Annotated in this window: 42 protein-coding genes and 2 pseudogenes (1 of these 44 running past the window's edge); 23 read left to right on the plus strand and 21 right to left on the minus strand. The window is 63.3% G+C overall.

The window, feature by feature from the left end:
* From OXR00_RS12500 to OXR00_RS12525, 6 genes are all read right to left on the minus strand, one after another.
* On the minus strand, nucleotides 1–2,493 hold the 5' portion of the coding sequence (locus tag OXR00_RS12500; RefSeq protein WP_267388525.1) for an efflux RND transporter permease subunit. 537 nt of this gene lie to the left of the window's left edge; 2,493 of the gene's 3,030 nt are visible here — the first part of the coding sequence; its start codon is at nucleotides 2,491–2,493; the stop codon falls past the left edge of the window.
* The gene (locus OXR00_RS12505) at nucleotides 2,490–3,512 is read right to left on the minus strand and encodes an efflux RND transporter periplasmic adaptor subunit (protein WP_267388526.1); all 1,023 of its coding nucleotides are present in this window, start codon (nucleotides 3,510–3,512) and stop codon (nucleotides 2,490–2,492) included. The genes OXR00_RS12500 and OXR00_RS12505 overlap by 4 nt, the downstream gene beginning before the upstream one ends.
* Complete coding sequence (locus OXR00_RS12510; protein WP_267388527.1) at nucleotides 3,509–4,849, minus strand: TolC family protein; 1,341 nt, start codon at nucleotides 4,847–4,849, stop codon at nucleotides 3,509–3,511. The genes OXR00_RS12505 and OXR00_RS12510 overlap by 4 nt, the downstream gene beginning before the upstream one ends.
* On the minus strand, nucleotides 4,846–6,174 hold the full coding sequence (locus OXR00_RS12515; protein ID WP_267388528.1) for a HAMP domain-containing sensor histidine kinase: 1,329 nt from the start codon (nucleotides 6,172–6,174) through the stop codon (nucleotides 4,846–4,848). The genes OXR00_RS12510 and OXR00_RS12515 overlap by 4 nt, the downstream gene beginning before the upstream one ends.
* Nucleotides 6,167–6,844: a response regulator transcription factor gene (locus OXR00_RS12520; protein WP_267388529.1), complete on the minus strand. Its 678-nt coding sequence runs from the start codon at nucleotides 6,842–6,844 to the stop codon at nucleotides 6,167–6,169. Before OXR00_RS12520 ends, OXR00_RS12515 begins: the two co-directional genes overlap by 8 nt.
* Nucleotides 6,845–7,071: 227 nt before the next feature.
* Nucleotides 7,072–8,091 (minus strand): YncE family protein, encoded by a 1,020-nt coding sequence (locus OXR00_RS12525; protein ID WP_267388530.1) that lies wholly within the window; start codon nucleotides 8,089–8,091, stop codon nucleotides 7,072–7,074.
* A gap of 291 nt (nucleotides 8,092–8,382) precedes the next feature.
* Between OXR00_RS12525 and OXR00_RS12530 the strand changes: the two genes are divergently transcribed.
* Complete coding sequence (locus OXR00_RS12530; RefSeq protein WP_267388531.1) at nucleotides 8,383–10,671, plus strand: TonB-dependent receptor; 2,289 nt, start codon at nucleotides 8,383–8,385, stop codon at nucleotides 10,669–10,671.
* 388 nt (nucleotides 10,672–11,059) lie between these two features.
* On the opposite strand, the gene OXR00_RS12535 is transcribed toward OXR00_RS12530, so the two are convergent.
* Nucleotides 11,060–11,305 carry a hypothetical protein gene (locus OXR00_RS12535; RefSeq protein WP_267388532.1) on the minus strand — a complete coding sequence of 82 codons (246 nt, stop codon included), beginning with the start codon at nucleotides 11,303–11,305 and terminating at the stop codon, nucleotides 11,060–11,062.
* Nucleotides 11,306–11,651: 346 nt separating this feature from the next.
* Between OXR00_RS12535 and OXR00_RS12540 the strand changes: the two genes are divergently transcribed.
* The 10 genes from OXR00_RS12540 to OXR00_RS12585 all read left to right on the plus strand — a co-directional run bounded on the left by OXR00_RS12540 (nucleotide 11,652) and on the right by OXR00_RS12585 (nucleotide 21,842).
* Entirely contained in the window at nucleotides 11,652–12,434 is a 783-nt protein-coding gene (locus OXR00_RS12540) for a Crp/Fnr family transcriptional regulator (protein ID WP_267388533.1), read from the plus strand.
* 105 nt (nucleotides 12,435–12,539) lie between these two features.
* Nucleotides 12,540–13,721, plus strand: a complete 1,182-nt coding sequence (locus tag OXR00_RS12545) for an inositol-3-phosphate synthase (RefSeq protein ID WP_267388534.1) — start codon at nucleotides 12,540–12,542, stop codon at nucleotides 13,719–13,721.
* A 5-nt stretch (nucleotides 13,722–13,726) separates the two neighbouring features.
* On the plus strand, nucleotides 13,727–14,665 hold the full coding sequence (locus OXR00_RS12550) for a hypothetical protein (RefSeq protein ID WP_267388578.1): 939 nt from the start codon (nucleotides 13,727–13,729) through the stop codon (nucleotides 14,663–14,665).
* The gene (locus OXR00_RS12555; protein ID WP_267388535.1) at nucleotides 14,665–15,801 is read left to right on the plus strand and encodes a class I SAM-dependent methyltransferase; all 1,137 of its coding nucleotides are present in this window, start codon (nucleotides 14,665–14,667) and stop codon (nucleotides 15,799–15,801) included. The genes OXR00_RS12550 and OXR00_RS12555 overlap by 1 nt, the downstream gene beginning before the upstream one ends.
* Nucleotides 15,801–16,796 (plus strand): Gfo/Idh/MocA family oxidoreductase, encoded by a 996-nt coding sequence (locus tag OXR00_RS12560; RefSeq protein WP_242152260.1) that lies wholly within the window; start codon nucleotides 15,801–15,803, stop codon nucleotides 16,794–16,796. Before OXR00_RS12555 ends, OXR00_RS12560 begins: the two co-directional genes overlap by 1 nt.
* Entirely contained in the window at nucleotides 16,787–17,602 is an 816-nt protein-coding gene (locus OXR00_RS12565) for a hypothetical protein (protein WP_267388536.1), read from the plus strand. Before OXR00_RS12560 ends, OXR00_RS12565 begins: the two co-directional genes overlap by 10 nt.
* On the plus strand, nucleotides 17,599–19,098 hold the full coding sequence (locus OXR00_RS12570) for a YcaO-like family protein (protein ID WP_267388537.1): 1,500 nt from the start codon (nucleotides 17,599–17,601) through the stop codon (nucleotides 19,096–19,098). The genes OXR00_RS12565 and OXR00_RS12570 overlap by 4 nt, the downstream gene beginning before the upstream one ends.
* The gene (locus tag OXR00_RS12575) at nucleotides 19,095–19,925 is read left to right on the plus strand and encodes a sugar phosphate isomerase/epimerase family protein (RefSeq protein ID WP_267388538.1); all 831 of its coding nucleotides are present in this window, start codon (nucleotides 19,095–19,097) and stop codon (nucleotides 19,923–19,925) included. Before OXR00_RS12570 ends, OXR00_RS12575 begins: the two co-directional genes overlap by 4 nt.
* A complete protein-coding gene (locus tag OXR00_RS12580) occupies nucleotides 19,922–21,130 on the plus strand; it encodes a glycosyltransferase family 4 protein (protein WP_267388539.1) in 1,209 nt (402 codons plus the stop codon). Before OXR00_RS12575 ends, OXR00_RS12580 begins: the two co-directional genes overlap by 4 nt.
* 7 nt (nucleotides 21,131–21,137) lie before the next feature.
* Nucleotides 21,138–21,842, plus strand: coding sequence for a PIG-L family deacetylase (locus OXR00_RS12585; protein ID WP_267388540.1), 705 nt, complete (start codon nucleotides 21,138–21,140; stop codon nucleotides 21,840–21,842).
* A gap of 313 nt (nucleotides 21,843–22,155) precedes the next feature.
* Here OXR00_RS12585 and OXR00_RS12590 read toward each other — a convergent pair whose 3' ends face one another.
* The 6 genes from OXR00_RS12590 to OXR00_RS12615 are packed head-to-tail and all read right to left on the minus strand — an operon-like array spanning nucleotide 22,156 to nucleotide 29,212.
* Entirely contained in the window at nucleotides 22,156–23,160 is a 1,005-nt protein-coding gene (locus tag OXR00_RS12590) for a glycosyltransferase family 2 protein (RefSeq protein ID WP_267388541.1), read from the minus strand.
* The gene (locus tag OXR00_RS12595) at nucleotides 23,157–24,101 is read right to left on the minus strand and encodes a polysaccharide pyruvyl transferase family protein (protein ID WP_267388542.1); all 945 of its coding nucleotides are present in this window, start codon (nucleotides 24,099–24,101) and stop codon (nucleotides 23,157–23,159) included. The genes OXR00_RS12590 and OXR00_RS12595 overlap by 4 nt, the downstream gene beginning before the upstream one ends.
* A complete protein-coding gene (locus OXR00_RS12600; RefSeq protein WP_267388543.1) occupies nucleotides 24,098–25,159 on the minus strand; it encodes a glycosyltransferase in 1,062 nt (353 codons plus the stop codon). The genes OXR00_RS12595 and OXR00_RS12600 overlap by 4 nt, the downstream gene beginning before the upstream one ends.
* Nucleotides 25,156–26,061 (minus strand): galactosyltransferase-related protein, encoded by a 906-nt coding sequence (locus OXR00_RS12605; protein ID WP_267388544.1) that lies wholly within the window; start codon nucleotides 26,059–26,061, stop codon nucleotides 25,156–25,158. Before OXR00_RS12605 ends, OXR00_RS12600 begins: the two co-directional genes overlap by 4 nt.
* Before the next feature lie 5 nt (nucleotides 26,062–26,066).
* Nucleotides 26,067–27,206, minus strand: a complete 1,140-nt coding sequence (locus OXR00_RS12610; protein WP_267388545.1) for a glycosyltransferase — start codon at nucleotides 27,204–27,206, stop codon at nucleotides 26,067–26,069.
* A complete protein-coding gene (locus OXR00_RS12615) occupies nucleotides 27,203–29,212 on the minus strand; it encodes an HAD family hydrolase (RefSeq protein WP_267388546.1) in 2,010 nt (669 codons plus the stop codon). The genes OXR00_RS12610 and OXR00_RS12615 overlap by 4 nt, the downstream gene beginning before the upstream one ends.
* 909 nt (nucleotides 29,213–30,121) lie before the next feature.
* On the opposite strand from OXR00_RS12615, the pseudogene OXR00_RS12620 reads away from it, so the two are divergent.
* Nucleotides 30,122–30,383: pseudogene (locus OXR00_RS12620) on the plus strand (transposase); the annotation flags it as partial.
* 128 nt (nucleotides 30,384–30,511) lie between these two features.
* On the opposite strand, the gene OXR00_RS12625 reads toward OXR00_RS12620, so the two are convergent.
* Nucleotides 30,512–33,805: a PAS domain S-box protein gene (locus OXR00_RS12625; protein WP_267388547.1), complete on the minus strand. Its 3,294-nt coding sequence runs from the start codon at nucleotides 33,803–33,805 to the stop codon at nucleotides 30,512–30,514.
* Nucleotides 33,806–34,293: 488 nt separating this feature from the next.
* On the opposite strand from OXR00_RS12625, the gene OXR00_RS12630 reads away from it, so the two are divergent.
* The 3 genes from OXR00_RS12630 to OXR00_RS12640 are packed head-to-tail and all read left to right on the plus strand — an operon-like array spanning nucleotide 34,294 to nucleotide 36,352.
* Entirely contained in the window at nucleotides 34,294–34,626 is a 333-nt protein-coding gene (locus tag OXR00_RS12630) for a metalloregulator ArsR/SmtB family transcription factor (RefSeq protein WP_267388579.1), read from the plus strand.
* Nucleotides 34,627–34,637: 11 nt separating this feature from the next.
* Nucleotides 34,638–35,066, plus strand: a complete 429-nt coding sequence (gene arsC / locus OXR00_RS12635) for an arsenate reductase (glutaredoxin) (protein WP_267388548.1) — start codon at nucleotides 34,638–34,640, stop codon at nucleotides 35,064–35,066.
* Nucleotides 35,066–36,352, plus strand: coding sequence for an arsenic transporter (locus OXR00_RS12640; protein ID WP_267388549.1), 1,287 nt, complete (start codon nucleotides 35,066–35,068; stop codon nucleotides 36,350–36,352). Before arsC ends, OXR00_RS12640 begins: the two co-directional genes overlap by 1 nt.
* 153 nt (nucleotides 36,353–36,505) lie before the next feature.
* Here OXR00_RS12640 and OXR00_RS12645 read toward each other — a convergent pair whose 3' ends face one another.
* The gene (locus OXR00_RS12645; RefSeq protein WP_267388550.1) at nucleotides 36,506–36,838 is read right to left on the minus strand and encodes a carboxymuconolactone decarboxylase family protein; all 333 of its coding nucleotides are present in this window, start codon (nucleotides 36,836–36,838) and stop codon (nucleotides 36,506–36,508) included.
* A 90-nt stretch (nucleotides 36,839–36,928) separates the two neighbouring features.
* Between OXR00_RS12645 and OXR00_RS12650 the strand changes: the two are divergent.
* Nucleotides 36,929–37,859: pseudogene (locus OXR00_RS12650) on the plus strand (LysR family transcriptional regulator).
* A 54-nt stretch (nucleotides 37,860–37,913) separates the two neighbouring features.
* Here OXR00_RS12650 and OXR00_RS12655 read toward each other — a convergent pair.
* The gene (locus OXR00_RS12655; protein ID WP_267388551.1) at nucleotides 37,914–40,169 is read right to left on the minus strand and encodes an EAL domain-containing protein; all 2,256 of its coding nucleotides are present in this window, start codon (nucleotides 40,167–40,169) and stop codon (nucleotides 37,914–37,916) included.
* Between the two features lie 488 nt (nucleotides 40,170–40,657).
* Between OXR00_RS12655 and OXR00_RS12660 the strand changes: the two genes are divergently transcribed.
* The 4 genes from OXR00_RS12660 (at nucleotide 40,658) to OXR00_RS12675 (ending at nucleotide 43,993) form a co-directional block, all read left to right on the plus strand.
* On the plus strand, nucleotides 40,658–41,050 hold the full coding sequence (locus OXR00_RS12660) for a transposase (protein ID WP_242152312.1): 393 nt from the start codon (nucleotides 40,658–40,660) through the stop codon (nucleotides 41,048–41,050).
* 433 nt (nucleotides 41,051–41,483) lie between these two features.
* Complete coding sequence (locus tag OXR00_RS12665) at nucleotides 41,484–41,948, plus strand: hypothetical protein (RefSeq protein WP_267388554.1); 465 nt, start codon at nucleotides 41,484–41,486, stop codon at nucleotides 41,946–41,948.
* Nucleotides 41,949–42,422: 474 nt separating this feature from the next.
* On the plus strand, nucleotides 42,423–43,310 hold the full coding sequence (locus OXR00_RS12670; RefSeq protein ID WP_267388556.1) for a hypothetical protein: 888 nt from the start codon (nucleotides 42,423–42,425) through the stop codon (nucleotides 43,308–43,310).
* A gap of 314 nt (nucleotides 43,311–43,624) precedes the next feature.
* A complete protein-coding gene (locus tag OXR00_RS12675) occupies nucleotides 43,625–43,993 on the plus strand; it encodes a hypothetical protein (protein ID WP_242154784.1) in 369 nt (122 codons plus the stop codon).
* A gap of 615 nt (nucleotides 43,994–44,608) precedes the next feature.
* Here the strand turns inward: OXR00_RS12675 and OXR00_RS12680 are convergent.
* The 3 genes from OXR00_RS12680 to OXR00_RS12690 form a co-directional block, all read right to left on the minus strand.
* A complete protein-coding gene (locus OXR00_RS12680) occupies nucleotides 44,609–46,066 on the minus strand; it encodes a Hint domain-containing protein (protein ID WP_267388558.1) in 1,458 nt (485 codons plus the stop codon).
* Between the two features lie 718 nt (nucleotides 46,067–46,784).
* Nucleotides 46,785–47,291, minus strand: a complete 507-nt coding sequence (locus tag OXR00_RS12685; RefSeq protein WP_267388559.1) for a hypothetical protein — start codon at nucleotides 47,289–47,291, stop codon at nucleotides 46,785–46,787.
* Nucleotides 47,292–47,612: 321 nt separating this feature from the next.
* A complete protein-coding gene (locus tag OXR00_RS12690) occupies nucleotides 47,613–48,350 on the minus strand; it encodes a LysR family transcriptional regulator (RefSeq protein ID WP_346732003.1) in 738 nt (245 codons plus the stop codon).
* A gap of 104 nt (nucleotides 48,351–48,454) precedes the next feature.
* Between OXR00_RS12690 and OXR00_RS12695 the strand changes: the two genes are divergently transcribed.
* The 3 genes from OXR00_RS12695 to OXR00_RS12705 all read left to right on the plus strand — a co-directional run bounded on the left by OXR00_RS12695 (nucleotide 48,455) and on the right by OXR00_RS12705 (nucleotide 51,361).
* A complete protein-coding gene (locus tag OXR00_RS12695) occupies nucleotides 48,455–49,153 on the plus strand; it encodes a pirin family protein (RefSeq protein WP_267388560.1) in 699 nt (232 codons plus the stop codon).
* A gap of 48 nt (nucleotides 49,154–49,201) precedes the next feature.
* Nucleotides 49,202–50,029, plus strand: coding sequence for an alpha/beta hydrolase (locus OXR00_RS12700; RefSeq protein WP_267388561.1), 828 nt, complete (start codon nucleotides 49,202–49,204; stop codon nucleotides 50,027–50,029).
* A gap of 564 nt (nucleotides 50,030–50,593) precedes the next feature.
* A complete protein-coding gene (locus OXR00_RS12705) occupies nucleotides 50,594–51,361 on the plus strand; it encodes a ThuA domain-containing protein (protein ID WP_267388562.1) in 768 nt (255 codons plus the stop codon).
* 118 nt (nucleotides 51,362–51,479) lie between these two features.
* On the opposite strand, the gene OXR00_RS12710 is transcribed toward OXR00_RS12705, so the two are convergent.
* Both OXR00_RS12710 and OXR00_RS12715 read right to left on the minus strand, forming a co-directional pair.
* A complete protein-coding gene (locus OXR00_RS12710) occupies nucleotides 51,480–52,373 on the minus strand; it encodes a glucokinase (RefSeq protein ID WP_346732005.1) in 894 nt (297 codons plus the stop codon).
* A 310-nt stretch (nucleotides 52,374–52,683) separates the two neighbouring features.
* Complete coding sequence (locus OXR00_RS12715) at nucleotides 52,684–53,079, minus strand: DUF4174 domain-containing protein (protein WP_267388563.1); 396 nt, start codon at nucleotides 53,077–53,079, stop codon at nucleotides 52,684–52,686.
* Between the last annotated feature and the right edge of the window lie 379 nt (nucleotides 53,080–53,458).

Below are 53,458 nucleotides of genomic sequence, written 5' to 3' on the forward strand. Positions count from 1 at the left end.
CACTGACGTCGGCAGGTGCAACTGCGTAACGGCAGCGCGGATGTCCTTCATGCCCGACCCGAGATCGCGGCCCTCCAGCCGTGCGGTGACCGCGACGAAAGGCGCAAGATCCTCGCGGGTAATCTGCGTCTGGCCGGCGGCGACGTCGACACGCGCGATCTGGCCGAGCCTGACGAGATGCCCGTCCGGCGCCGTAAGCGGCAATTGGGCGAGCAGATCGGCGCGCGATCGAAGCGCTGCTGCGGCCCGGACGCGCGCGGTGACGAGCTGCTCGCCGATGCGCAACTGCGTTGATGGCGTGCCTGCGACCAGCGCCTCGACCTGCGTTGCCACCGCATCGGGATCCAGCCCCTGCTGCAGTGCCGCCGCCGCATCGACCTTGATAGCGAGCGCGTCGCCGGCCACCCGCAGGCCGTCCACCACCTCGACGATGCCGGCGATTCTCCCGATGGTGGTGCCGACGCGCCTCGCCGACGCGGACAGCAGCTTGGGATCGTCGCCGAATAGCTTGACCTCGATCGGCTGGGGCACCGCGGTCAGATCGCCGATCAGATCTTCCATCAGCTGCGCGGTTTCGATTTCGAGGCCGGGCACCTTGGCGCCGACCCGGTTGCGGATGTCGGCCATCACCTCTTCGATCGGGCGGCGCGATCCGCCCTTCAGCCGGATGAACAGATCGCCCTCGTCGGCTTCGGTCAGGCCACCGCCAAGCTGCGCGCCGGTCCGCCGCGAGTAGCTTGCTACCTCCGGCGTCGCGGTGATGATCTGCTCGACCTGGCGCAGTAGCCGGTCGGTGTCGCCGAGTGCGGCGCCGGCCTGCGCCTTGTAGTCGAGGATGAAGCCGCCCTCGTCCATCGCCGGCATGAAGCCCGACGGCACCTGCGTCCACGCCGCATAGCCGAGCACCGCCAACACGATACCTACCACCCCGACGAACAGGCCCGGTCGCGCCAGTGCTCGCCGCGCGGCGCCGTCGTTCCACCGCGCAAGCCGCGCCTGAAAGGCGCCGGCACGCTCCGCTGCCGCGACGTCCCGCGGCCGCACCCAGCGTTCGGCGAGCAACGGCAGCACGCACCGCGCGAACAGCAGCGAGAGGCCGAGCGCCGCCACCATCGTGAGTGCCAGCGCCTTGAAGAACCCGCCGGTCACGCCGCTGACAAAGGCGAGGGGGGTGAACACCACGATCGTCGCCGCGGTCGATCCGATCAGCGGATGCGACATCTCCGCCGCCGCGCGACCGACCGACGTGCCGCCTTCCTGCAAACGGCGCATGATGTGTTCGAGCATCACCACCGCATCGTCGACGACAAGACCGACCGCTGCCGCCATGCCGCCCAGCGTCATCATGTTGAAGCTCATGCCGAGCGCACCGAGGATCAGGCACGTGGCGGCAAGCACGGCCGGCAGCATCAGCCCGGTGATGACCATCAGCCGTACCGATCGCAGGAACGCGAACAGCACCAGCCCCGCCAGCACCGACCCGATCAGGATCGCATCGCGTACCGCATTCGCCGCGCCGGTCACCAGCTCGGACTGATCGTAGAACGGCGTGACCTTCACGCTTGGTGGCAGACCGAGTTGCGCCAGCCGCGCGTCGACATCGGCGACGATCCGCACCGTGTCGCCGGTCAGCGACTGCCGGACATTGACCAGCACCGCATCGTGACCGCCCGATGAGACCTTGGTAAAGGCGGGTTCGATGGCGGGGTGGATCGTGGCGATCTGGCCGAGCGTGACCACACCCGCGCCGCTGCCGCTTGCCGCCTTGACTGGCGTCGCGGCGAGATCGGCGATCGTCGCGATCCGCCGCTCGCTCAGCACCAGATACAGCCGGTGACGATCCTCCAGTCTGCCGACGCCGCGTACCGCATTGGCCTTGCCGATCGTCGTCGCGATTGCATCGAGGGAGAGGCCGAGCGCCTGCGCCCGCGCCGGGTCGACATCGACCGCAATCTCGCGCGGAGCGCCGCCCAGGATATCGATACCGGCGACGCCCGGCACTGCGGTCAACGCCGGCCGGATGGCCAGTTCGGCGATCTGGCGCAGCGCATTCTGGTCGAGGCTGTCCGACGTCAGCGCGATGCCGAGGACAGGGAAGATCGTCGGATCGGAACGGCGCACATCGAAACGCGTGCCAGCAGGGAGATCGGGCAGGACGGTGGCGAGCGCGTTCTGCGTCGCCAGCGTCGCCGTCACCATGTCCTGACTCCACGGGAAGTCCATCGCGACCTCCGCCGAACCGCGGCTCGTGGTCGAACGTACGCGGCTGACCCCCGGCACCGCGCGCAAGGCGATCTCGATCGGGCGGGTGATCTCCGCCGTCATCGCGCCAGCGTCACGATCGCCGGCGTCGATCGCGACGACGACGCGGGGAAAGTCGATATGCGGAAACAGGCTAACCGGCATCCGCGTCGCCGCGAACAGCCCGCCCGCGACGAGCAGGAACGCGGCGAGCCACAGCGCCTGCGCTTGGCGGTGCAAGACGTCCTTCACCGCGTTCGGACCTTCATGCCGTCCTCGACCGCGGTGCCGCCTGCGGTGACGACCCGCTCACCGGCGCGCATGCCCTTGGTAATCGCAACGCGTGCGCCGCTCGATGCTGCGGTTTCCACATCGCGGCGATGCGCGACGCCGCCTGCGACGACGAAGACATAGGGTTGGCCGCCATCGTCGAGCAACGCGGCATATGGGATAGTCAGTGCGTCGCCGGCACCCGCGACAGCCACCGTCGCGCTCAGCGTCTCGCCGATGCGCAGGCCACTGGCGGCGGGCACGCGCGCGTAGACGGAGGCAAGCCGGGTCTGTGGATTGACATTGGCGTCGACCGTGTCGACCGCAGCGGCGATCGGCGCGTGCGAGCCTGTGCCAGCGATGCGGATCGTCATGCCGGGGTGGACAGCCTGCGCACTATCCGGATCGATGCCGAACCTTACCCGCAGGGCGCCGGCGCGTACCATGCTCGCCACCGCCGCGCCGGCCTGCAACTGATCGCCGACCGTAGCCGCGACGGTATCGACCGTCCCGGCCGCCGGCGCGCGCAGCACAAATCCGGCGGTGCGGCTGGCGAAGCTGTTGCGCAGCGCATCGGCGGCGGCGGCGGCCGCGCGGGTGGTCTCGACGTCGGCGTCGCTCATCAGCCCGTCGCCGCGCATGCGGGTCGCGCGGGCGAACGCCTTGTCGGCGGCGGCGGCATCGCTTGCGGCCTTGGCGGCATCGGCGCGGCCCTGCGCCGATGCTTGCAGCCGGGCGATGACCTGTCCCTGGCGTACCGTCGTACCGGTCGCCACGCGGATTTCGGCGACGGTCGCCTCGGCCGGCGCGACCAGCGACATCCGCCCCTCCGGCCCGGGTTCGACCGCCCCGTACAGTGTCATGTCCTCACGCGCGGCACCCTGTGTCGCCGGCGCGAGCGTTACCAGCGCGACCGGCGTGACGGCGGCGGTATCGGTCTCGTCGCTGGCCGAGCACGCGGCGAGCAACGCCAGCGGCGCGGCGATCCAGAATCTCGTCATCGCGTCCACGCCTCCCGCAGCGTTCCGGTAAGAAGTTCGAGCGCGATGTCCTGCTCGGCGATCGCCTGGTTTGCCTGGACAAGCTGGCTACGCTTGTCGCGCCATGCTTGCCCGGCGGCATCGGCAGTGGATTGCGCCAGATCGCCGCGTGCCGCAGCCGCCGCGCTGCTCGTTGCGTAACGCTCGACGTTCGGCAGGTCCCGCAGGATCGCTTCGCGCTGCGCTCGCGCGATGCCGAGCCCGCTGACGGCGGCGGCGATCTCGGCGCGCGTCTGGAACAACCGCGCCGCATATTCGGTGCGAAGCTGCTCGCGGGTCGCCCGCTCGACGGCGATGCCGCCCCGGTTGCGGTTCCACAGCGGCATGGTGAAATCGACGGTCGGACCGACGATCATGTTGCCGGACGTATCGCGGTTTGCCGTCAGCGTAAGCGCCAGCGTCGGAAACTGATCGAGAATAGCCTTGCGATAGGCTGCTTCCTGAGAGGCATAGCCTGCACGTAACGCGCGCAGATCGGTGCGATTTGCCTGCGCAACCTCGAAGAGCGCCGCAGCCGTCGGAGGTGGCGCATCTTCTGCGGCCGGCGCGAGGCGCAGTTCCGTGGCCGGCGGCAGGCCGAGTAAGCGGGTCAGTTCGAACCTCGCCGTGTTGAGGTCACCAGCCGCAATTTGCAGCTTACTCTCCGCATCGGTCGCGGCGAGCCTTGCGGTCTGCACCGCGTCGCCCGCGATGTCGCCGCGCCCGGCGGCGCGCAGGTTGCGATCCAGCAGCGAGCGCGCACTTTCGCGGCTCGCCTGCGCGAGCGCGAGCGTCTGCGTGAGTGCGACAATCCGCACCGCCTGTAGCCGTGCCGAACCCGCCGCCTGCCATTCGCTCCAGGCGAGATCGAGGCGCACCTGATCGGCCGCCGCGTGCGCCTGCGCGACCCGCACGCCGCGTGTCCTGAGCGCATTCAGATCGAGCGCGAGCGCGCCGACCAGATCGGCAAGCGGGTCGGGTCCGCTCAGCACCTTGCTCGCCCCGATGTTCAGTGTCGGGTCGGGAAGGAGCCGCGCGGCGAAGATCTGCGCCTCGGCAACGCCCGCCTTGGCCCGCGCCGCCTTGAGATCCGGGCTGTTGAGCACCACCAGCGTCGCTACCGCATTGCCGTCGAGCGGCTTGGCAAGGTCGATCGCGACGGGTTTGAGGTATGGCCTCTCGATTCTCCCCGCCGCGATCGAGAGCGCCGCCATATCGACGGGCGCGAGCGTGGAGGGGGCGGAAGCGAGCGGCGCGGGCGTATAGCTCTGGCACCCGGCGATGAGCAGGCACAAAACCGGCGTTGCGCGGCGGATCATGCCATCCTCGGGAGCGTGAGCACCACGACGAGGCCGGGCAGCGCGTCTTCGATGGAGACCGTTCCGCCATGCGCGGCGGCGACCGCTTCGACCAGGCTCAGGCCGAGGCCGTTGCCCGGCGTGGTGCGGCTCGCCTCGCCGCGATAGAAGCGCCGCAGGATCGCGGCTCGCTCGTCCGGGGGCACGCCGGGGCCGTCGTCCGCTACGGTGATGCGCGCCCCGACGGTGGTTGCGCTGAGGTCGAGCCGCACCCCGGTTTCGGGCGGGGTATGCGCGCGCACGTTATCGAGCAGATTGGCGATCGCCTGCGCGAGCAACTCGCGGTTACCGCGCGCCTGCAGGTCGGGCACAATGCTCATGGCAAGATCATGCCCGCTATCGCTCAAGGCAGGCTGAAAGCTCTCGCCGACGTCCAGCACAAGCGCTGACAGGTCCAGCAGCGTAAAACCCTGTTCAAGCCCGCCGCCCTCGACCTCGGCTATTCGCAGGATTGCGCTGAACAACTGGAGCAGCGCTTCTCCCTGCTCGATCGCGCGTTCGGCGGCACCCTCGACCCGGCCGACGTCCTCCAGTCGTGCACGCAGCCGCAGCAGCGGTGTACGCAGGTCGTGCGCCACATCGCTAGAAACCTGGCGGAGATTTTCCATCAGCCCCGCGATCCGGTCTAGCATCGCGTTGAGTGCGAGAGCTACGGCGTCAAATTCATCCCCGGCGGCGCTGACCGGCATGCGCTGCGTGAGGTCGCCGGCGACGACCGCATCGGCGGTGCGGCTGATCCCGCCGAGCCGGTGGCGCAGATACCGGCCGAGCAGCAAAGCGCCCGCCATTCCAACCACCAGTACGCCCGCGAACGCCGCACCGAACAGCGACAGGATCGTCGCGTCGATGGTTTCGATCGAAGCGGAGTCCAGCGCGACCGCCAGGCGGTTGTCACCGGGAAGGTCGGTCGCCTTGACCCGCACCGTGCTTCCCCGTTCCGCAACCCCCGTCGTCGCGATGGTTGCGAAGCCGAGCTCAGGATAGGGGATCGGCACCGCGCCGGCGATACGGCGCCCGGAGCGGTCGAACAGCGCATAGCCGAAGCTTTCCGGCAGATGCCCGTGCCACCGTTCGCGTTCGGCGATTTCGGTCATCAGGCCGGGCGTGCCCCCCGGCTCCTGCGTGAGGTCACGCAATTCCGCAGCGACATGGTCGTCGCGCTGACCTCGGAATTCGGCGTCGGCGGCAAAATACACAGCCGTTCCCAGCAACAGGATGGCAGTGGCGAAGGCGGCGGCATAGACCAATGCGATCCGGTATGCGGCACTTTTGCAGGTTTTAGCCATCGCTGCGCATTCGGTAGCCTGCGCCGCGCACGGTCTCGATTAGGTCGTCAGCAAACCCCTCGCGCACTTTGGCGCGCAGGCGACTGAGGTGGCTTTCGACGATATTGGTCTGTGGATCGAAGTGGAAACCCCACACTTCCTCAAGGAACATCGTGCGTGTCACGATGCGGCCGGCATTGCGCATCAACACTTCAAGAAGCGCGAATTCACGGGGTTGCAGATGCACCGGTCGGCCCGCGCGAACGACATCCCGGCGCAGCTTGTCGAGCGTGATATCGCCCACCTCCAGCCGGGTCACCGCAGTACTAAGCGGAGCGCGTCGCACCAGCGCGTTCAAGCGCGCGACCAGTTCGGCCATCGCGAACGGCTTGACGAGATAGTCGTCGGCGCCGGCATTCAGCCCGTCGACACGGTCGGCGACGCCGCCTTTCGCGGTCAGCACCAGTACGGGCGTGGCAACCTCGCGCTCGCGAAGCCGGCGCAAGACCTCCAACCCCTCCATCTGCGGCAACATGCGATCGAGAATGATCGCGTCGAAGCCCGGTGTCGCGCCGGTATGAAGTGCGTCCGCGCCGTTGGTAACCTGCACCAAGGCATGACCGAGATCACCAAGCCCACGCTCGATGAAGTCGACAATTTCCGCATCATCTTCCGCAAGGAGGATACGCATGATCTCAGCGGCCCGGCCGCGGGGCTGAGACTGGCGAAGGCTTACGCATATTCATCATCGGCTCCGGCGGATCTTACGCAGCAATAGGGTGACCTGCGAACGGGGGGCACATCATTTGTCCCAATGTTCGTTAACATTGGCACGCGGGCGCAGCGGCGGCGATACCCCTGCCGCGCGTGTCCCTAGCAGATGGTCGCTCGTAGTCGGTGGCCAAGCGATGCTTGCCGTTATGCGGCGTGCGGCCTGACCACGATGATGTGGAACGACCCTGGCAACGGCACGCCGCGCTTCTGTGATCCGACTGGAGCGGCAAGTCGCGCCGTAGGCAGGTAGAGCGTGCCGTCGCGCGGATCGACCGCGCCGGTGCGGGCGCCGGGCTCGGTGGGAATGTTTGCCACCACCGCCGGGCCGCCGTTGGCATCTAGCGCGATCTCGGTCAGCACGCCGCTCTGCCCGCAGGGTACGAAGGCGAGGCGGCGCGCGGCGTCGAGGATCGCGGCGTCCGCCCCCAATCCGATATCGAGCAACTTGACGAGCTTGTGCTTGCCGGCGTCGACCACCGCCGCCTTGCCGTTGGCGCAGGCACTGATGAGCAGATCGGTCGTGGCATCATAGGCCAATCCGCTCGGCTCGGTGCAGCCCGGCAGTGCGATCGGCACGCCTGCGGTCGCTGTGGCGAGGTTCGCCGTCTCGATCTCGCTGGCGTCCTCGTTATTGACGTAGAGCGTGCCGTCCTTGCCAAGCTGCGCGAATTCCAGACCGGGCTTAAGCGCGATGGTGCCGACGACCCTCGCCGCAGCCACATCGATCAGCGATACCGTGCCGTCCTTGGCGTTGATCACGACGGCGCGGTGCGTAGCGGCATCGTACAAGGCTGCATCGGGGTCTTTGCCGACGGCGATCTTCGCCTTTTCCACGCCGGTTGCCGGATCAATCAGCCGGACGCTGTCGTCGCGCCCGCTCGTGACTAGCAACAGGTGCTGGTCCGGGATCGGCACAACCGCGTGACTCTTGGCGGTCGATCCGACCGATCGCACCCGAGCCGTCGCGAGGTCTGCAATGGTCACGCTGTCGGCACGCGCGACATAGACCTGGCGTGTCACGGGATCGACGCTCGTGTAGTCCCAGCCGCCATCCGGCCCGGCGATCGTACCTGCGACGGCATAGCTTGGCGTCGGCCGAGCGTCGGCAAGGGTGGGGAAGAGCAGCATCGCGATGCCGAAACCCAAAAAGTGTGAGGTGCGCATCTATCGATCCCATGCTGTACGGTCGACAATAGTCTGCGCGGTGAATATTGCAGTTTCGAGCGTTTCACCGTGTCGCCGCGCGACATTGGGATCATATAACCTGCCGCCGCTTCGGTACGCGTGCTTCGCGATTATGTTTTCCCAATCTTCCAACGGTCACATTCGCGCAATTGAAGTGTCACGCAACACCCATAGCCCCGCCGCATAGAGGCGACGGGGACCGTTACAGTTATGAAAACGATGACGACGGCGCACGCGCGCCGGCTGGGTGCGAGTGCATTCGCTATCCTCATGGCAACCACGGCTAGCGCAGCTTTCGCAGACCCGGCGCCGGCAGGGGCGGCACCGGCGGACATCGCCAAGATCGATCAGACCGGTATCGCCGAGGGTTCGGACATCGTCGTCACCGCGACTCGTGCGAACGAGATCGCGCCCGTCACCGCCTCGCTCCAGACCACGCAGCCCCAGTCGATCATCTCGCGCTCGTTCATCGAGGATTCGCTGCCCGCAACCTCCGATTTCAACCAGATCGCGCTCATCAGCCCGAGCGTGTCGGGCTATGGCAACGCCAACGGCAATGGCCTGTCGGAATCGAAGGCGCAGATCCGCGGCTTTCAGGATGGCGAATATAACATCACCTATGACGGCGTGCCGTTCGGCGACACCAACGATCCCACGCACCATTCCAACACGTTCTTCCCGTCGAACACGATCGAGACGCTGATCGTCGATCGCGGCCCCGGCAATGCCAGCCAGCTCGGCCAGGCGACCTTCGGCGGCAACATGAACCTGTTCAGCCGCGCCACCCGCGACGACGCCAGCATCGAGGCGAAGGGCAGCTACGGCAGCTACAACACCTATCTGCTGCGCGGCGTCGCGCAGAGCGGCGCGATCGACAAGCTCGGCGGCACCGAGATCGTGCTGAGCGGGCAGCATATCAGATCGGACGGCCTGCGCAGCTATAGCCCGTTCACCTCGAACAACGTGTTCGGCAAGATCGCGATTCCGGTCGGCCCGGATGCGAAGCTGACCATCCTCGGCACCTATAACGAGAACGACTTCAACCAGCCTGACAAGGACGGCGTCACGCTCGGCCAGAAGGCGCTGTACGGTCGCTATTTCAGCCTCGACAACGATCCCAACACGCAAAACTATTACAAGTACAACCACACCCACAAGACGACCGATTTCGAGATCGTCAAATTCGAGGCGAACATCGCGCCCAACTCGACCTTCGAGAACCGCGCATACACCTACAGTTACGATAACGAGACGCTGAGCGGCAACGACGTCACGATCTTCGGCACCGCGTCAACCACGACCTCGACCGCTGCCGATATCGCCGCGGCGGTGACGAAGGCGAACGTCGTCACGTTGACGCAGGGCGGCAAGACCAGCTTCGGCGTGCCCGGCTACACCAAGACCAACCGCTACCGCGTCTATGGCGACATCGCCAAGACGCGGATCGACTTCGGCTTCGGCGCGATCACCACCGGCGCGTGGATCGAATGGTCGGACACCTACCGCCAGCAGCGCGACGTCAACCTGCTGACCGGCGCGCCCAACTTCGCGGAGAAGGCGCTGACCGCGGCACAGCTTTCCGCCGCACCCGCCGGCACGGTGCAGCCGCCCGCCAACGTCAAGTTCGATCAGAATTCGCACACCAACCACACCGAGGAGTTCGTCGAACTCGAACTGCGCCCGCTGCCGGGGCTGAAGATCACGCCGGGCTTCAAGCATGTCGATTTCAACCGCAAGGCCGATGCGCTCTATAACCAGACGACACGCTTCGCGCAGCGCACCAGCGATACCTACAGCGCCAACCTGCCGTTCGCGACCGTGAACTATGCGGTGACGGATTCGCTCGCCGCCTATTTCCAATATGCACGCGGCTTCCTCGCGCCGGCGCTGAGCGCGCTGTACGTCGCCAATCCCGGCTTCTCGACCATCGCGCCGGAACGCTCGACCAACTATCAGGGCGGCGTCGTCTATCATGGCGGCAATCTTTCGGTCGATGCCGACGTCTACAAGATCGATTTCAGCGACAAGTTCGCCTCGTTCGTCTCGCCCGATCCGACCGTTGGCACGATCTTCATCAATCAGGGCGCGGTGCAGTATAAGGGCGTGGAGGGGCAGATAACCTACGCCCTGCCGCGCGGCTTCGCGGTGTTCGCCAACGGTTCGCGCAACTACGCCAAGACTGACAATCCCGGCGCAATGAAGCTCCAAGTCGCCAACGCGCCCGAATTCACGGCGGCGGGCGGCGTCCTCTACAAGCAGGGACCGATCCGCTTCTCGCTGATTGACAAATATATCGGCCGCCAGTGGTTCACCGATCCGACCGCCGTCACCAACGCGGTGACGCTTGCGACGTACAATTCGTATCGCAGCAAGGGGTATAACTCCGCGATCCTATCGGTACGCTACGACCTCGGCCCGGTGCGTGTCGGCTTCGAGGTCAACAACCTATTCGACGACAAATCGGTCACCAACATCAGCACCGGTAAAAGCGCGCCGTACGATCAGTACATATTCAATACCGGACGGGCCTACACCGGCGACATCACCGTCACCTTCTGATCCTGACAGCGGGGTTCTCGGCACCGCAACCCACCGCCGCACGTCGCGCTATTCTAGCCGCGACGTTGCCGACCATCCGGCCTTGGGGTCTTCGCGCCCGCGCGGTGATGTCGCTGGCCTTAATCGAACCTGCGCTGAAAGCGAATTGGAGCAAACTCGAGCCGTTCAGAAGGCTGCGTGCTGCGAGATGGCATCAGGCGGAGACGATTCGAACATGAATAACCGGCATTGGGCGATTAGCGACCGCCCGCTTTTCTCATCGGAAGCAGACGGTCGGCTTTCGAATCGCAGGGCGCGCGCGCCCTGCGCCAGCCCTGGCTGAATGTCCTGGTCTGGTGAATTCCAGATGGGCGGCTTTAGGGCGCAAGCGGTCGAAAGTTGCCCCTGTCTATATGAGGGCGCGCCCTGACAATCGCTCGTGAGGATTGGGCGCTTCTTGCGTTCGTCCGCGCGCTGCTTCGATCAGAGGCTGCGCAGCCCGAGCGTAGGCAGCAAAGCTGACCGGCGTAGCGCCCACGCCATCACGCATCAGGTAGACCGCCTTGTCATCGGCGTTCAGGATGATGTCCACATCATGCGCAAACACAACGCGCTGCTCAAATGCCAAGCGTTGCAGAGTGATCGTCTCCGGCATTGGATGTACAGCGCCGCCAAGCCGCCCTTGGCGCGGTAAGACTGTCCCAGTATGCTGACCCTGACAGCTCATAGGGTATTACGTCACCAATCGGCTGCGGCTTGCTGCGAGGGAACCGCTCAACGTGCCCTTATCTCGCTGATATCGCCGAAAGCCAAGCGCGTTGGCTGAATATCATGATCTTCTACGCGAGCAGACCATGAGGCCTGACGCGCCCGATCGGGTTCAAACCCGGCCCGGTGTGGCGCGTCGCGAGCAGGTTGGCCAGAGCATCGCCAGTTGAACCTTTCGTCAAACACAAATGCACGATACGGACAATGCTTACCAAGCCGCAAGAAACCAATCTATGCTTGAAAGCCCTCTCGAAACGCGCCTCTCGCGCCATCTAGCGCTTACCTTTTCGGAACGTGACGCATTGCGCTCGCTTGAACGCCGCCAACGCACCTTCCGGTCTGGGGACGTTGTCGTTCACGAAGGTGAGAGCTGTGACAGCCTCTATATCGTGGCAAGCGGCTGGTTGCATGGTTCGGTAAAGCTCAAGAATGGCGGTCGGCAGATCCTGCGCTTCTATTTCGTCGGCGACATCACCGCGACCTTCTCAATCGCGTGGGGATATAGCGCCGCAACGCTGCGAGCGGTGAGCGAAACGACACTATTCGAGATGCCCAAGGCGGCGTTTGGGCGGCTATTCCGCGATCATCCGCGGCTGGGGGCATTGCTGTTCGCAGTGGCGGCGTCGGAACAGGTTGCAATGGCAGACCGGCTGACATCGGTCGGGCGCACCGATGGATTTACGCGCATAGCCACGCTACTCCTCGACATCCGCTCGCGTTTGCGCGTGGTCGATGGTCATGCGGGATCGACGTTCGAGCTCCCATTGACCCAGCAGGATCTCGGCGACGCGGTCGGGCTAACCAAGACGCATGTCAGCCGCTCGCTCAAGGCTCTCGAGGAAACCGGTCTGGTCGAACGCAATGCGCGCATAATCCGTATCAATGATGTCGACCAACTCGCCACGCTGGTCGATTTTCACGATCGCCATGGCGAAGTCGCGACCGACTGGTTGCCCCCGGTTGGCGCGCGTGGTGACATGGATCACCCCGAAATGCGCGTGCGGGGACATATGTAACTGCCGAGGAACTTTTTCGCGCTGCGCGCCCGATTCTGAGAAGTCCATCGCTGCCAACTGGTTAACGATCCCTTGGCCCATGGCGGGCCGAAGTAGGGATCAGACATGGCAGAACGGCTTGGCGTGGCGATTGTAGGTGTAGGTGGCGCCGTCGCTACCACCGCTATCGCGGGTATCGAAATGATTAAGGCAGGGTCGAACAGCCTCAACGGGCTTCCTCTCGCCGATCGCGATGTGGCCGGCATGATCGCATACCGTGATCTGGAATTTGGCGGATGGGATCTGACTGAGGATTCACTCGGCGCGTGCGCAATGCGGCACGGCGTGATCGGCGACAGGGAACTTGCCGACGGTGCCGCCGCGCTTAACACCATGCGCCCGTGGAAGGCGGTGGGCAGTACTGCATACTGCGCCAATATCGATGGCAGCAACAAGCTCGAGAGCGGCCACCGCGCTGCCATCCAGCAGATTCAGACCGACTTGCGTCAATTCTGCGCCGAGAAACGACTCGACCGTGTCGTCGTCATCAACCTCGCGTCAACCGAGCGTGTCCCGCATGCCGATGATGCCGCGCTGCAATCACGCGAAGCGTTCGAGCGCGGGCTGGACGAGGATGACGCCGCGATCAGTCCGGCAATGCTCTACGCCTATGCCGCGATTGACGCGGGCACGCCCTACGCTAACTTCACCCCGTCGGTCGCCGCCGACATCGCGCCGCTCGCCGAGTTCGCAGCGGAGCGCAACGTCCCCGTCGCTGGCAAGGATGGCAAGACCGGGCAGACATTCATGAAGACGGTGATTGCGCCTGCGCTGCGCGACCGTGCGCTCCACGTCGATGGTTGGTTCTCGACCAATATCCTGGGCAATTCGGACGGTCTCGCGCTCGACGATCCCAAGTCGCTTGCATCGAAGCTCGGCACCAAGGGTAGCGTACTCAACGACATCCTCGGCTATCCGGTCGAGGATCACATCATCATGATCCATTATTATCGACCGCGCGGCGATGACAAGGAAGCGTGGGACAACATCGATCTGACCGGCTTCATGGGCCAGAAAATGCAACTCAAGCTCAACTTCCTGTGCAAGGACTCGATCCTCGCAGCTCCGCTTGCGATCGAGATTGCGCGGTGTCTCGATCTTGCGCAGCAGCGCGGCGAAGGCGGCGTGCAGGATCAAATGGGGTTGTTTTTCAAGCTTCCGCAGACGAGCAGCGGGCGCAAGCCGGTCCATGCGGTCCCCGAGCAGCAGGCGATTTTAGATCACTGGCTCGACGGCAAGACCGCGTGAACCAAATGCCCCTGTCTGGCGCGGCGGAGGGTCTAGTACCCTCCGCCGAATTGACGCCCGCCGCGCTGCCGTTCCTGCGCGAGCTAGGCGATCTTAAGCGGGTCTTCTCCGCGCAGGCGCCTGGGTCGATCGCGGAACGTTTGTTCGCCCTTGGCTGGGCGGCGCTGGTGCGCGGCGACGCTCCTGCGGCGGTGATGGAACAGGTGACCGGTGCCGCGCTGGTATCGGCGCGGCTAGGGGATCTCGACCTTGCGACACTGAACACGCTCGGGCTCGGCGACGATGCGGTGACGGTGCTCGAACGCGCATTTGACGAAGTTACCCACGACCTTAATCCCGCGCTGGCGCAGCGGCTGCGTGCCGCGCTTGCGCGGGGACGCCCCGTGCCGGGTCCGGTGCCAAGTTTCGTTGGCAAGCTCGCGCATCAGCCCCGCGCGGGTGTTACCTGCCCCGGGCATCCCCGCATCCTGTTGCAGCCCGCGGAAAATCACGCCGAGCATTGCCTGATGGTCGCGGTGTATGGCGTGCTTGCCAGTCCGTGGCACGGCGCGGACCCGGTCTCAGTGTTTCTTGCGGGCATGGCGCACCATTTCCACAATGCCGACATGCCCGACAGCGGCTATTCGGGCGAGATACTGCTCGGCGACCGCCTCGACACCGCGATTGCGACCGCGCGGCAGGCATGTCTTGATGAACTCGCTGCAACCGCGCCTGACCTCGCACTGGTGATAACGGCGGCGCTCGCGCCAATTGGTGGCGACGTCACGCCAGAAGCGCGCGCGTTCCACGTCGCCGACGTGCTCGACCGCGTGCTCGAGATCGAGCAGCATCTTCGCGCGGCAGGGCTGACGATGCAGGTCGTGCTTCACGATTACGGGCTGGTCCATGATGGCCCGGTAAAAACTTTCCACGACCGCATCCTTGCCGACGCCGGGCTCGCCTAATGCCCGCATTGGCGTTTACCGAGATGCCGCTGGTGTCCCCTGTCACGGGGCAAACGCTTGCCTATGACACGCTGCATTCGCTCGCCGCGCCGGGGGAGCGCTGGCCGGTGGTGGATGGCATCCCCTATCTACGCGTCGATAGCGAAGGGCTTGCCGCAGTCGCACTCGACCATCTCGACGCGGGCTGCCCCGACGATGCGCTGATTGCGCTTCTAACAGATCAGGATGCGTGGTGGACCGGACCCGCGACCAACTTGACCGAACTTACGCGGCTTGTCCGCGAACGCGAAACGCTATCGCTGCGCGAGGCGATGGCGTTGCTGCGGCTGGGCCCGGTCGCGGATTATTTCGCTTATCGCTGGAGCGATCCGACCTATCTCGCGGGGCTGGCGCTGCTCGAGATGCATGCGACGCCTACCGGAGTCGCGTTCGAGCTGGCGTGCGGAATTGGCCATTATCTCCGCGAGCTCACGCGGCGCGGCATCGAATGCCTCGGCGCGGATGTGGTGTTCGCCAAATGCTGGCTTGCAAAAAACTGGGTCGCCCCCGGTGCGCACTACGTCGTTTTCGATGCCGCCGCGCAATGGCCAGTTGTGCACATGCGGTTCGGTCTCGTGATGTGTCACGACGCCTTCTATTTCCTCCCCGATCAGACGGAGGTGGCCGCCCGGTTGCGCAATGCCCTCACTGAAGGGGGAACGCTCGCAATAAGTCATCTGCACAATTCGGAGCACGCCGGAGGCGCAATGGGGCCGGCATTGTCCGCTTCAGGTTGGGCTGCGCTTTTCCCTGACGCACAGGTCTATGACGAACGGGCGTTGCTTGTTGCGTTGCTCGGGGGCACGGTTGCCGCCCCGAGTGGCTGGACACCGGAACCCTCTGTTGAAGCGTGGTCGCTGGTCGAAGGAGCGGGACCGCCGCGTCCGATTGCACGGGGGTTAGCCATACCGCCTGCCGGAGCCGTGCTGCGGCGCAATCCGCTGCTTGGCAACGATGGATCGGTTCGCTGGCCGTCAAGGCGGTATCAGGACGAATACGCTGCGGGCTGCTTCTGGGCAGGTCCTGCCGGCGCCTCGCCGTTCAACGCGGATGACGTCCGCCTGCGGCGCCTTGTCGATTTGCCGGAGCGATGGTGATGCGGTGGGGAATCGTAGGCTTTGGCTGGGTAGCACGCGATTACATGGTCCCCGGAATTGTCGCGGCGGGCGGGGCAGTGACGGCGGTAGCCGATCCTTCCCCGGAAGCGCGCGCGCGGGCGAAACGAATTGGGATCGTCGCTTTCGAGACAACTGAAGCGATGCTTACGTCGGGTTTGTGCGACCTCGTTTATATCGCGACGCCCAACGATGCGCATCTCGCCCCCGTCCGCGCTTGCGCGGCGGCGGGGATCCCAATGCTGTGTGAGAAACCGCTCGCCGCCTCGCTCAAGCAGGGCGAGGCGATGGCAGCTGCGGTTAAAGACGGCCCGCTCTACGGCACCGCGTTCGACCAGCGGCATCACCCCGCACATCGCCGGATCGCGGAAGCCGTCGCGAACGATGCGATCGGTCGCCCCGTTGCGATCCGTATCCTATACGCTTGTTGGGTCGATCCCGACTGGACTCCCGATGGCGGCGCGCACGACAACTGGCGCGCCGATCCGGTCCGCGCGGGCGGTGGTGCGGTGATCGATCTTGCGCTGCACGGGCTCGACCTCGCCGAGTGTCTGCTGGGTGAACCACTGATCGACCTGTCGATTGCATTGCAAAGCCGAATTCATGCCTACGCGGTCGACGACGGTGGGATGCTCTCTGCCCGCTCGGCGTCGGGCGCGCTGTTCCAAAGCCATGTCGCCTATAACTGCGCGGAGAACCTACCGCGCCGTAGGCTCGAGGTCCTTGGCGAGCGCGGGTTGCTTATCGCTACCAACACCATGGGTCAGACCGCGGGCGGCACTCTGGTGCAGCAATGCGGCAGCACCGGCGCGCAGACGTCGCTCACCTTTGACACTGCGACCTCGCCCTTCGCTGCGCAGGCTGCTGCGTTCATGGCGGCGGCATGTGGCGAACCGCATGATTTTTCGATGCCCCGCGATCTGGCGCTGATGCGCTTGTTCGACCGGGCCTATCAGAAAGCACGATCATGCCTTTAAGCTGGTTCGCCTGCGCCAACTGCGGGTTCTGGCAGCGTCATTTTGCGCCGCCTGATTGCCCCGTCTGCACCGATGTCCGCAACGATCTGCCCGAGGATGGCTGGTGCTTCCTCCCCGAAGCCGACGTCGCCGCAACGCATGACGGGTCCGCGCGCGAGGTCGCACCTGGCCTGTGGGCGTTCACCACCAGTCCCACGCTCGGGCTCGGCGGGACCGGCTGGCTGATTGTGCGCGACGGCGGCAACATCGCGTTCGAGGCGGCGCCCTATTACTCGGTCGCGATGCTAGCGCAGATCGAGGCGCTCGGCGGTATTGCGTTCCTCGCGGCGAGCCATGCGCATGGATACGGCGCGCTGTTCCAGCTCCAGTACCTGTTCGACCCCGAGGTGGTCGCGATTCAGCGCGACGACCTCCAGCTGACCAAGGCGTTCCGAGTCACCATGCCATACGACGACACACTAGAACTCGCGCCAGGGTACACGCTCTATCATGTCGGCGGGCATTACGAGGGGCAGGCTGCGCTTCATGATGCACCGGGACGCCGCCTGTTCTGCGGCGACATGTTCAAGATCGACCAGGATCCCGCCGGTCGGTCACTCGCAATTTCGAGCCACAAAGCGTTTCATAAGGATATTCCGCTGACTCACGCTGAACTCCGCCGCTACCGTGAAGCCATCGCCCCGCTCGATTTCGACGCGGTGCTGACCCCGTTCGAATATGCCCCCGAAGTCGATCGCGCGGTTACGCTTGCCGCGCTCGACGATGGACTCGCGCGTGCGCCGGGCGTGCAGAGGCTTGCGCTGTGAGGATCGGGCTCTCCGCCGATCTCGGCCCTGCCGCGCGCGCCTATCTCGATGCGTTTCCCAAAGGCGATGTCGTCGCCTTCCCAATCCATCCGCTCGACCGGCTCGGCCTTCCCGTCTGGGTCGTCGCGCTGTTCCCGGAGGATCCCGCGCTTGGCGGGATCATGCCCTATGGCGTCGGTTATGGCGCGACCGACGAAGCTGCAGTGCTCGGCGGGCTTGGCGAGATCGCCGAGATGGTGTGGCCGACGCTGACGCTCGGCGCGCGCGGCAAGACGCGCGGGAGCTATGCCGATCTGGTCCGCAGCCTCGGCGCACACGCGGTCGCCGATCCGCTGACGCTGTGCCTGCCTGCGGGGTCACCAGTCGATCATAAAACGGTGCTCGAATGGGTTGAGGCCAGACGCTGGGCGGATGGCTCCAGCGTGCTGGTCCCAATTGACCTCGCGGCCTATTCGTCAAAGGAGCTGACCCCCGGTTACCAGCCGTTCACAACGATCATCTCGAACGGGATGGGCGCCGGTCCCGATCTCGACTGGGCAATCGGGCACGGGCTGTGCGAGATTCTCCAGCGCGACGGCAACGGCCTGTTGTTTCGCGCGCTCGACCGTGGGGTAATGCTCGATCTCGACACCAGCCTTGCGCCTTCGACCACCGCGATTCTCGAGCGGTTCGAGGCGGCGGGGATCCGCGCGATGCCCAAGTTCGCGACCGATCAGTTTGGAATGCCAAACCTTTACTGCGTCGGAATTGATGAACACACGCCCCCCGCCGCGCCGATCATGGTGACCGCTTGCGGAGAAGCGTGTCACTCCGACCGCACCGCCGCTCTCGACAAGTGCCTGACTGAATTTGCCGCAAGCCGTGCGCGCAAGGCTTTCGCGCATGGCCCAGCCGATCTCGTCGCACAGGTCGCACCTGCTGATTATGTCGCGCGGTTCATGGCGCAAGCCGGGGGTGCCGCAAGATCAAGTGACAGCCGCGCGTTCGATGCGATGCGCGACTGGACTGGGCGGGACGCCGCGACCTTGCGGGGGTGGCTTGCCGAATCGGTTCTGTCCGAACGCGGATCGCATAGCTTCGACGCATTGCCGACGCTGCCCACACCCGACGGCCATGCGCGCGCCGCCGCGGCGCGTGCGGCGGTCGAGGCGGCGGGGTTCGACGTGCTCTATGTCGACATGTCGCCCGCCGACCTCGCGATCTCGGTGGTCAAGGTCATCGTCCCCGGCATGGAGGTCGAAACGATGAGCTATTACCGGATCGGCGCGCGCAACACTGAAAAGCTGCTTGCGCTCGACTCGCCGCTGATCAAGTTCGGCGTAAACGAAAGCCAGACGCTGCGCCGAGTCCGGCTGACCCCAGCGGATGCGGAGCGCCTGGGCAACCCGCTGTTCGACACCGCCGTCGCCGACGCGCTCGTCGGCCCACTGTACCCACTCTACCGCGAGCCCGAGGCGCATCACGTTGCCTTCGCTGACGAACGGAGGCGCGCATGAGCCTGCGCTACGCTTACAACACCAATGGTGCGGCAAACCATCGGCTCGACGATGCACTCCGGCTGATCGCGGACTCGGGCTATGCCGGCGTCGCGCTAACGCTCGATCATCATCACCTCGATCCATTCGCGTCCCGCTGGGAGCAGGAAGCCGACCGTGTCGCCGCGCTACTCGACACGCTGTCGCTCGGCAGCGTGATAGAGACCGGCGCGCGCTTTCTGCTCGATCCGCACAAGAAGCACGAGCCGACGCTGATTACCCCCGATGCGGACGGTCGCGCCCGACGCGTAACGTTCCTGTGCCGCGCGCTCGACGTGGCGGCGCGGCTCGGGAGCGAGACGGTGTCGTTCTGGGCGGGAGTGCCGTTGGCCGGTGTCGATCCCGCCGAGGCGCGATCATGGCTCGACGCCGGACTAGAACAAGTGCTCGATCATGCCGAGCGGGTCGGCGTCGACGCGAGCTTTGAACCCGAGCCGGGAATGCTCATCGAAACGGTCGGCGATTACGACACACTTGTCGCACGGCACCCGCGGCTTCGGCTCGCGCTCGATACCGGTCATTGTCTCGTCACTCAGGATATCGAACCCGCCGACGCGGTCCGCGACTATGCCACGCGGATCGGCACCGTGGCGGTGGAGGATATGCGTCGTGGCGACCACACGCATCTCCCTTTCGGTGAAGGTGACATGGACATGCCCGCGGTGCTCACCGCGCTCAAGGCGATCAACTTCACCCGACTGGTTTGCGTCGAACTTGGGCGGGAAAGCCCGCGCGCACATGCCGCCATTCCGGAATCGATCGCCTATCTGCGGAGCATTGAGGCATGAGGATTTGCTTCGTCTCCCGCCGGTTCTTCCCGGCAATTTCAGGCATGTCGATCTATGCGATCAACCTGCTACGCCAACTCGTCGCTGGCGGCCACGATGTCACGATGATCAGCCAATATTATGGTGATCCCGCACGTGCATCCGTCTACGGCGGTGGCCCGCCGCCCGCGGTACCGGGTGTGCGCGTCCTCGGCCTTGAAGCGGTGGGCGAGCAGGCAAACGGTGATTTCGAACGTGATATAGACGGAATGATTGACGCGATCGTGTGTGAGCACGCGCGTGCCCCGTTCGACGTCCTACACGCTCAATACGGCTATCCAACCGGCTGGGCGACCATGATCGCGGCCCGTCGCCTTGGTTTGCCCTGCGTCGTATCAATTCAGGGCGGTGACGGTCACTGGGTCGGCTCGTGCTGCGAGACGCACCGGCTCGCGATGGTACGCGTGCTTGATCATGCGGGAGCGTTGCTGATTGGCGGCGACAGCTTCGCGGGCGAAGTCCACGAACGCCTCGGTACCGCGCTCGACCGGTTTACAATCGTTCCGGGTGCAGTCGACACCTCCCATTTCACGCCAGCACTCAAGAACGAAACCGAAGGTCCGGTTCGCTTGCTGTATCATGGCCGGGTCGACCGCCGCAAAGGCGTGCTGGACTTTTTGCAGGCATTACCGGACGTACATGGCAACTGGCGTGCAACCATCTCTGGCATTGGCCCTGACGTCGAACGCGCGAAGGTGCTTGCCACCGAACTTGGGCTTGCTGATCTCGTGATGTTCAGCGGGTATGCGGAATATGACGCGGTCCCCGAACTGTACCGAGCGCACGACGTCTTCGTGTCGCCGACTTATGCCGAAGGGTTCTCGAACACGATTCTTGAGGCGATGGCGTGCGGTCTTGCGGTCGTCTCGTGCCATGCCGTGGGCGTGGTCGACTGCGTCCGCGATGACGAGAATGGGATGTTGACCGATCCCGGCGATGTGCCTGCGCTGGCGGCCTCGCTGACCAGCGTCATTATCGACGCGGACCGGCGCGCGCGCTTGGCGAGGGCTGCACTAGCCGAATGCCGCCGGGTGTATAGCTGGGAAGCCGTCGGGCGGCAGATCAGCGGAATCTACCACAGCCTGCGTGACCGCCCGCAAAGCGCGTTCGACACAACGTTGCCGGTCACTCCCTGCCGCTTTCGCAGCGAGCCACATCTGCTGTGACCGACTGATGAAGCTACTCGCAATATCACCTCATCTGGACGATGCCGCCTTTTCGGCCGGAGGGCTGCTTGCGTCCCGCGTCGACCAGGGCTGGTCCGTCACGATAGTGACCTGCTTCACCGGCAACGTCGGGCACCCGACCGGTTTCGCGCTCGCCTGTCAACTCGACAAGGGGTTGGGCATCGATGTCGACTATATGGCGCTGCGCCGCGCAGAAGACCAGATGGCGTGCGAAGCGCTTGGCGCACGTGCAATCCATTTACCGTTCCTGGAAGCGCCGCACCGTGGTTACACCTCTGCAAAGATGTTGTTTGCCGAACGACTGCCCAATGACCGGATCGTCGATGATGTCGCGGCGGCCTTGGCCGGGCTCCTCGCAACGGAACGGCCGGCTCTCGTACTCGGGCCTTTGTGCCTCGGCAATCATGTCGACCACCACATCGTTCTGGACGCGATACGGCGTTCGTGTGCCGCTGATAGTGTATTGCTGTGGGAGGATTGGCCTTACGCAGACCGCGAAGAGCGCGTTGCCGCCAAGCCTGCGGTGATAGAACACCTGACGCATAAAACGCGCGCTCGGCGTATCGCCGCCTGCACTGCGTACAGCTCGCAACTTGGCTTCCAGTTCGGCGGTGTCGAGGCGATGACCCGCCGGACCGAACGGATCGCAGAAGAACGCTTTTACCCACTTGATCCACTTGACGTGGTCTGATCGGCAACACGCGTTTTATTCCGGCAAAGCTGTAACTATGATCGCAGCTTCTGTCATAACCATTGGGAAGGGCTACCATCCTACTGTCGCCGACATGCTTTCATGACGGTTCGGTGCCAGTGCTCCGGTCGTCTCCGCACAAGATAGGGCGGTCGCACCGGGCAGTTCATGCGTCTGGTTTCGCTCGGCCGCGATCACCGCGCCGTCGAGCACGATGACGCAATCAAGCGGCGAGGCGGAGGGGTCCGAGCCTTTCTAGCGGACGACTTCAATGGCCATGCGCAGCCACCGTTCGTTTTCGCAGCGCTCATTGTCATTCTCTTGATCGGTGCAACAACGCATCAGTCCGGGTCCCGCCGCAGCGCCATGAAGCGGTTCCGGGCAAGTTGCGGCACCGCGACGGGTCCAATCCCGCATTGATCCCGCCAAGGCGGCGCGCCGCTGCAACATAGGCAAGGAACCCCATGATCTTATGACGCAGGCTGAACAGATAGAAGCGGCGGATGCCCGCGCACGGCGTCACCGGTGCGGTGAAATCCTTCATCACATCGCGCAGGTCTTTCACGATGAAGCCGCGGATGCGCGGGCTGTGGCGAAGGTGTTTGGCGTAGAGTGCGCCGTCCCCGAAGGCGTAGCCGGCGAGCAGTTTGACGGCATCGCCCGGGTCGCGCCGGCCGTGATGATGGTCGACCGTGAAATGCGGCTCGTACCGGACCGGAATGTTCTGGCGCTGCGCACGGAACAGGAAGTCGGTATCCTCGGCCGAGACGAAGCGCGCGCCCGCCCCGAAGCGCTCGTCGAACGCGCCGATCCGCGCGATCGCGTCCGCCGTCATGGCGAGGTTCGCGCCCATCACGAACCCGCCGGGAAACTGGTCGGCAGCGGCGATCATCGGGTGATCCTCGAGCTTCACCGTCACCGCGATATCGCGCGGATCGCCGAGCAGGATGCGGCCGCCGATAATGGTCGGTCCGGTCACGTCGGCGAAACACGCGGCTAGCGCGCCGAAATAGTCGGTGTGGAGCACGCAATCGTCGTCGGTCATTGCGACGATGCGGCCCATTGTCCGGGCGAGACCGGTGTTGCGCGCGCGGGCGAGGCCGGGGCGCGGCTCGGCGAGCAGATGGACCGGGAACGGCCGATCCTTACGCCACGTCGCCAGCCGGTCGGCGGCGTCGTCGGTCGAGCCGTTGTCAACAATCACTACCTCGATCGTCAGATGCGGCGCGGCGCGGATCGCGCGGTCGATCGAGGCGAGCGTCGCCGCTAGACTGCCGGCACGATCGCGGGTGCACAGCAACAGGCTGATATCGGTCATGCGGCCACGCCGAGCGACGCGACCGCCGCTTCAATCGAGGGTGCGGCCCGCACGCCGTCGATACCTTCCGTCCAGCAGCGGATATAGGCGGAGATCTTGCCGTAATCATTGTCGAGCGCGACATGCGGGATGCCGAGCAGCGTCGCGAGGATGTGCGCGTGCAGCCGATCGGTCAGGATGCTGCGTCCGCGCGACAACAGCCGCAGGCCGCGTTCGACCCGCGCTTCCGCGACATGATCATACGCCTGCGCCTTGGTGGTGCCGGCGGGATCGGGCAGCGCGTCGTCGTCGAGCCAGTCGAGCCTCACCGCACCCGGCACCCGCGACAAGGCCGAACGATCTTCCGCGCGACGCTCGTCATCGGTGCGCATCAGCATCAGCAGGTCGCAATCGGCGGCAACGCGGGCGGCTTGCGGGCCGAGCGCGAAGGCGGAATCCGGCGCAAGATCGGTCGCGCAGGCCAGATGCCGTGCGGCGAAGTCGAGGCTCGCACGATCGCGCACGTACAGGTGGAAGTCGGGATGATCGGCGACGATCGCGCTGAACGGTGCGATCCGGGCGGGATCGCGGAAGTGGATCGACTGGGGCAGTTGCACGACCGACCGGTTTCGGATGTCACGCAGGATGGTCTCGCGGAACGTCTGATGATGCAGCCAGATATCGCCGAGATTGCCGCCGCCATGCAGGAAGAGGACGCCGTCTGGACAAGCGCGCCGGAACGCCGCCGCGTCGAAATCATCCCATGTTGCGACATAATCGGGCGATCGCCCGGTGATCGCGCGCAGCATCCGCGTCTCGCCCAACCAGATCGCACTGTCGCCGACATTGGCGTGATCGGGAAAATCGACCAGCGCATAGGCCTGCCCCGGCTCGACATGGCGGCGATACAGTATGTCCAGCAACGCGTGTTGGGCCGCAATGCCCTCGGCCATGCTGGTCATGCGGGGACTGGCTGGACCTGATGGTACAGCGCCTCGCACGCGTCGAGCCAGCGGTCGCGTGTGAACAGGCGATCGACGCGATCGCGCGGCACGTGGGGCGGGATTGCCATCGCCGCGCCGATCGCCTCGGCCAGCGCCGCGCCATCGTTGGCGGGGGCGAAGCGGCCGGCCTCGCCGATCACCTCGCGCGCGGCGCCCATGTCGAGCGCGGCGACCGGCAGGCCGCACGCCATCGCCTCGATCGCGACGAGGCCGAACGGCTCGTCCCAGCACGGCGTGAACAGGAACACCGATGCGCGCCCCATCTCGGCAGCGAGCGCCGCGCCGTGCAGGTGGCCGCCATAGCGGATGTCGCCGCCCAGTAAGGGCTCGACCTGCGCGTGCCAGTAATCGGGATCCTCGATCTGCCCGAACAACGTCAGCGGCACGCCCGCCATCCGCGCGGCGGCGACCGCGAGATGTGTGCCCTTGTTGGGGGTGATGCGGCCGCACCAGACCGCGCTGCCGTCACCGGTCGCGACGAACGGCCATGCCGCAGGATCGATGCCGTTGTGCAGCACCGATGCCCTTGGCGGCGCGCCGTCCGGCCACCATGCCGCCATCTGCCGCTCAGACGTGACGGTGAGATGATGACCGGGCGTGGCGCTGGCCTTCACGAACCAGTGCAAGGCATCATACGGGGGGACGTGCAATGACGTGACCGTCGGCACCACCGCCGTGCGGCGCGGCTCGATCGCGAAGCGATGAAGGCTGTTGTTGTGCACCACGTCGAAGCCGCCCTCCGCGATCCGGTCGCAGGCGGCTGCGTATCCCGCGTCGAGATGCGCGATCAGCGGCGCCGATCCGCGGTGCTCGGCCCAGGGGAAGGTGCGCTCGTAATGTTCGTCAACCACCGGGTCGATGGCGAAGCGCGGATCGCTGTCGCCGGCCGCGAACAGCACCACATCGTGCCCACGCGCCATCAGCCCGTCCGCCAGATACCAGCTATGCGACTCCATCCCGCCCATGAAGGGTTGCGCGATCGGCTGGCGGGCGTGCGCCAGCAGCGCGATCCTCACGCCGCCGCTCGGGCTTCGAGAATACGGATGACGGTGGTGGTGTTCGAATAGGGCTGGTGGCTCTGCTGCCCAGTCAGCGCGAGATCGTCGGCATCGGGGCGGCGCAGGATGCGGATCGGCCGGCCGGGCGCCTGATCGATCAGCCCCATCAGTTCGAAGGCATGCAGCCAGTGCCCCATCGTTCGATAGCCCCATTTGGTTTCGAACAATTCGGCGTTGCGCACTACGCTGTCGAGATGATGGACCGGGGGCATGTGGTGCGGGTGATACTGATGATAGGCGAGCCCGCCCTTGATCCAGCCGATCGGGATGCCGGCCTGATCGATCGTCTTGCCGTAATCGGTATCCTCGCCGCCATAACCGACATAGCGTTCGTCGAACCCGCCGCTCGCGAGGAAGGTCGCGCGGCGCATCGCGAAATTGAGCGACCAGAAACAACGATAATCGGTGCAGAGCTGGATGCCATCGGCGGGCGGCCCCTGCCGGTCGGAGTGGCGCACCGCCACCTCCGCGAAGGCGTCATATGACCAGTCGCCCTGCGTGGCGTTGCCGGGCAGGTACATCACCTCACCCATCAGCAGCCCGTCGAATTCGTCCAGCCGCCGCGCGTAATCGGCGACGAGCGTGGGCGTGGGGATGCAATCCATGTCGAGAAAGACGATTGCGTCCCCCGTCGTCGCGCGCGCCGCCGTGTTGCGGGCGGCGGCGAGCGCCAGTTCGGGCGCGGCCATCATCATCTGGAGCACTGGAAACGGCGCTTCGGGCAGCACATAGGGTTCGTCTTGCAACACCGCGACGATCAGTTCGACCGGACGCTGCGTCTGGCGGCCGAGACCCAGTACGAGATTGTAGAGATGATCCGGGCGACCCCCGGCCAGCGTAACGACGGAAACGGCATCCATTGGGGTCAAGCTCCGGTAAGATCTAAGGGCAGGGTAGCGGCTGGCGCGAGCGTCCACAGGCGGGTCGCCAGTGCCTCGAGCCACATCGCGGTATCGTGCGCGGGCGTATCGGCGATCATGCCGCGCTGCGCGTCGGGGCGATGCGTGGCGCGCGTTTCGGCGAGCGCCTGTTCCCACGCATCGGCCGAGGACGGCAGGTGCGGGCGCGCGCATGCGACCCCCGCCGCCGCCAGCGCTTCGGCCTTGCGGTGCTGCTCGTCGAAATAGCGCCACTCGGGGATCGCCAGCCACGGCCGCGCCGCCGCGAGGATTTGCTGGCAGGTGGTGTTACCGGTCGATGCGATGACGAGGTCGGCCGCGGCGACATATTCGGCGGCGTTGTCGACCCAGCCGCGATGCTCGATATTCGCCGGCTCGGTCGCGTGCCAGTCGCGCTGCACCGGGCCGATCGTGATCCACCGTGTGCCCGGTCTCGCACGTGCGCCGACCGCGAGCGGCGCCTGGCCGAAACCATCGCCACCCCCGCCCGACAGGACGAGGATCATCTCCTCATCCGCGCCGATGCCGATGCGCCGCCGGGCAAGCTCGCGCTCCGGCACGCAGATATCGACGCCGAGACCACCGGCGAAACAGGTCTTCGCCCGCATCGCCGCGTCCCATTCGGGCTGGGCGAGATCGGCGTGGAAGGCGGCGAGCAGCCCGGCCGCGCCGTCATAGGCGGCGCGGTGGCCGGGGTCGCCGCGATCGCCATGCTGCAACACCTTCACATGCGGCACACTGCATATCCGGGCGAGCTGCGCGATTTCGGCGGAGACGTCGCAGATCATCAGTGCGGGGTTCGCGCTGTCGAACCACTTCGCGATCGTCGCCATCGCGCGGCGGATGCCCGGCCAACCGAGCGGCGCGCAATGCAGCGTCGCCGGCGTGGCGATATCGTCCATCGTCGTCGCCTCGCCGCCGCCCGGCTCGAACAGCGAGGGGATACGCACGATCTCGACGTGCGCGGGCAGCGCCGGAAAGATATCGTCGCGCGCGCAGAAGATCGTCAGCGGGCGCGTGACCGGCAGCGCGTTGGCGATAGCCGCGCAGCGCTCGGCATGGCCGCGCCCCTGATGATGGACGAAATAGCCGAAGGGTTGCGTCATGCCGCGACCGTCACCGGCGCCGTCAGACCAAGCCGTTCCAGCCCCTCCATCACCCCCGCCGCATGCCGCGCGCGCGCGCGGTGCAGGCCGCTGCGCGGCGTCAGCGTCGCCAGTTCGTCGCTGGCATTGGCGACGACGATGGCGCGGCCGCAGGCTTCGAGCATGTCGGCATCGTTGCCGCTGTCGCCCGCCGCGATGCACTGGGCGAGCGACAGGCCGTGGCGCGCGGCATAGGCGCCGACCGCCGCCGCCTTGCCCCCCATCGGCGCGATCACATCGATCAGCCGACCGTGCGAGAAGATGACGCGCGCGCCGAGACCAGCCGCCGCGAGCGTGGTGCGGATGCGTAGCGCATCGGCTGCCGTCCCGAAGAAGCTGAGCTTGTGCGGGCCTTCCGTCTCCACCGGCTGCGGTTCGATCCCGAGCGGCGCGAGCGCTTTGACTACGCCCGCACGGTCCCAATCGTGATCGAGCGCGGCGTGATAGGCCGGGCAGGCGGTCCAGCGACCGGTATGGTCGGCGATCATCATGCGCGTGCCGACATCGACGATATAGGCGTCGGGATCGGGCAATTGCCATTGCCGCAGCACCGCGCGCGCCGCATTGAACGAGCGCCCGGTCGCGACGACGAAGGGAAACGCGCTGGCCGTGCGCCATTCCGCAAAGGCTTGCGCGCCGGAGGCGCAGCCGGTCAGCGTATTGTCGATATCGCAGGCCAGCAGCGCAGGCCGCACCGTGCCGATTTCGTCGTATACCGCGAGGCTCCCGGCGGCGTAGCGTGACCAGTCGTATGCGCCGACCTGGCCGATCGCCGCGTCGCTGAAGCGGCGGTGCAGCGCCGGGTCGGCGATGATCGCCAGACAGGCTTGCGCGATAGCGGCGTCGTCGCGCGGATCGACGAGCAGGCCGTGACCGATCGTCTCGACAATCTCGCGCGGGCCGCCGTTGCCGGTCGCGACCACCGGCACGCCCATTGCCGCCGCCTCGATCAGCGTCAGCCCGAACGGCTCGTGCAGCGCGGGATTGACGAACACGCCACCGCGCGCCGCCAACGCATACAGCGCCGACACGTCGTCCGCGTCATGCGCGCGCGGCAGGACCATGCGCCCGCGCAGTACCGGGTCCGCGCCGAGCGCCCGCATCTCCGTCAGCACGCCCTGTTCCTCGGGCGTACACGACCGGTCGTGCTGGCCGGCGAGAATGACGAGATTAGCGCGATCGCGCAGCGCCGGCGTCGCCGCGAACGCGCGGATCAGCGCGACGAGGTTCTTTTTCGCGACCGGTCGCGCGATCGCGAGGATGATCGGCTTTTCCGGCGCATCAAGCCATTCGCCCAGCCGTTCCGCCAGTGTCGTCGCGCCGTTCGGGGCGGGACGCTGCGGTACGCCGGGGGGCAGGCAATGGATACGGCCGTCGACCGCCACGCCATAGGCGCGCACCTGGCGTTCGGCTTCATCGTGCGTCGAGACGATGATGCCGTCCGCCGCCGCGAGCGCGGTGCGCTCGGCCTGAATACGCGCATCCATACCGTCGCCCGCACAGCCCTGCACACGCTTGTCGATGCCGAGTGCATGCGGCGTATAGACGAATGGGATGCCAAACCGCTGCCGCGCCGTGATGGCCACCGCCGCCGCATCGGCGAAATGCGCGTGGATCACGTCGGGGCGTCGCGGCAGACGCGCGATATGGCTGCAAAACGCCTCCGTAAAGGCGTTGAGATCCGCCGCCAGCGCTTCCTTTTCAAGATACCGCCGATCCTCGGTCGCTATCCGATCGATGGTGACGTTTTCTGCGAGGACTTCGCTCACGCACGCATGGCGGGGCGACAGGCGCGCATCCTCGAACAGGCGGGTTACGATCGATACGTGGGTCATGCCGTTATGGCGTACCTGAGCAAGCGCTGCATCCATGACATAGGCGATATGTCCACCGGTATCGGCAGTGATTCCAAAGGCGACGGGCGGCGCGTGAAGACACCCGCCCAACGCGAGATGTAAAATGAACAAGATTGCCCCCCGATTGCTACCTCCGTAACGATCAGTTCGGCTCTGGGATCCACCGATCCGCGCGGACCCTCACTTTCGGCGCAACGCAACCGTGAAATGCAGCGATTATAAGTGGATTTTAGCGGCGGGGTTATACCCTGTCGCCAATACGTCGGCTCGGCGTGTTGACGATGTACGGCGGTGCCGCGCGTCCCTGCCGACATGATTTGGCGAACGCGACGACGGCGCGCAGCGCGGCGGACTGTTGGCGGCGGGTGGGGTAGTCGATGTAAAGCGGCTCCTTCGGATACGTTCAGTCCGGTAGCACGCGAGTCAGCGCGCAATCGGCAAGTGCATCCGCCACTCAGGCGAGCGGCCCCTTGCTCGTGGAGCTTTTCCCGGATCGGCTGAATGACGTCTCCCTTCTGTACGTCTACTACCACTCTCGGCACCAACCAGCGTCAAGGTGCGGGCTCTCACCGACTTTCGCGCAGCAGCGGCGCGCGATCTGCCGGAGGCGCCCCGCGTAGCGTGATTGGCGGCATAGAACGTATTCGGCGTCAGCATTATCATCTTCGCAGTGAAACGGCTGCGGGAACCGTGTCATGACAATGAACGAACGTCCGCTTGTGGGAAGGACGATGGTAGTGCTGAATGACCGCAAGCGGGTCTGTGCGGTCGCAGACTTCCCAATGCCATGCGTCAGATGCATGGCGTCGCGCGGCTGTCGACTTCGGAGTCGCCATCGGCAGAGAAGCGCTTAGCAGCATCGCTCGCGATGAATGTCTGGCTGGCGCATACAGACACCTGCGGTACAAGCGCGTGAGTTACGAGGAGCGTGCGCGATGAAGGCCATTGTTCGGGTGCTTGCCACCCTGATCTGCATCGTCATGCCCTCAGTCAGCTGGGACAAGGTGCCAGGACACAGGGGTCGAGTGGCACTACATCGCGCCGGGCAAGCCGCAGCAGAACGGCTTCGTCGAAAGCTTTAATGGTCGCTTGCGCGACGAGTGCCTGAACGAACAGCTGTTCCCATCGCTAGCGACGGCAAGACGGATCATCGAGGCATGGCGGACGGATTAAAACACCGTGCGTCCGCACAGCAGCCTTGGCGGGTTTGGCACCCGCCGAGTTTACGAACCGCTCCCGCCAAGGGCATATGGACACCGAAGCTGAGTTATCAGCGGCCTGAAAACGGGGAGCACGTCACTTCCAAGCGCCTGATACCGATCGGTCAAGCGACATGAACGGGCGACCAGAGTTGGGAAGCCAAAAACGCGTCGCGAATGTCTGGAACTGGGTCATTTCACCTTTAAAGCCCTACCCACGACCGTGGCTACTTGCTGCCTTGGCCAGAGCCTTCGCCAGTTCCTCGAGCGAGTAGGGCTTTTGCAACAGTTCGAAGTCGGCGCCATCCTGCTCGGCAAGAACGCTGCTGTACCCGCTGGTGAGAACAACGGGTAAGTGCGGGAATTGTCGGCGCACTGCCTCGCGCAACTCGATCCCAGACATGCCGGGCATAACCACATCAGAGAAAACCATGTCGAAGTGGCCGTCGCTGCCAAGTTCGACGAGCGCACTGGCCGCGTCTATCGCCAGCTTGGTTTTGAAGCCAAGCTCGCTTAACGCCTGCGTTGCGAACGAGCCCACCTCGCTATTGTCCTCCACGACGAGAATGCAGGCACCCGGCAGCAGAGGCGAGCCGCCGTCCTCTGTGAGTCCGCCTGCCTCCCGAACATCGTCAGCAGCTTTCGGGAGGTAGAGGGTGAAGGTGGCGCCTTCGCCAAGCACGCTGCTGACGATCACCTCTCCGCTAGATTGTTTAGCGAACCCGAACACCTGACTGAGACCTAGACCAGTGCCATGGCCGACGCCCTTCGTCGTGTAGAAGGGCTCGAATATGCGTTCGATCTGGTCCGGCACGATGCCGCCGCCGGTGTCCTGCAGGGAGATCGCGACAAATCGGCCGGGCACTGCTGGATGCGAGCGCACTGCAGGAATGCCGTTCACCTCGTGAACGCCGATCGTCAGCGTGCCCTCGCCGCCCATCGCGTCGCGCGCGTTCACGGCCATGTTGACCAACGCGGTGTCGAATTGGCTGCGGTCGGCCTTTATGAGGGAGGGGATGTCGGGGACCTCCACCTCAATGGCGATGCGCGAGCCGGTCAGCGTGCCCAGCATGTCGCGGAGGCTGGCGATGCTCAGGGAGACATCGAACACCTCCGCCTTGAGCGCTTGACGTCGAGCAAAGGCAAGCAGCTGGCTGGTCAGCTTGGTCGCGCGGTCGGCGGTGTCCGAGATCGCCGCGATGTAGCGCTCTCGCTTTTCTTCGGGCAGATTCGGACGCCGCAGGAGGTCGACCGAGCCGCGGATCACGGTGAGCAGGTTGTTGAAGTCGTGCGCGACGCCGCCGGTGAGCTGGCCCACCGCCTCCACCTTCTGGCTTTGGCGTAGCTGTTCCTCCGCCTTGAGCAGCGCCGCGTCGCGCTCCTTCTGCTCGGTGACATCCCGCGCCACGCAGTAAAGCAATCCCCCGGCCGGCACCGCGGACCAGGCGAGATCGCAATATCCGTCGTCCTTGGTTCGGAACCGGTTTTCGAAGGACAAGGTGGTGAACCCCTCGGCGAGCCGCCCCACCTCCTGCCGCGTCTTGATACGGTCGTCCGGGTGCTCCAGCCATTCGGATGTTCTGCCGACAATGGCCTCCGCCGGCCAGCCGAGGGCCCGCGACCAGGCTGGATTGACGCTGAGCCACACGCCCTCTGCACTCGCTACCCCGAGCAGGTCGCGGCTTACCTGCCAGACGCGGTCGCGCTCCTGCGTGCGCTCCTCCACTTGCTCCTGCAACGAGCCCGCGAGCGCTTGCAACTCCAGTTCGGTGCGGCGGCGCTCGATCGCAATCCGGGTCCGCTCGGCTACCTGCTGAACAAAGTCGACTTCGTCGGTCGTCCAGGTGCGCGCTCGTTGTGATAGCACGCAGAAGAGAGCGGTCAGCCTTCCCTTTTCCACCACGGGTGCGTTCACGAGGGCGCTCACGCCGACGGCGTCGAATGCTTCGGGAAAAGCAGACGTTCGCGGGTCGGTCCGCACGTCGGCGATCACAACGGTACGGTCGCCAATCAGGTCATCGATGTACGAGCCGTAGTTCCGCATCGAATGTTCGCCTGCGATCCCGTACTGCGGAGCGATCGCCCAATCGCGCTCGATCAGCAGTGTCTCGTCCGACGCATCGATTCGGCCGAATCCTGCGGCACTGACATCGAGCGTGCGTCCAACGATCTCGGCTGCGGCAGCGGCCATGGCGATCGGGCATTCCATGTTGCGGAGGGCATCGCCAAGAGTAAGCAGACCCGTACGCCGCGCTTCCACGCCCGCCTTCTTCGCCTCTCGCTCCCGACGCTCGCTGATGTCTTGGAAGGTGCAGATCGCGCCACCCAGTCTGCCGTCCTGGATGATCGGCGTTGCCCGGTACTCCACCCACAGCGGCTCGCCGCCGATGGGAAAGAACAGCTCCTCGCTGACGTGTGCGGGCGTGCCGTCCCGCGCGGCCCGGTAGATCGGGCATTGTGCTTCGGGATAGGGCGAGCCGTCGACATGAGTGTGGTGAATGATGTCGTGCAGTCGACGGCCAATGACGTCCTTGGCGCTGGTCAACCCCATCATGCGCAGGAACGCAGCGTTGCAGGTTGTGGTCAGGCCGGTCTGATCGACGGCGTAGAAGCCTTCGCTGATCGAATCGAGCAAAAGGCGAAGGTTGGCTTCGCTGCTGCGGAGCGAGGCATTGAGTCCGCGCTGATGCTCCTCGCTCGCCCGCAAGCGCGCCTCACCGGACTTCCGCTCGCTGATGTCGCTGAACAGAATGGCGACCAACCGCTCCTCCGGCTGGCCGACGCGGTACGCGAACACCTCGTACCAGCGACCATCGAGTGCTTCGGCCGGCAGCGTGAATCGCTGCGATTGGCCCGACCGCGCGATGCGCGCGTACATGTCGAACCAGTGCTGCTCGTGATCGGGCACGAGGTCCCGCATCCAATTGCCGGGTGCGTCGGCCAAGCCTGTCTGGCGTTCGAAGGCGGGGTTCACCTCCAGAAAGCGATAGTCGATCGGCTGGGCGGTGTCGTCGCAGCGCACCTCGATCAGACAGAAGCCCTCGTCGATGCTGTCGTACAGCGACCGGTAGCGATCCTCGCTCTCCGACAGCGCGACCCTGGTATAATGCTGCTCGGTGCGGTCGCGCAGGATCTTCACGTACCCTTCGAGATTACCGCCGTTGCCGCGCAGCGGCATCATCTCGCCATTGGCCCAGAAGCGTGATCCGTCCCGTCGCAGGTGCCAACGCTCGTCGACGCCGCGACCGTGACGGACGGCCGCGCTCATCTCGGCTTCAGAAATGCGGCTCTCGACGTCCTCGGGGGTGAAGAACAGGTCGACCGGCTGGGCGATAGCCTCGCTCGCGCTCCAACCCATGATCCGCTGCGCGCCGATGTTCCACGACGTGATCGTGCCGGCGAGGTCCAAGCCGACTATGGCGTAGTCGATCGCGTTCTCGATGATCAGACGTGCCTGTCGGCCGGACAGGCTTTCGTCGACAGATCCGGTAGAGTCGGTTTGCATGTCTGCATCAATGTCGCATCGGGAGGACGGCGACAATTAGGATTGCACTTCACAAGCGACGCTGCGGTTGTCCTTCGATCGGCGTTGACCGTTGGGCTCGGGAAAATGCCTCAGCCAAGCGGGTGAATTCCCCATGCCGTGATCGGCGCGTCGGCGTCTCTGCGGGTCAACGCCGCCTGCTAGGGCGACGCTTCCAATATGATCTCCTATTCGGCCTCTTCCTGGTCTTGTGAAAGCGCATGCGCCGCCGATTACGCGGCAAGTCGATGTCGGCAGCGGCGATTCTGGCTTAAGCCGTCAATGAACGAATGACCGCTTTCGAGGAGCGCAGATGCTTCAATGATGTCCGTTTCTGAGTCTTCGCGGCGGCGCGGGAAAGGAGGCATCGCGTGTTTGCCAACGAGATCTACCGGCAGCACACCAAACTCGACACTCGACACTCGACACTCGACTCTAGCCAGCAGCCATACATCTACTATGCTGGATATATGGAGAACGATTCGGCTATCGCTGCGCTGGGCGCATTAGCGCAGGGCACACGCCTCGATGTGTTCCGCCTGCTGGTGCGACATGAGCCGGACGGCATGGCTGCGGGCGAAATCGCCCGCCAGCTCGACGTGCCGCAAAATACCATGTCGTCGCACCTCCGCATTCTGGCACGCGCCGGCCTCGTCCGCGCTGAACGGCATAGCCGCTCGATCATCTACCGTGCCGATCTGGACGGCCTGCGCGCGCTGACGCTGTTTCTGCTCAAGGACTGCTGCGCTGGTAGCGCCGAGCTGTGCGCGCCGCTTATCGCTGAACTCGCCCCCTGCTGTTGAAAGAAAGCGTCGTGGCTGTCGATACCGTCATTTATCACAACCCCGAGTGCGGCACATCGCGCAACGCCCTAGCCATGATCCGCAACGCCGACATTGAGCCGCATGTGGTCGAGTATCTGAAGACCCCGCCCTTGCGCGCGCTGCTCGTCCAACTGATCGAGCGCGCCGGCATGACGCCCCGCGAGCTGTTGCGCGAGAAGGGCACGCCCTATGTGGACCGTGGGCTGGGCGACACGTCGCTGCCTGACGACGTGCTGGTCGATGCGATGATGGCGCACCCGATCCTCATCAACCGGCCGCTGGTCGTCTCGCCGCTTGGCGTGAAACTCTGCCGGCCGTCTGAGGCCGTGCTTGACCTCCTGCCCGCTGACCAGCTCGGCGCCTTTGCCAAGGAGGATGGCGAACAGGTGGTGGACGTCTCGGGGCAACGCGTCGTCTGATGCTGCTTGCGGTCCTGATCTTCGTCGCCACGATCGCGCTCGTCATCTGGCAGCCCAAGGGGCTCGGGATCGGGTGGAGCGCGTTTGCCGGCGCAATCGTGGCGCTGCTCGCGGGCGTCGTCACGCTGTCCGACGTGCCGGTGGTGTGGGGGATCGTCTGGAACGCTACCGCCGCATTTGTCGCGATCATCATCATAAGCCTGCTGCTCGATGAAGCCGGGTTCTTCGAGTGGGCGGCGCTCCACGTCGCCCGCTGGGGTAGGGGCCAGGGGCGCCGGCTGTTCGCCTTGGTCGTGCTGCTCGGCGCGGCCGTGTCTTCGCTGTTTGCGAACGATGGCGCGGCCCTGATCCTCACACCCATCGTCATCGCCATGCTTCGGGCGCTGGGCTTCGGCGACAAGGCCACTCTCGCCTTCGTCATGGCGGCGGGGTTCATCGCCGATACTGCGAGCCTGCCACTCGTCGTGTCCAACCTCGTCAACATCGTGTCGGCCGACTTCTTCCACCTTGGCTTCAGCGCGTATGGGAGCGTGATGGTGCCGGTCGATCTTGTGTCGATCGCCGCGACGCTGGGTGCGCTGCTGCTGTTCTTCGGCCGCGACATACCGCCGACCTATGACGTGGCGGCGCTCCGCGTGCCGCGTGACGCGATCCGCGATGCGGCGACCTTTCGTGCCGGTTGGATCGTCCTTGCGCTTCTGCTCGCCGGCTTCTTCCTGCTCGAACCGCTGGGCGTGCCGGTCAGCGCCGTTGCTGCTGCCGGGGCGATCCTGCTGCTGGTGATCGCCGGCAGGGGCCATGTGATCGAGACGCGCAAGGTGGTGCGGGGCGCCCCGTGGCAGATCGTGATCTTCTCGCTGGGCATGTACCTAGTCGTTTATGGCCTGCGGAACGCGGGTCTGACGGATCATCTTGCGGCGTTGCTCGCTCGTACCGCTCAAGGCGGCGTGTGGGGTGCTGCGCTGGGGACGGGCGTGATCGCGGCCGTCCTGTCGTCGGTCATGAACAACATGCCGAGCGTGCTGGTTGGCGCGCTTTCGATAGACGCCGTGCACACTGCGGGACCGATTAAGGAAGCGATGACCTACGCCAACGTGATCGGCTGCGACCTAGGTCCCAAGCTAACGCCGATCGGCTCGCTCGCGACGCTCCTGTGGCTGCACGTCCTGGGGCAAAAGGGCGTGCGGATCGGGTGGGGCTATTATTTCCGGGTCGGGATCACGCTGACCGTGCCCGTTCTGCTCATCACCCTTGCGGCGCTCACGCTTCGGATTGGATTTGGCTGATGCCCCTTCGCGACCTCGCCCAATCCGACCATCTGCCGGCGCTCGATCCAGCCTATGCCATCCAGCGCCCGGCGCTGGGGATGCAGCCGAGGCCGAGGGCGGAGACGTGGAGGCCGCTGCGGCCGAGTTCGCGGGTCTGCATGGGATGTCCTTTCACTGGGTCGAGCCGTCGGCATCGGCGAACACGTCACGCATGATGCCGATCGCGGTGCTGGCGGTCGGCCAGCCGGCGTAGAAGGCGAGATGGGTGACCGCCTCGACCAGTTCGTCCCTGGTCACGCCGTTCTCGATCGCCTTCTTCAAATGGAACGGTAGCTCGTTCTGGCGATAGGCGGTGACGAGACTCGCGACCGTGATCAGGCTCCGATCGCGCGGTGACAGGTCCGGCCGCTGCCAGATGTCGTCGAACAGCACGGTGTCAGTGATCTCAGTCAGGCGCGGTGCGATGTCGCCCCACGGTGCCCGCATCGGTTGGTCGTCGGCCATGGCGGTGTCTCCTTCGACAGCCATATATGGTTTTCGCCTTCGGTTGATTAGACGGTGCAGTCCGCATGCGGCTGTGAGATATACTCAGCAATGCCACGCCATTCGATCAATGACCTCGTCGCGCTGCGCACCATCGTGCGCGAGCGCAGCTTTACCCGCGCCGCCGCGCAGATCGGCGTGTCGCCGTCCGCGCTCAGCCACTCGATCCGCGCGCTCGAGGATCGGGTCGGCGTGCGGCTTCTGACCCGCACTACCCGCAGCGTCGCGCCAACCGTGGCTGGCGAGCGTCTGGTTGGCGCAATTGGGCCGCACCTCGACGGGATCGATGCCGAGCTCGCCGCGCTGGCGGGCTTACGTGACAAGCCGGCGGGCACGATCCGCATCACCACCGGCATCGACGCGGCACAGGCGATTCTGTGGCCGGCCCTTGCCGAGCTGCTGCCGGCCTATCCCGATATTCAAGTTGAGATCGCGATCGACGCGGGCTTCGTAGACATCGTCGCCGAGCGGTTCGACGCCGGCATCCGCCTCGGCGAGACGGTTGGTCAGGACATGATCGCAATCCGGATCGGTCCCGACATGCGGATGGCCGCGGTGGCGTCGCCGGCCTATCGCAGCCCGCGGGACGCCGGCGAGCCCGCGTGAGCTCGCCTCCCACACTGCATCAACCTGCGCTTTCCGACGCATGGCGGACTCTACGCCTGGGAGTTTGAGCATGACGGCCGCGAGCTTACGGTGCGGGTTGAGGGGCAGGTGATCGTCAACGACATCGCGCTCGCGCTCCAGGCAGCGCGGGATGGCGTCGGGATCGCTTATTTGCCGGAGGAGTATATCGCCGCCGACATTGCTGAGGCCCGGTTGGGGGCGCTTGCTGTCGGATTGGTGTCCGCCGTTCCCAGGCTACCATCTTTACTATCCGAGCAGGCGGCAGCTCTCGCCCGCGATGGCGGTCCTTATCAAAGCGTTGCGGGGCCGCGGTCATGCTTCCACCATCGTTGGCGACGTCACGATCGATCGATGAACAAACGGCAGAGACTAGGCGGCGCAAAATAGGCTCTGAATGTCCGGCTGTGGGTCAAGCTGCATACCGCAAGCGTTTCATGAGTTGCGCTAGCGACGCCGGTGGAAGGGCTTCAGAGAAAAGAAAGCCCTGTAACTCATTACAGCCAGCGCCTTCGAGAAAAGCGCGCTGCTCGCGCGTTTCGACTCCTTCAGCCGACACGGACAGGCCCATTGCGTGACCCAGGCGCACCACAGCATGGATAATGGCTGCGGCGTCATCTACCTCCCCGAGGCGGCTGGTGAAGCTCCGGTCAATCTTGATCTTGTCCACCTGAAACTTGCTGAGATAGCTCAGGCTCGAATACCCTGTTCCGAAGTCGTCCAGTGCGATACGAAAGCCTGCACTACGGAGCTCGGCTAGAACCGCTCGGACGACTGCGTCGTTGTCGAGGAGAACGCTCTCCGTCACCTCAAGCTCGATCTGTGCAGGCCTGGCTCCCGACTCTTGTACAATCGCGCGTATTTCGGCGGCGAGATCGCCCGAGCGGAATTGCACTGGCGACAGGTTCACCGCTACCGAAAGGGATGGCCATGCGCGAGCGACGTCGCAGGCGTCGCGCAACACAAAGTGGCCAAGCTCGCATATTAAGCCGGTTTCCTCGGCAATCGGGATGAAGGCGTCGGGCGAAAGAAGGCCGCGGACCGGATGCTGCCAGCGTAGCAAGGCCTCAAGGCCGATGATCTGCGTGCCGGTGCCATCCATCTGCGGCTGGTAGTTGACGAAGAGCTCCTGCTTGCGCGCGAGCGCATCGCGAAGGTCGTACTCGAGTCCGCGACGCATTTTGACGCTCTCATCCATGCCCGTGCTGAACAGTCGATACCCGTCACGCCCCTCGGCCTTGGCACGGTACATAGCGATGTCGGCCATGCGCATCAGTTCGGCGCGGTCGCTGCGGCAGGATTGCGCACAAGCAATGCCGATGCTGGCACCGATGAACACGCTGGTGCCGAGGATGGCGAATGGCTCGCGGACCGCATCCACCATTGCTTGAGCGGTCTCCTCGATATCCGACAGGTTCAAACGGTCGTCCAGGAGTATCGCGAACTCATCGCCGCCCAACCGGGCAACGACGTCGCCCGGATTGATCAGGCCGCGAAGACGCGCCGAGACCAGCTGGATGAGCTGGTCACCGCCGGCATGCCCCAGCGTGTCGTTGACTTGCTTGAACCTATCCAGATCAACAAGCAGAACAGCCCAAAGACGCTCCGCATGCGCATCGGACACCTTATGATCGATGACCGCGTTGATATGAGCACGGTTTGGCAGACCTGTGAGAACATCATGGTAAGCCAAATGGTGGGCCTGCGCTTCCTTTGCTTGCAGTTCGACGTGAGCCGCGGCGAGCTGCCTGAGTGACACAGCATCTTTGCGCATCAGCTTCGCCACGCTGAAGAGCAGCACGCCCAGCGCGGCGAGCAGTGCAACCAATGCAGCACCCGCGCTTGGCGCCATCGAGCTCCATACCGCACGTCCGGGCCGATCCGGCCGCCAGACGAAGAAACCGAGATTGCCTCCCCGGCTGGAGACAAGAGTTACGCCGTGCTCGCTCGGTTTCAGCTGGTGGGAACGCTGTATGCGAGCACCGGTAATCGATTGTAATTTCACCAGGTTCTGCGTGAAGCCGGCATCCAGGTATCTAATGCTGACCAGCAGAGGTTCTCGCCCCGGCGCGGCTGCAACTTTGCTCGTGTCCGGGATCAGACGCATGACACTCATCGCCGCGGGACGTCCCATGACCACGCCCAGGTCGGTGGCATGGATGGAGCGGGTGGAGGTCCTTACTGTCGAAGTAGCGCTGAGGGCGCGTCCTGGCAGTCGCTCGTGAGGATTGGGCGCTTCATGCGTCCGTCCGCGCGCGGCTTCGATCAGAGGCTGCGCAGCCCGGGCGTAGGCAGCAAAGCTGACAGGCGTAGCGCGCACGCCATCACGCATCACGTAGACCGCCTTATCATCGGCGTTCAGGATGATGTCCACATCATGCGCGAACACGTAATTCAGCCAGACGCCGACGTTATCGTCGACCCACCCCCAGTTAGGATGGGGCTTACGAAGCTCCAGCACCAACGGGCTCCAGATCGCTACACCCGCTTGGCTTTGCGCAAGCTCGTCCAATGCATCGTTGATCGCGAGCTTCACCTCCTGCTCCTGCCGGTTGACGGAGACGCGATCAGCTTGAGAGGCGGCGCCTCGAAGAGCGGAGAACGCGAAGATTGTGAGACCAAGCGCCACGGTAAGAACAGGAATGAGGAGAGCAGCAATCAGCCGCACATTGAAAACCCGCTTATTTCGCTCTGTTCTGCCGTGCAACACCGCTACTCCCCGGCAGGACGCTACCACTTAGCAGTCGATAAACCGTTAAGCCGACGTAGTTGCCCTTGTCTCGCGGAGAGGTGCCCATGGACGCCCGAGTCAATCCTGAACGAATGAGGTGGATGGCTCCCGCTCACGGCATCTAGGTGCCAAAGTGTGAAAGCTATGCGCTTCGTACCGGTGAAGTCGCCGGAGCAGCAGGCGGCGCTATCGATGCACAGGACGCGGGACCTGCTGGCCGAGTTCGGCATCGATATCTTGCAAGGGCTTCACCGCGCGTTGGAGATGGCGCGATCGATCGTCGACGGCGAGGCGCCAGACATACCGTCAGAGGCAGCAAAGATCGTCTGGCGCTTGTCCCAGCAAGCTCGATACCCACGCAGTGTCGGGAGATCGACCTCGATCTGCTCGCTTGGCAGAAGACCAACGATACGGCTCGCCGCCTCATGTCGATCCCCGGCATCGGCACGATCGGCGCGACAGCGCTCGCCGCATCGGTCACCGACCCGTACCACTTCCGCTCGGGGCGCGAGTTCGCCGCGTGGTTAAGACTGACGCCGCGTCAACACTCGAGTGGTGGCAAAGAGCGGCTCGGGCACATCACCAAGATGGGCGACAAATACCTTCGTACGCTGCTCGTCGTCGGTATGACCTCACCGATCAGAGGCGTAAAGCAAACGCCAGAGACCGCCGATCCACGGCTTGTGGCGCTGCTCGCGCGCAAGCCAACACGCGTTGCGGCCGTCGCGATGGCGAACAGAACCGCCCGGGTGGTCTGGGCGATCATGGTGCGCGGCGAGACATACCAAGCGCGGCATCAGCCCAGGCTCGCCGCATGACGATTTAGCTGGAAACCGCCGAGACAAAGGAGACCAGCTTCACGATGTTGTAAGCGCGATGCGATGTGATGGCGAACCGGTCAGACCGGGGGCAAGGAGAACCCAACGGACGTCTAAGGCGTCATAGCCTGTTGAACGGAATGGGACCTGACTCGCGGACCCCATCAGGGCCAGCAGTCTTCAGCGACTGCGCAAACAGGCCGAACAAAGGACTGCGCCCGACTCCACGTCAGAACGTCGAATTACCTTGCAACGCGGGAGCCATCCACAGAGGACGTCCGCTTCCGGGAGCAGATATCCTGCTCCGAGTGGCGAGTTATGGGTCGTTGCGCCCAAGGTGAGGGAAGGCAGCTATCCCCCGGTCGCGGAACAACACCAGACCTTCCGCAGGCGCCCAGTTGCAGCCGTTACGTTCCGGTGCAACGCTGCGCGTATGAGACGCTATTTGCCCTTGGCGATACTTGCGATCGGCGCGGCGCCGGTCGACCATCCCAGAACCTATCTTCTTTCCATCAGCACGATACCGCTCCGTGACACCGAAAGCGTCGAGGCGTTCTCATTGGAAACGTGGGGTGTCGAGTTCCGGTCTGTGTGTAGCATTCCGAGCGGCTGGCGGATTAAGGCAGGCAGTAGCGCCACGCCAAATGGAGCGCTCGAAGGAAACGGGAGCCAAGGCGCGACATGGTTCAACACCGGCAGCCCACGTCAGCTACGGGACTTCGTGCTGGTCACCCTCTACGCGCCGGTTCAACGCGCCGACATCGTCAGCCGGACAGGCGAGGTTCCGGCAACCTTTAAGGGAACTGCGACCATCAGCACCGACGATGGGGATGTAGAGCGCGACCTAAGCTACAAGAACATCACTCTCCGCCCGGCTTCTCACTGCCCTTCTCGGTAGGTCGCTTTTCACCATTCCGCGACATAGCCGCCCGGCTGCAAGCGCCCATTTGCGACCGCTGGGTTGGTACGGCATTATGGAGCCATGGACATTCACGAAGAGAAGGTGCTGCTTTCACCGAACGAGTATGGTCGGGTGACAATCGTCCGGAGGTCAGATGGTCTATTTTGTCTCTATCAGCATTGGCATTGGCCACCAGAGACGCAAGTCGCCTTCCATGTCGAACCTGTCGAACCTGTCGAAGATCGACGTTGGACCGTCGATAGGACGCCTGAGATGTATGAAGGGGTAGAACCGCTTTCAGGACTTTACGGCACCATAGAAGATGCAGACCGGGAAGCTCGTAGGCTACTCGGGTTGGAAGACGGGTAACGCCCAATTTGTGCCGATCCGAGATTTCTAGCACTTCCCCAAAAGCGGTCACCCGTTCATCGTGAATGCACGAGACACGATCGTCGCAGGGAGCAAAAAGTGGTGCAAAATGTAATCTGCCAGTTCGCCCTCTGCTTGCTCGGTGCCATCACGCCCTCCTATTCGGCAGCCGTTAGTTCCATACCGGCGATGTCGCCGCAATCTTCGCAGCTTGAAACACTTGTGTTCAACGGCACCTACCCTGCGAAAAGCTACGAATTTACCGGCAACAGCGCTCGCCACTTAGCGAAGGAGGTAATGCCGGTCATAATGAAGGACATCACCCGAGCTACGGTTTCCGAGGATGTTCTCCTTCCCACACCAACTTATAACGGTTTTACGATCGACATGACGTTCACCGTTACCACTAACGACGAAAACACTGTTTGCGAAGAATGTCACGCGATTCTGCATTTCTCACCAGACGATCAACAATCCCACAAGAAAGATGTGCACGTCAAAGTGGAGAATGGAACGGTTGTTGGCCACTCTCTTTCAAGCTTTTACTGGAAAAATAGATATTTTTCTCTGCCATCTGTAAATCACTCACGGCAGGCTGCGCTGCAAAAGTGTCAGTCCTTTTCGAACGACAGCGTTCTTTGGAATGAAGCGGTTGATATATCAATCTATTTAGTCAGTATAAGACGTGCGGATAAACTTAAAAATGCCATTGAGAGACTACCGCCATCGGCGATTACATTTTCTTCAATAGAAAAAGTCGCCTGCAAATATGATAAAAATAAGCTATTATCGATCATGCGCCCAACTAGGATAGAACGATCTGAGTCTGTCATTGTTCCTACCGAAGGAGAGTGGTCCGTTTTCTATCGTCAAGGGCTGAATGACGATTTAAACGCAGATTTTGTAGCAACTCTGCACTCGGATGAAGCCGGACAGCCGCTGACGCTTCATATTCGCTGTTCTCAAAGTCTGCCATCGCCAGCAATTTAAAGTTAAAGCTGCGTTCTTGAAGATGCTTGACGGCTTAGCTGGCGGACATGCTGATCGCGTTTGACCCTGCTTTTTCGTGCCAAATCTATGAACGGCAGGTATGCGCTCGATAGCCGGAAAACCCGCCCTTCGCCTAACCACCACCTCACGCCATTCCGACGCTCCCACGCCGATCGGATCGGCCAAAAGCCGACCGCCGGCTATCGGGGAGGAAAGCAGCCCCTCCGCAGTCGCCCAAAACTAGACATTGACGCCACGGATGGCGAACTCATGATAGGTCAATGCATCGGACTCCACTATCTCCACCATATTTTATGATCGGTATTATCGCTGTCTTCATCGTGGTACCCATGTATTGGTGGGTGTTTCCACCACGCCTACCAATCGGGGCTGCCGATGGCACTTACGTCAATTCGTGTTGCGAGCCGATCAAACTTCAAAATGGACAGATGAGTTTCGGCCATAGTCAGACGATTAGCTACGTTGTCGAATACGACAAGGTCAGCCCATATGTTCTGCCGAGCGCCTATGTGGGAATATCAGGCGGCAAGGCCGTCCAAATCGAAAGATCGATTAGCCCGTCTTTTTTGAGGCTTGCCGACACAAAGCGCCCTGAGGCCATTGAGCTTCCCAGCGATACCGCGATCTTCACCTTTAAACGGGTGAAGCGGAACGGCAGCTAACCACCACCTCAAGACGTTCCGGGGCTCCGCTTCCGATCAAATCTCCCAAAAGCCGACTGGCCGCTATCGGAAAGAAAAGCGGACGATCTGAAATCGCCCAATTCGCGCCGTCCAAGCGCCAAAACTCTTTCCTGATAGCGGACGTAGCACGAACCAGGTAAGTTCATTCAATGAGAGTGGGCAGCTTCATTCTTTTGGTGACAATGTTAGCATTGGCCGGCTGTGACGAGCAGCCTTCCCGTCGGACTTCAGCGATGGTGGTTGATATAGCGCATGGCCTCCGGCCCAAATGGGGACACGGACAAGGTGCAGATCACGGCACGGAGCTGGGATGGCCTAATGACCGAGAAAAGCGTTCCGCTCGCTATGTTGAAGTGCCGGGTCGGCGACACGGTTAAAGCCACAGAGCAAGGTCTCGCCCTGACGTTAGATGATCGGGCATGCGTCTGATGGCAGCTACCCGCCGATTCCGCCGCTAAGCAGACGGACCGTTCACCACCACCTAAAGCCGTTCCGACGCTCTAAGCCTGCGCGATCCGTCATAGCTGACTGACCGGCCGCTACGTTCGCCCACGTCGGGGGAGCGCCGCAATGCCAACCTCGTGCAGTTCTTGATCAGCCTGCCTTGAGCAGCACGACGTTTGATTCCACACCTGCACTCGCATCAGCCTCATACGGCGCCACCCACGCTCGGCTGGCGGTCGCGTGCCAATCGATGCTTAACATCACATCTGACTGCGCGTCTGCCCAAAGATCAGGCGGCAAGCGCGCCTCGCCGTTGGTCCAACGCCACGGTACTCCCTTTTGCATTTCGGGCGCGTAGAAACCGTCTGTCAGGCGAGGATCAGCCATGTCGATCACGTGATCGCAGTGCTTCTCATCCGCGACGTGAAAACGCCGGATAAACAAGCCAAGCAGACGCTCGTCGCCGCGAATGCCCCACAGCGCCGGAACGAACGTCTTAGACACAACCCGCACATCCTTAGCGCCCGCCTTGATGTGGAAAGTTGCCTTGCCGGCGGTGACTTCGCCATCGATGCGTTCACCATCTACAGTAAGATGCATGTCCATGTCAGCGCTGCTGGCCCATCCAAGTGAGCGGGCGCGATCCGCTAATCTTTCTCGTACGGCCACGACGATAGGACCGTCTTCGTAGAACGGACGACAGCGCTCGCCAGCGGTCAACGTACTAGGCGCCCCTGATTCGCCCGACCAATTGCTTTCGCCGTGATCGAGATAGCTCTCGGCTGTCAAGCCGCTAGCGACGAGCAATTCGTGATCGTCTAATCCGATGTGCCAGTAATTGACTTCTGCGACTTCAACCCGAGCGATAGTGGCGCCGTTCACGAGCTTCCCAACTGGGATCAAGACCTCGCCAACAACGTCGATGCAAACCGCATGACCCGGCGAAAGCCATACGTCACGCATCGGCACATTCTCGGCGAAGCTATTACGCAGCACTCGAACGGGAGACGCTTCGCTTCGGCCGCTGGCGGGGAGTTGGATACGCTGATGCCCGATCCATCTAACAGGCCGATCATCGCCCTTGCTGGTCCTAATTCGGTCTCCCAGTTCCAGCACTTCGACCGCGCGATAGCCGCGCTCGGTTAAGAGTAGAGTACCTTCAACAAAACAGCGAAACTGTGGCGGGATGTATGGATTGTCAGTGGACACTTCGATGATCTGACCTAACGAGGGCGGCGACCCGCCAGCCTGATCGCTTCCAGAATCACTGAGAACGAAAACCCCGCGGGGCGTTTGCTCATCCACGGATTCAAATACCAGATTATGACCGGTTTGATCGGTACCGACAATGTGGTAGGTATATTTGGAGATTGCGCCTGTCACGCTATCGACGTGGTCAACCACAAACGAATTAGGACCGCTAATGTGAGCAGTGCCAAACGGGCCAGACACTGCCTGAGGACCCACGGTGACTGTGGCATGGAAGACAGTGTCCGAGCCGCCTCCGGAGGCATATCTGGAGTCAAATGTCGCAGTGTAGATCGTATAGTCAGGCCCCTGATGGAGGTACACTCCGTCAAACGCATCAACGTCAGTTCCGAGGGACATGGCGGTACTCCTCCGGTTGAGGCCGGACAAGGAGGGAAGCAGTATCAAAGACACAGCCTGACTTGGCGGTTTGAGTCAAGCGCCTTGCCTGGGCGCAGCGCAGCATCGCGTACGGCACTCACGCCGGACGGAGCCCCGACTCGTCCGAGCTCGGCCAAACTCAAGGGAAGCGGAAGAAGCAAGGAGCTTATGCCGCGCTTCGCGTGAGGCGCTATGCTTCGCAGGTCAGTGCGATGTAACTACGACTTACAGACGGCCGCTGCCATCTTTCTTGAACGGCCTCCAGCACGGCTACGCCCGTGCTGAAAACTTCATCCGACGGAGGCAGGCTTTGCATCAGAGAACCGCCTTAGATGGTAAACTGGGCTGCATCTCAGCTTCAGATTAGGGCTGCCTCCGCACGATCAATGCCATTGGCCGACCTTCCGCAATCCACCACCTTCAGACGTTCGCGAGCACGAAACAGCAGGGGTAACGCGGGGGTAAGACCACCTCCAGAAGGCATCACGCTACGGGGAAATGTTTGGGATACGTTACAGCGCGGCGGATGGCATCTCCGCCACGTGGCGATGTTTGGTAAGATCAGATGGCCGGGTCGGCTCCCACAAAAGAGCGGCTAGTCCCAAAGCGCCCAATTGTCGCCGTTCAGGCGTCCTCGCGATGGTTTTTTAAGCAGACGCCGCTGAATCGGCTAAGCAACATCCGTTACAAAAATATCCTAGTAAGCAATCCGCTCTTTGCACATTTCTGCAAAACGATCAGCTGATTCATTCCAGCCACGCTCAAGGCCAAGAGCAAGGTTTCTCTGATAATCTTCTTCGGAAAAGTGCCTAATCGTAGAAACCAATGTTGCGCATTCATTCGGCAGGCGCCTCGGATCGTCTTTAGGTGTATTGCGTATACTCCAAGAACAAACCATTGATGGTCTACCCGGTCTGCAAGCAAAATCGACGGCATCAGTCATATAAAAATACCACCCACGGCGAATACGCATGATAACGCCGCTCTGAGTTACAGTACCATTAATTGATATAATTCGGAACTGTTCCCCCGCACGCCAATCAATGATAAATTGAGCCTTTGGAGTTGGAAAGGGATGCCACCACCATTCGGCAATCCTGTTGATTAGCACGCGATAAGCGACATGACGTTTTCGGGGGACGAGCCGCTCGACCCGTAACTCCCAATGATTTTCTGCTGAAGGAACCGCTGCGGCCACTGTCATCATATTTTCCGAAAAGCTCGCTACTCGAAACGGTCCCGTGATCTAGGACGAATAGGTGAATGACCGCTTTCCACCAAAACACGACATTCCCATGTCGCAAAAGGTGGGACTTACGAGGCGCTCGAAACTTAGGACATCAGCGACGTACCTACTCGCAGACCCACGGTGCGTTCGCCAGCTCACGGGCAAGGTAGTCGATGAGAACCTGAACACGGAGCGGCCGTAAGGGACTAGGCGGCATGACGAGGTGAAGCCCCAACGGCGTCACGGCCCATTCCGGCATCGCGACTGCCAGCTTGCCGTCGCGCAATTTGCGCCAGATCAGGAACTCGGGCTGAATTGCGAGACCTGCCCGGCGACAAGCGCCGGGTTCAGCAGATCGGCATTGTCTGTCCACACCCGCACCGACGGTTCGACCGCCTCTTCCCCAAATGTGGAGTGTGTGAAGCGCCACATCCTGGAGGCGCCACCCGTATAAGCCAGCGCGCGATGCCGGCTCAGTTCCGCTGGATGAGTGGGCATGCCGTGGCGCCCGAGATAGTCGGGCGAGCCCACTAGCAACAGCCGAACTGTGCAGAGCCGGCGCGAGAGGAGTGATGAGTCGTTCAGGCTGGCAATCCTGAGCGCCAGATCGAACCCTTCCGCCACGAGGTCGACCTTGCGGTCGCTCAGCGCGAAATCGACGGTGATCTCGGGATAGGCTTGAAGGAACGCCGGCAGCGTCGCGCCGAGATAGGCGATGCCGAACGACAGGGGAGCGCTGATCCGTACGCGGCCGCGGGGCACATTGGATTGTTCGCCGGCTTCATCCTCAACCGCCACGCCCTCGCTGAGGATGCGGCTTGCGCGCTCCAACGTGGCTTGTCCGGCATCAGTCAGCGCAATGCGTCGCGAGTTACGCGCGATGAGGGTTAGGCCGAGGCGCGCCTCTAGTCGCCCGATCGCCTTCGAAACGGTGGGATCGGACATGCCCATCTCGCGTGCCGCCCGCGAGAAAGAGCCGTGTTCGGCAACCTTGGCGAAGATCGCCCAGGCTTCGAGATCAGGAAGACGCTTCACCATTTCCGGCAAGGATGAGATGCCAACCTTGCCGTTTCGTCAAGTCCAATCGTGGCGCATCTTCAGGTCATCGGAGCAGCAACGCTCCCCCAGGAGACCGAACCATGATCGACCGTCGTCCCTTCAGCAGCCTCGGTGGCGCCAACCATGGCTGGCTCGACGCCAAGCATCACTTCTCGTTTGCGAGCTACTATGACCCGGCCCGGATGGGCTGGGGTGACATCCGCGTCTGGAACGATGACACCATCGCCCCCGGCACCGGCTTCCCCCCGCATCCGCATAACGACATGGAGATCATCACCTACGTCCGTGAGGGTGCGATCACCCACCAGGACTCGCTCGGCAACACCGGCCGCACAGAGGCCGGGGACGTGCAGGTGATGAGCGCGGGCTCCGGGGTCCGCCACTCGGAGTATAACAAGGAGCCGGGTATCACTCGCATCTTCCAGATCTGGATCGAGCCCAAGACGCGTGGCGAGGCTCCGTCGTGGGGTGCCAAGCCCTTCCCCAAGGGCGAGCGCTCAGGGCAGTTCGTGACGCTGGCCAGCGGCTTCGCCAACGATGACGACGCGCTGCCGATCCGCACCGACGCCCGGATCGTCGCTGCCACGCTGAAGGCGGGCGAGACCGCCGAGTACCCGCTCGGCGCCGATCGCCACGGTTACCTCGTCCCCGCTATTGGCACAATCGAGGTCAACGGCGCCCGGCTAGAGGCCCGCGACGGTGCCGCCATCGCCGAGGAGGCCGTTCTCCGCGTCACCGCGATCGAGGATGCCGAAATCGTTCTCGTCGACGCCGCCTGATCCACCCTTTCGTACCGCGTACCCCTCGTAACTCCAAGGAGACCTGCCATGCCGTTCATCACCACCGCCGACGCGACCGAAATCTTTTACAAGGACTGGGGCAACAAGGACGCGCCCGTCGTCATGTTCCATCATGGTTGGCCGCTCAGCTCGGACGACTGGGATGCCCAGATGATGTTCTTCGTCCAGAAGGGTTACCGGGTGATCGCCCATGATCGCCGCGGCCATGGTCGCTCTACCCAGTCTGCTGGCGGCCACGACATGGACACCTATGTCGCCGACGTCATCGCGCTGACCGACGCGCTCGACCTGCACGACGCAGTCCACGTCGGGCACTCGACCGGCGGTGGCGAGGTGGCCCGCTACGTCGCGCGTGCCAAGCCTGGCCGAGTAAAGAGGGTGGCGCTGGTGAGCGCGGTCGCGCCGATCATGGTCAGGACCGACAGCAACCCGGACGGCGTGCCAATGGACGTGTTCGACATGGTGCGCGAGCAGACCGCCACCAACCGCTCCCAATTCTACTACGACTTCACCCTCCCTTTCTTCGGCTACAACCGCGAGGGTGCTGAGGTGAAGGAAGCGGTGCGGCTCAACTGGTGGCGGCAGGGCATGATGGGCTCGGCGCTCGCTCATACGCTGGGCATCAAAGCCTTTTCCGAGACTGATTTTACGGATGACCTCAAAGCGATCGCCGTGCCGACGCTGGTGCTGCACGGCGAGGATGACCAAGTCGTGCCGTTCGCCACCACTGGCAAGATGTCAGCGGAGATCGTGAAGGGTGCCAAGCTCATCTCCTATCCCGGCTTCCCCCACGGCATGCCGGCCACCAATGCCGATCGGATCAACGCTGACCTGCTGGCCTTTATCGAAGGCTGAATCACGACGAAGCACGGGGCGGTTGCCCGCCCCGTGCTTTCGCACGACAGTCTGACATCAACCTTCTTCGTTATGGATTGCCCGCCTATCTGGTCTCATGCAGCTCCATGGATCAGCTTTAGAGAACCTTGAGAATGCCATTGCAAGCGCCCGCAGGCTGCGTGGTCACCCGGTTTACAAGTATACCATCACCTATTGGTCGGACTTGGTACAGGAGGCTCGACGGGCGCGGCAGGAGCCTTCCTGCGCGCAATTGGACGCGATTGGCGTTGCCATCGCCAAACTGGAGAGTGAGCTGGCTGAGCGGTAGCAGCAACCCTTCAAGCCACATGAACGGTCGACCGGAGTTGGGAAGTCAAAAACACGTCGCGAACGACCGGGATTGGGTCTGCGCGGTCGCAGACTTCCCAATGCCATGCGTCAGATGCATGGCGTTGCGCGGCTGTCGACTTCCGAGTCGTCATCGGCAGAGAAGCGCTTAGCAGCATCACTCGCGATGAATGTCTGGCTGGCGCATACAGACACCTGCGGTACAAGCGCGTGAGTTAACGAGGAGCGTGCGCGATGAAGGTCATTGTTCGGGTGCTTGCCACCCTGATCTGGATCGTCATGCCCTCAGTCAGCTGGGCCGAGGACCAGTTCAAGGTACTGGTGATCGCAACGCCCAGCAAATACCACTATGAATATATCCCCATCGCACGGGAGAGCCTTGAGCGCCTAGCTAGGCTTCACTCGTTCGGGATAACCTGGACGAGCGATCCTGCGGCGTTCGACGGCGACCTACATCAGTATGCAGCGGTTCTGTTTCTGAATTCGCCGGCGGAGCAGTTGAGTGAGGCGCAACGCAGTCACTTCGAGCAATATATGCGCTCCGGTGGCAACGCCATGGTGGTGCACCGGGCCGCGATCGTGCCACCGAACTCATGGCCTTGGTTTGAGAAGCTGGTCGGCCGCTCTTTCATCAATCATCCGATGATCCAGACCGCGGTAGTCACCGTCGCGGACAAAGGGTTTCCCGCTGCGTTTGGCTTGCCCGATCGATGGCTTTGGAGCGACGAGTTCTACGTCACCGCCAATCCATATCACGTCACGATCGCTCCTGTCTTGAAAGTCGACGAGGCCAGCTACGATCCGACCAAGATCTGGCCCGGCCAAGTCGGTAAGCGGATGGGCGGGGATCACCCGGAAGCATGGTTCCAGCGTTACGAGAAAGGGCGCGTGTTTGTCACTTTGCTCGGGCACAACGTCGAGATGTACCGGGACGAACGATATTTACAGCACCTGCTGGGCGGGATCTATTGGACCGCCACTGGACTTGGCCAACAGCATTGATTGACTCGGCAGTACGTTGTTCAAGCGTATCAGACGTGTGCTCTGAAATGATTGGGCGGCCTATCTAAACGACTGGTTCCGGAGAATCTAAGAGTAAGCTTAGACGGCGATCTCTTAGTCACAGAAGTCCAAAGCGCGACGCCAACATCACCGCGCACCCGCGCAGGACGGAGTTTGCTTGCGCGACCCTGCACACAGCAGCTTTAGCAAGCAGCCGCGGATAAGGTCGGCGGGTTGTAAATGCCGACGAAAACTCGGCGTCAAGTTTAGGTGAGGGGACGAGGGGACCGGTCATAAAGGCGCCGTTCCAAGCCCCGTTTGTGTACATCAGATTGGAAACGAAGCGGCCGAGAAGGCGTGCGAATAGAAGATCTTTTTCTTCAATCGCTGTTGTCGCAACATGTTGCCGCAACATCAGGATGTTTTCCCACGAGATTGCGGCCCCTGCTACGGTAACGATCGAATGGGCAAGATCCCGTTCAGCATCTGAAATGCCGGCGAAATCTAGCTGACCACCTTCGGCGTCTAACACGGAATACCGCCCGTGTTCGTCAAGGTCTAGAACTGCGGTTCCGACACCTTCATTGTAGGTCAGGAACGCATACCGGCCCTTCTTGGTCATGTCCGGCAAACGTGTGCCATGTACCAAGGTTACGCCTTGCAACGAGGCCCGCAGTGCCCAAGCCTGCGCAGCCACCTCGTTTATGATCACCGGTGCTCGCGCAAACAGAGAGGTCAATCCATCATACGAGATCACCCATCGTGATCGTTCGATGATCATCGAAGGACCGCTGGCAACTCCCGCTATAGCGATTGCAGGCTGCAGATCTGCTAGCTGGTGCCCGCTGTCCCGAGAAAACCAAAGCAGCACATCAGTGAAGGTCGGTATGGTAGTTTCGTATCGATGTAGCCTCCCAATCTGAGGAGATGCGCTTGGCTTTGAATGGGCAAGGATGATTTCGCCTTTGCGCGAGCAATCGATCAGCGGCCAGTCCCGTGCACCTGTATCGATGTGCCCTCCTCCGGCGGCTACGGTTCATCTGAACATGTCCGCCGTCCTTTTAGTTGATAGGACCAGCTTAGCCGCACCTAAACTTCTCTACAACTTTCCCGTTGCCGAGCTCCCCAGATTTGACAGTAATCCGCTGTTGAATACGCCGAACCGGAAGACGGAATGCTGAAGAATAACATGAACGGACGTCCGATATTTGGCGGAGGTTGAAGACAGCTAAATGGCCAAATGTGGGTCTTCGCGTTTGGGTACCGATCACCCAGCCGTTTTGAGGGAAAGTGACTTGCTCTCATACTCGAGCTGAACGGGGCTAACGCTTGCCGCCGCGACGCATCGGCATCGCGTCAATCACTTCTTCAAGCGTGGCGGCAGAGATGGGTCGTGTTCCGCGTAGCTTGCTGCCACCATCCTTACCGATCAGGGTAACCGCAAAACCGGCGATTGGTAATCTGTAGCGCTGCCGGAGCGTAGCCGCCGGATCGCTTGCTCCCACTACGTCGTGCCCTATGACTTCGACGATCTTAATATCGCGCTCTTCCGCGCCCGCCCCCCATCGAGCGATGATGCTACGTTGTTCGTTGAGCGAGGGATTGTTTGCATCAGGCGCGCTGACCAGCAGCACACGCTTTTCCCACTTCATCGAAGAGAGGCTTGCGGGGCTTGCGGCCATCAGCGACATGGTCATGAGCAGCTTCAACGTGATCATTCATAAAGAACGCGTGGCGTTGCTCGACGTTGCGTCCGGGCATGATTGCGCGAGGATCAACAATCTCCCGAAGCGAGCGGGATCGCGTTAGGCGGTAAGTGAATAAAGCATCATCATCGCCTTTCGCGTTTAGCTCAGGTGAATGGTTGCCTGCTTTACCGAAGCTGTCACGCTGTCGCGGATGGCCTTATTTGGGTCTAGCCTGCCGAGGCGAAACCGACTGCATCATGACTAGGTAGAAGGCGCTTCCGTGTCGGAGGGCGCCGTCCATGATGGTGCGAGTGACGACCGCATGCCGCTATATGTCCACATGCAACCTTTCCGTCGCGCGGTGGAGGCGTCGTCTGCTTCCGTCCAGAGGGCAGCAGGGTGCTCAGGG

It is taken from the genome of Sphingomonas sp. GC_Shp_3 (assembly GCF_026540945.1).
GTDB lineage: Bacteria > Pseudomonadota > Alphaproteobacteria > Sphingomonadales > Sphingomonadaceae > Sphingomonas.

What these genes read in the sequence shown, in the direction of transcription:
- OXR00_RS12505 (WP_267388526.1), bottom strand. Translation starts at nt 3,512, where the DNA reads ATGACGAGATTCTGGATCGCCGCGCCGCTGGCGTTGCTCGCCGCGTGC.
- OXR00_RS12510 (WP_267388527.1), bottom strand. Translation starts at nt 4,849, where the DNA reads ATGATCCGCCGCGCAACGCCGGTTTTGTGCCTGCTCATCGCCGGGTGC.
- OXR00_RS12515 (WP_267388528.1), bottom strand. Translation starts at nt 6,174, where the DNA reads ATGGCTAAAACCTGCAAAAGTGCCGCATACCGGATCGCATTGGTCTAT.
- OXR00_RS12520 (WP_267388529.1), bottom strand. Translation starts at nt 6,844, where the DNA reads ATGCGTATCCTCCTTGCGGAAGATGATGCGGAAATTGTCGACTTCATC.
- OXR00_RS12525 (WP_267388530.1), bottom strand. Translation starts at nt 8,091, where the DNA reads ATGCGCACCTCACACTTTTTGGGTTTCGGCATCGCGATGCTGCTCTTC.
- OXR00_RS12530 (WP_267388531.1), top strand. Translation starts at nt 8,383, where the DNA reads ATGGCAACCACGGCTAGCGCAGCTTTCGCAGACCCGGCGCCGGCAGGG.
- OXR00_RS12535 (WP_267388532.1), bottom strand. Translation starts at nt 11,305, where the DNA reads ATGCCGGAGACGATCACTCTGCAACGCTTGGCATTTGAGCAGCGCGTT.
- OXR00_RS12540 (WP_267388533.1), top strand. Translation starts at nt 11,652, where the DNA reads ATGCTTGAAAGCCCTCTCGAAACGCGCCTCTCGCGCCATCTAGCGCTT.
- OXR00_RS12545 (WP_267388534.1), top strand. Translation starts at nt 12,540, where the DNA reads ATGGCAGAACGGCTTGGCGTGGCGATTGTAGGTGTAGGTGGCGCCGTC.
- OXR00_RS12550 (WP_267388578.1), top strand. Translation starts at nt 13,727, where the DNA reads ATGCCCCTGTCTGGCGCGGCGGAGGGTCTAGTACCCTCCGCCGAATTG.
- OXR00_RS12555 (WP_267388535.1), top strand. Translation starts at nt 14,665, where the DNA reads ATGCCCGCATTGGCGTTTACCGAGATGCCGCTGGTGTCCCCTGTCACG.
- OXR00_RS12560 (WP_242152260.1), top strand. Translation starts at nt 15,801, where the DNA reads ATGCGGTGGGGAATCGTAGGCTTTGGCTGGGTAGCACGCGATTACATG.
- OXR00_RS12565 (WP_267388536.1), top strand. Translation starts at nt 16,787, where the DNA reads ATGCCTTTAAGCTGGTTCGCCTGCGCCAACTGCGGGTTCTGGCAGCGT.
- OXR00_RS12575 (WP_267388538.1), top strand. Translation starts at nt 19,095, where the DNA reads ATGAGCCTGCGCTACGCTTACAACACCAATGGTGCGGCAAACCATCGG.
- OXR00_RS12580 (WP_267388539.1), top strand. Translation starts at nt 19,922, where the DNA reads ATGAGGATTTGCTTCGTCTCCCGCCGGTTCTTCCCGGCAATTTCAGGC.
- OXR00_RS12585 (WP_267388540.1), top strand. Translation starts at nt 21,138, where the DNA reads ATGAAGCTACTCGCAATATCACCTCATCTGGACGATGCCGCCTTTTCG.
- OXR00_RS12590 (WP_267388541.1), bottom strand. Translation starts at nt 23,160, where the DNA reads ATGACCGATATCAGCCTGTTGCTGTGCACCCGCGATCGTGCCGGCAGT.
- OXR00_RS12595 (WP_267388542.1), bottom strand. Translation starts at nt 24,101, where the DNA reads ATGACCAGCATGGCCGAGGGCATTGCGGCCCAACACGCGTTGCTGGAC.
- OXR00_RS12605 (WP_267388544.1), bottom strand. Translation starts at nt 26,061, where the DNA reads ATGGATGCCGTTTCCGTCGTTACGCTGGCCGGGGGTCGCCCGGATCAT.
- OXR00_RS12610 (WP_267388545.1), bottom strand. Translation starts at nt 27,206, where the DNA reads ATGACGCAACCCTTCGGCTATTTCGTCCATCATCAGGGGCGCGGCCAT.
- OXR00_RS12625 (WP_267388547.1), bottom strand. Translation starts at nt 33,805, where the DNA reads ATGCAAACCGACTCTACCGGATCTGTCGACGAAAGCCTGTCCGGCCGA.
- OXR00_RS12630 (WP_267388579.1), top strand. Translation starts at nt 34,294, where the DNA reads ATGGAGAACGATTCGGCTATCGCTGCGCTGGGCGCATTAGCGCAGGGC.
- OXR00_RS12640 (WP_267388549.1), top strand. Translation starts at nt 35,066, where the DNA reads ATGCTGCTTGCGGTCCTGATCTTCGTCGCCACGATCGCGCTCGTCATC.
- OXR00_RS12645 (WP_267388550.1), bottom strand. Translation starts at nt 36,838, where the DNA reads ATGGCCGACGACCAACCGATGCGGGCACCGTGGGGCGACATCGCACCG.
- OXR00_RS12660 (WP_242152312.1), top strand. Translation starts at nt 40,658, where the DNA reads ATGTCGATCCCCGGCATCGGCACGATCGGCGCGACAGCGCTCGCCGCA.
- OXR00_RS12665 (WP_267388554.1), top strand. Translation starts at nt 41,484, where the DNA reads ATGAGACGCTATTTGCCCTTGGCGATACTTGCGATCGGCGCGGCGCCG.
- OXR00_RS12675 (WP_242154784.1), top strand. Translation starts at nt 43,625, where the DNA reads ATGATCGGTATTATCGCTGTCTTCATCGTGGTACCCATGTATTGGTGG.
- OXR00_RS12680 (WP_267388558.1), bottom strand. Translation starts at nt 46,066, where the DNA reads ATGTCCCTCGGAACTGACGTTGATGCGTTTGACGGAGTGTACCTCCAT.
- OXR00_RS12685 (WP_267388559.1), bottom strand. Translation starts at nt 47,291, where the DNA reads ATGACAGTGGCCGCAGCGGTTCCTTCAGCAGAAAATCATTGGGAGTTA.
- OXR00_RS12695 (WP_267388560.1), top strand. Translation starts at nt 48,455, where the DNA reads ATGATCGACCGTCGTCCCTTCAGCAGCCTCGGTGGCGCCAACCATGGC.
- OXR00_RS12700 (WP_267388561.1), top strand. Translation starts at nt 49,202, where the DNA reads ATGCCGTTCATCACCACCGCCGACGCGACCGAAATCTTTTACAAGGAC.
- OXR00_RS12705 (WP_267388562.1), top strand. Translation starts at nt 50,594, where the DNA reads ATGAAGGTCATTGTTCGGGTGCTTGCCACCCTGATCTGGATCGTCATG.
- OXR00_RS12715 (WP_267388563.1), bottom strand. Translation starts at nt 53,079, where the DNA reads ATGATCACGTTGAAGCTGCTCATGACCATGTCGCTGATGGCCGCAAGC.